Raw genomic sequence first — 57,429 nt, forward strand, 5'->3', positions numbered from 1 at the left:
TAATCGATTGGCAATTTAACAGGTTTCATTTTCTTTGCCTATTATTATACTTAATCAATATCTACTATGTTCGGGCTAAGGATAACTGTCCTTAGCCTGTAACAGAAAATAAGATTAGTACCAATAACTACGTCTCCATAACCTTCCAAGTGCGAAACCTGCAAATAACGGAAAGAAAAACATTATTAAACCTCCCTCTTGCCTTATATTTCCATATGCCTATTATATGTGTTATTAAGATAATCCGTTAAAAAAGAGCATGATATCTCACTTTTCATTTAGCATTCATTTGCTCTTTTGGGTTTACTCTTGTGCGTCTTATTCCAGTAAAAAATTTGGCCCCCTATGCCGGGAGACCTTTTTTGATATATTTTGATTTTTACATGACAGAGCTTTTACTAGACTCTGATTCTTTCTCCGGGATATCATTTTTACATAAATATTTATTTATATGTAAAAAATATATTTGTTCAATTATAATTTTGGAGGTCAAATAGTAATGGATGAAAAAAACAAGAATCTCTTAGAATTAGCAAAAAAGGATATGGAGGTAAGCGAAGAAATCGGCGGTTTAAGAAGTCAAATAACTGAAATAGAAAATACTATGAATCAACTAAAGCAGTTTCCTTTTGGTAACATCAGTGGGCAAAGTGCTCCTAATAATCAAATTATTCAGCAAAGCCAGCAGGCTACCAGTCAATTGCAACAACAAATTCAGAACTTCAGAAATCAAACCCAGCAACAGAAACAACAGGCTGATCAACAATTACGTCAAGCTATTCAGAATGCAATGAATGCTTTATCACAGGCTAACCAACAGATTCAAGCTCATCAGGTCCTTGAACAGATGAGCAGCCTTATTGATCAAACACAGACACAGCTGCACCAAATGACTCAACAGAGCCAAAATATGATTTCCGGTCAGCAACAGGGTCAACCGTCTGGACAATCTCAACAAAATATGCTTGGTCAGAGCCATTAATTAACTTATAAAAATATACTTGGTCACAGAAAGGGGTTCGGTATTTACTTTTGCCGGACTCCTTTTTATAGTTCAAATTATATAAGTGTTTTTTTACCTGTTACATTAGCTTCTGATCATTCTGAAAAAAATCTTTCCAAGGGTCATTGCCGTCAATTCTCAAAAGCGCATCCACGATATTGATGCCATCGGGGGCAATTGTGTCAAGTTCGTCCCACGCAATAGGCATAGACACCTTGGCCCCTTTTCTCGCTCTCAAGGAATAGGGGGAAATACTAGTAGCGCCTCTTCCGTTTCGAATCCAGTCGATAAATATTTTATTAGTTCGCTTAGCCTTTCTGACATTGCTGGTATAGCGGTCAGGCCATTTTTGCTCCATCACTTCGGCAACGCGCTTTGCAAAATCACGAAATGCCTCCCAGGAAGCAGAAGGTTTTAACGGGACGACCACATGATAGCCTTTACCTCCGCTGGTTTTGAGATATGCGTTCAACGAAAGCTCGGCAAGAATACTTCTGATGTTCCGTACCCCCTGACGCACCCTGCTTAGATCCATTCCTTCATCCGGATCCAGATCAAATACCATCATATCTGGCTTTTCAAGTTCGTCGACTCGGCTTCCCCAGGTATGAAATTCCAGTGTGCCCATCTGGGCTTGGGATAAAAGCCCGGATACGTTCTCAATATAAAAATAGGCTTCGGTTTTTCCATTACCGGTGGGGACGGGCATTGTAACAACTCCCTTGCTGTCCGAGCCGGGATGTTTCTTGTAGAAGCATGTCTGCGATATTCCCTTGGGACAGCGCACAATACTGAGGATCCTGTGCGCAACATACGGCAGCATGCGCTCTGACACCTTTTCGTAATACCGGATTATATCCGCTTTGGTGATTTCAGGGTCGTCAAACATCAATTTATCCGGGTTTGTAATCTTTATTCCTCCGATGATAATACCGCCACCGTTTGCTTCCATTGACCTCTCCAATTCCTTGATGGGTGATTCCCTCTTTATATCTCTGGGATTCTTATCCGTCCGCAAGCCTTTAAAGCTTGCCTGCCTTAACAGATTATCCTCGGTCCATTCGGCAAATTTGATTTCTGCAACCAGTTCGGGCTCAATCCAGGTTATTTTTTCATTTGCCCTTGGCTTCGGCGCAAGTTTAAAAGGCGATTCCGCCTTATTTAAGCTTAGGAATCTTTCCTCGAGCTCTTTCATATTGCGTTCGCTTAAACCCGTTCCGGCGCGTCCGGCATAGACTAGATCCTCACCTTCATAGACCCCAAGGAGAAGAGAACTTACTCCGCCTGTTTTTTTGTCCGAAAGCGTATATCCTCCAATGACGAATTCTTGCCTTTTATCGCACTTCAGTTTGATCCAGTCACCATTCCTCGTCCCGCTGTAGACAGAATCATATTTTTTGCCGACTATTCCCTCCATACCTGCCTCACAGGCTGCAATAAAACTTTCCTTTCCGTTTCCTTTGACATGCCGGCTATAGTAGAGGCCTTTTGGTGCATCCTTCATCAAAGCTTCAAGCGCTTCTTTTCTATCAATCAAGCGGTTTCCCCGAAGATCAGCACCATCCAGCGCAAGCAGATCAAAGACAATATATGTCAGGTTTTGAGCCTTGGGATTTTTCATATAATTCTGCAGAGCCTGAAAATCGGTCTTGCCCGATGCGTCCGTAATTGTCATTTCGCCATCCAGAATCATCGCCCTTCCGGCAGCCAAATTGATGAGAGAAGTCGCGACATTCTGAAACCGCTTTGTATAATCATGGCCTTTCCTGGTAATCAGACGGACGCTGTTATCTTCCACAAACGCCAGAATCCGATAGCCGTCATATTTCAACTCATAGAGCCAATCCTCGCCACTGGGAACCGTATTTACCAATTTAGCGAGCTGCTCGTCCGCTCTATTGAAGGGGTTCCTGGTGATTTTACCCTCTTCACCAGCCTCAATTTCCGCCATCGTGCGTCCAGTCGTGATGCTGGTGGTAAATCCAGAAATCCCGGTGTCGGTTTTGGCGTATTCATCTTTTTCTTTGAGTAAAAGCCAGTTAACCTTGGCCTCACCGGCCTTCTCTTTCAAACGAACCAAAGCCCATTTTCCCTTCAGCCGTCTTCCGTTTAGTACAAATTTCAACCCGCCTTGTCGAAGCCCTTCATCCACATTTACATGCGGTTCCCATAAACCTTCATCCCAGAGCATGACCACTCCGCCGCCATATTCCCCTTTGGGAATCGTCCCCTCAAAGTTCCTGTATTCAAGAGGGTGATCCTCCACCTGTACAGCAAGCCTCTTATCATGCGTATCGTAGGATGGACCCTTGGGCACCGCCCAGCTCAAAAGAGCACCGTTCCATTCCAGACGCAAATCATAGTGGTCCCTACGGGCCATATGGTGTTGGACGACAAATCTTAGATGCTCTTCTGAATTTTCTGTTTTGCCTTCCGGTTCCAGCGTTCTTGCAAAGTTTCTTTTTTGGTTGTATTCACTGAGTTGACCAGACATACAATTACGCTAATTCCTTTTTTTTTTGGCCTTCTCAACGCTGACCTTAAGGGCCTCCATAAGGTCAATGGCTTTGCCGGTATTGCCGGCCTCCGCAGCGATGACCTCCTTGCCGGAAATTCTTGTTTCGATGAGCATGCGGAGTTCCTTCGGTATTCGTCTTTGTATTTTGCGACGTCAAAGAGTGTGTCCATGGAATTGATCAGCGTTTTGGCCATATTCAGTTCTTGCTCGGATATATCCCTTAGATGAACTTAACAACTCAAAATAATTTTGGAAAGTATAATACAAAACTACCCGCTAATGTCGCCCCGATAATATCAAATATTAAATCAACATCGGTGTCAATTAACCCTCTTTGTTTTTTCGTTTTAAATATCATATCCGCTGTAAATTCACAAAGCTCGAAAATAACACCGATAAGAGCTCCTAAAGCTACTACGAAAACAAAAATAACGCTGTTTGGAGACATGACCGGTTTTAATGTCCTGATAATAATCAAATAGAGACATAATGTAAATGCCATTGTTCCAAAAAGATGCAGGTATCGGTCAAAATACTTTGTCTTATAGTAGAGCCGAAGATTCTCCCCAAAATAAAAATGAGCAAAGATGGTTATGGTCACAAGTATTAGGACAAAATCATATATTTCAAACCCAAACTTATTTTCCAGCCAAATAAAAAATAAGAAGCCAATATAGGTAATAATAAGTCCCAGCAAAATTTTAAGATGTTTTCGGGCCAAAAAACTTCTTACAGTAATTAAGATTAAGGTTGAGAATAATATCAAAGATATTATAGGTATTCTCATTATCTGCACCCTTAAAGATTTAGCTTTATTACAATTATTAGCATCTCCTGCAAACGATCCAATTACTCATAAATTACTCTCATTGATCTTGCCAGATAGGTTGATTTGAATAGTATAATTATTCAAGAGTGAAAACGGACGGAAAAAGCTCGGACAATAAAGAAATTATTTTAGATCCTTACCTTTTTCTTAAGAAGCTGAAAGGGCGGATGGTTATTTTCAATATAGAAAATGTTCATCTCACCGTTGTTTTTCTTTTTTTGTTTGTGCATTTTCAAGATTGTACGAAAGTGACGAGGACTTTCTCTCAACCGTACCTCTATCAAAATATTTTTCTGTCTTTTCTCCACAAATTGGCTCTGTCAGCAGATCTGCCAGTCCCTTAGCAGACTTCTCAACAGAACCTACTCTTCAGCAAAAATCTTCTTTACCACGAATGTCAGAAACTAGTAGAAAATGTCGTCCTATCATAACGATGAGGTAATTGCAAGCAGATGAACCGTCCCCCTGCTTTCTTTTTCTACCTCGAAATCCACACCCTTTAGAACATAAAGTTTCTTGTAGGACTTTTGCAGCCCTTTCACTTCAATTGCTTTTTCTATCCCGATATCCCCCTTTTTTATCCGTAACCTTTTTCATAGCCTTGTTAACTTCTTGGTTAACAGATTCTTGATAGATGTCAGCGTAAGTTTTTGAATCTTTGATTAGATCATCACAGAAAGCCGCTACGTCACTGCCCGTCACTTCGAGCACGCCTTTTCCCAAGGCTGCGCCCTCTTCAAAAAGATCAACAATCCCCGAGAGCAGACTCGTTCCTTCGGTTAGCTCAACAGGGCCGACCTTAAAGAAATATTTTTGGATCTCTTTATAAACAATCTGATAATCTTGCGGGAGTTCTTTGACACGCGCCACGTGCGCTCGCCACTCTTTTTTGCCTTCGATGATATTTTGTATTCTCATATTATCCTCCTATTTAACTAATTTTTTAGCGATATTGTTGTTGAGTTGCTTGCGCCACTTGTCACGATAAGACTTTGCCCCTTCTTCGCCGGCCAGCGCTGAACAGAATCCTTTGATATCGTCACCCAAAACCTCTTGGACACTCTGACCGTCCGCCGCTGTTTCTTCAAGCAGGCCAAGCACACCGTCAAGAATTGGCATGAGGTTGCGACCGGTGAAATCTGAGTGCGGCCAAAGATTGGGCTTGATTTTTTTCCATGCCGCTTGATAATCATCAGGCAGCTTTTCGGCTCGCAATTCAAAAATTTTCATTTCTTTAGTCATGTCGCTGCCTGTGATCTTTTCCCAAAAATTCATTATTTCCTCTCCTTTAACTCGTTAATTTTTGATGATACGAACTCCCACTTTTCCCAGAACTTTTGCAGTTCCTCACGTCCCGCATCGTTGAGCGCAAAAAACTTTCGCGGAGGCCCCATGTCGGATGGTTTTTTGGTAATTCCCACCAACCTTTTTTTCTCAAGCCGCACCAAGATGGTATATACTGTTCCATCCACGACGTCCGAAAATCCGAGAGCGTTCAGCCGCCGCGTAATTTCGTATCCGTAGGTTTCCCCTCTGCTGATGATTTCAAGGACGCAGCCTTCAAGCACCCCTTTGAGCATTTCCGTTAGGTTTTCCAGAAAAATCACCTCTTACTATTCTGTATAATCGGAATAAAGTACTACTTACTACTGGTATATAGTATCACATGATAGCATGGTTATCAATAAGTTTTTAAGAACCAAAATATCTTCCAAAGTAATGTGTGTATTCATTTCTTTTTGATTACGAAAACAGTACTCGGTATTGTTTTGTATAGGAATGACATCAGTCTAATTAGGACAAACACCGTGGAATTTAAGTCCGGCATGGCGGCGGATGTGGAGTGAATTAGGGCAAAAACTACCAAGGCACTCTACGAAATTAAACGTAGGTGCCTTGTTTTATTATGAGCAAACTGGAATTTAACCTATTTTACTAATTTCATCTGTTATCAATGATTTTGAAATATACATTGCTTTTATCATTTTCATGAAGCGGGTATGGTGAGAGGTGCGCTCCTCAAATTTAAGCTGTGCTTTTTTGCATTTGCTAATAATTGAAGATACGGGGTGTAATGCTTTGATCAATTCTTCTTTTGTATATTTGTCAATAACATTTTCATGTGTTATCAATAATTTTGAAATGCATAATGCTTTTATCCTGTTCTTAAGGAGAGTGTGCTGAGAGGTACCCACCGCAAATTTTGGCTGTGTTTTTTCACACCTGCTGATAGTTGAAGATACAATTTGTAGAGCTTCTTCCAATTCCTCCTTTGTGTAACTCACTATAACGTCACCCCCGATCATTTTAACATGAATGCCCCGGCCTGCGATGGGTCTTAATCGCATTTCCAATCGATCTTTGCCGGGTTTGGCTCGTTCTCCACGGCAACGGCACGCAGGGCAGCTTCCATACGTTCGCACTCTTCAGCAGCACATTGCTCGATTTGTCCCCACGGCACAATTGTCCCAAGCTGATCATAAGCGACCGCTATCGCTCCATAAAAAGCAAGCCCGATACAATGCCGTGCTGAATGAATGGTCGATGCGCATTGGCCTATTGTCCTCGCCGCTGCCTGTGCAACAGGATTTCCGTCTGCTTCACGAGCAGCTGCATGACACTCAAGGATTGCCGATTTCGCCTGGGGCAGTTTGATGCTACCTGACAGCCACTTGCGGGCAGCATTTAAAGCATTTTGCGGACGAAAGTCATCCGGATAGTTCTTGCTCCACAGCGGCACTATAACACGCTCGGAATAATCAAGCGCCCAAGTCGCAAGGGTTGCCTTGCTCTGGGTTTCAATTAATTTCATAAGCGACTGAATATATGGTGCCTCCCAGTTGCTTAGCATTTTTCGTAATTTTGGCATACTCATCCTCCTTGTTTTCTGTCCTTTTCTGAAATCTGTTTTGCAGTGATTTTTACTCCTGAATTAGCATCCGCAAAATTGCCAACATATTATCTTTTTTGGCACAACGTGAAATCCCTTCTCTAATTTGATGTTTTCATAGATATGCTTTTTAAAAATGATACTTTTTAAAGAGCAGTGAAGCATTATGTCCACCAAATCCAAAACCGTTTGAAATAGCATAATTTACTTCATGTCTGATTGCCTTATCGGGCACGTAATCCAGATCGCATTCCTCATCCGGGGTGGTCAGATTGATCGTAGGGGCGACAACATGAATAAGCTTAAAAACGAACGGGGCACTCTACGAGAATTTAAATGTAGGGTGCCTTGCTTTGTTTTTATTGTTATTTTCTTTTTCCTGTTATCGAGACAAAGTGCATCAATCCTTAACGCCTAGTACTTCGTATTTTTTAATGGTGTAAGTTACAGATATTCCATAAACAAAAAATGCTAGCAGACTTGCTATTATTGTAGATGTTCCTTGTGTCCAGGGGGCATTAATAGTGCCCTGTGCAGAATTGATTGAAACTAATATTACCCAAACAATAGCCCCGTAAATACAACCAAGCAACCAAAAATTCATTTTAGCTATACTCTTTATGACTTGCATTATAACCATTAGTAAAAATCCAACAGCCTGCCCAGCAAGAATATGGATAATTAGTTGTCCAAAAGTTATTTTTGCACCAAGAGTAGAAATACCAAGGAATTCTGATGCCGCAATTATTGCAGCTTGAACAAGGGAAGCAATCAAAAATCCAAGGGAATATTTCCAGTACATATTAGACACTCCTTTTAGGAGTTATCTTACCCTTACATAAGATTCTTATTCAATTTTACAAATATACATTGCAGAACGCTTGCCAGTATTTATGACTTTAAGATTGCCAAACTGATTCATCAATTCATCTTTTATGTTCTTGATGAAGCTGAAATAGTCTCCCCCTTCCAGCCATTCCGCAATGTCGGTAATCAATGAACGGTGTTCGTTATAGTCAAACAAAATAGCGGTATACTTGGCAATTCTTTTCATCTCATTATAGAGGGTTATCCTCTCCTTTAGCATAAGCCCGTGAGCCACGTAAGATGTGATGGCCAGATCAAAACTTTGATCTCTAAAAGGCAACCCCTTAAGCACGTCGCCATGAATAAACCGAATACTCGGTCCAAACGGTTTTGTTATCCCGGTCTTTTTAGCAGCAATGGCGAGCATGGCTTCGGCGGGATCGAGCCCAGTCACCTCCACACCATATTCCAGGAGCACCTTGCATAGTGCTCCTGTTCCGCATCCTATGTCAATGATGCTTTGGTAGGTGGAAAAATCCAACTCTTCTTTGATATTATTCAAAACATGACGGTAGTTCCTCACTTGCCAATTAAAAAAAAGGCCATAAATAGCAGCAATTTTATTAAATAAGAATACTTTTTTTTCCATATGCAAATCCTTTCTAGTTCAAGCAGTGCTGCACTTTTGAAGCAAGTCATACTGCTCACGAATGTTTTGAAGTTTATCTATTCTTCCAATGCTCGCAATAACAGTACCAGCAGGCCGAAATCTAGATAAATTGCGCAGCTTGTCCAGCGGCTGATTGAGAAAGTCACCGTTTATGAGGACAAATTCACCGTGGAATTTAAGTCCGGAATGACGGTGGATGTGTAAGATTGAGTCTGAAAACGAACAAGGCACTACCATAGCCCTGATCAAAAGAATTCATTGGGAAAACCCTCTGATTTCTCCTGAGAAAATTCATGAGCGGCTGGTTAACCTTGGTATTTCTGATGCTCCCGTGCCCAACACCATTGCGAAATATATTGGCAAATCACCAAAGACCTCAAGCGGAAAACAGATTCAGTCGTGGAAAACCTCTCTTAACAACCATAAAAAGGGCATCTGGGCTATAGATTTCTTTGTTGTCCCGACTTTGTATTTCAAGGTACTGTATGTACTCATTATCATAAGTCATGACCGCAGGAAGATCAAACATTCTGCCGTCACTTCCAATCCATCCTCTGCATGGGTAGCACAGCAGATCAGGGAGGCAACGCCCTATGGCGCAACACCGGAATATTTGATTCATGACAACGATACCATTTTTACCTTTGCTTACTTCCAGCAATTCCTCAATAACACAAATATTAAATCCAAAAAGACTGGCTATCACTGCCCCTGGCAAAATGGTATTTGCGAAAGAGTCGGTGGTATCCTCCGTCGGGAATTGCTTGATCATATTATTCCGTTTAATGAAAGGCATCTTGAATATTTGCTTAGTGAATATATTAATAGATATTACAATCCTTCAAGGACGCATCAGGGTATTGAATGCCAGACACCTATTCCGTCAATTGAATGGCCTGTTTCCACTGTAGCTGATACGATTTTGGTTTCTGATCCTGTTCTTGGAGGATTATATCACAATTACAAGAAACGGGCAGCTTGATTTTTATTATCAATCAACTGATTGAGTTGGTTCACCTGGATCAATGTTTTTTTTGCTATGCGCAAAAATAGCAGGTCCTGGATCCAGACGCCAAAACGTCTTTTTATTGCTGTCATTTTTTGTGCTACTTTTGCAGGCTACACCTTTGTCTGCTGGCGGATTTATTAAGTGATTTTTCGATTTATAATGATTTAAGTAATCTTATATGCTGCTTTCGAATACACCTGCTCTAAAACTTTTTCGCAAAGCACTTATATCTTTAAGTGGTGGCTTTCCAAAAAGTCGCTTATATTCTCTAGTAAATTGGGATGAGCTTACATAACCAACTTCCATGGCAGCAGCAGTAATATCCAAAGAATCTCTCAGCATTAGGCGTCTTGCCTCTCGAAGACGAAGCTCTTTCTGATATTGTAATGGTCCCATGGTAGTTACAGCCTTGAACTTATGGTGAAGGCTTGAGACACTCATATTATTTAATTTTGCCAGCTCTTCCACAGTAAAAGTGCAGTTATAATTTTTCTTGATCCAATCTATAGCCTTACCTATTCCATCCACCTGCTGTTCAACAAGCACCTGCTGAAAAAATAAGTATCCATACTCTCCAGTCAATAGACGATATATCATTTCTCGCTTAATAAGCTCCGCCAAAAAGTAATTATCTTTAGGTCTGTCACAGAGCTTCAAAAGTCTTATAAATAAATCCAGCAGTTCTTCATCTGTTTTTCCTGCGAATGCTCCTAAATAAAGTTCTTTACTATTTATATTAAGTTTAATATGTGCATCCATCACTACAGAAGCAATTTCACTTGTAGTAAATTCAATGTGTAAGCCAATAGACGGCGATTCTTTTGAGGCTCCTATGACTTGGATTCATAACTCCTGGAGTTATAGGAATTTCATGACTGTGCCTAACAATAGAAAGAAACGGAATTATTGTTCTAGTGATTCCATCCTCTTTAGTAATCTTCTCTGCCGTTTCAATCATAGTATACAATGCCTTCTGCTTGGTAAATTCACTCTCTTCAAATAATATTTCTTTTTTTATACTCTCCTTTTGTTCTAGCACTTCTTTCTCACCCAGCTTCTATTCGAATAATAATGACTTTAGCTCACATCATTTCTCTAACTCAATGATTATAGTTCTTAAGATTATTATAAATATTATATCAAAATTTTTTTATAGCAGGTATTTGTATTTGTACTTTGCAGGATTAGGCAAATTTTAAGCATGTTCTTTATATTTTATTTCAATTTTTATTGCAATAATATAGCTATTCAGATATGATTTCTGAATGATTAAATCTTGAGTAAGAATGAGGTATAGAGAGATGAAACAAAGAACTTGGTTTATAACAGGTATTAACAGCGGTTTCGGACGGCATATGACTGAACAACTCCTTGAGAGGGGCGATAAAGTTGCTGGTACTGTCCGCGATATGAATTCGGTGGATGATCTTAAGGCTAAATACGGAGAGCTTTTATGGGTGTCGCATTTAGATGTAACTGACATACCGGAAATTTATGAGGTTATCAACAAAGCTTTTCAGCAGCTTGGAACAATTGATATCATTGTCAGCAATGCTGGTTATGGTCTTTTTGGTGCAGCTGAAGAGTTTACCAATGATCAAATTATCCATCAGATCAATACAAACCTCGTCGGTCCTATTCAGTTAATACGAGCCGCTTTACCCCACTTGCGCTCTCAGAACAGCGGACGAATTATTCAACTATCTAGCGTAGCCGGACAAGTCGCCTCACCCGGAGGTTCCTTATATCATGCAACCAAATGGGGTATTGAAGGATTTATTGAAGCATTAATGCAAGAATTAGCTCCCTTCAACATCAGTCTTACACTTGTGGAGCCAGGTGGGGCTCGAACTAATTTTTTGAAGGGCAGCTTAAAATTAGCTGACAAGCTAGATGCTTATGAGACTTCCCCGGCATCATTTATAAGGCGCGTTGTTGAAAATAATGCGGCTGCACCTTTAGGAGATCCTTTGAAAATGGTAAAAATAATGATTGACAGCGTTGACCGGAATCCAGCACCGAAGAGAATTGTTCTCGGCAGCGAGTCATATTATGCAATTCATCAGGCACTCTCCAGTCGTATCGAGGAACTAGAGTCACAGAAAGAGCAGGCTCTTTCCACTGATTTTCCTTCTACTAAATAAAACGCAGGAGGGACACTATCCATTGATTGTATCATATTGGTTTAATACAAAATTAAGTACAGTTCTTGCTGTCAATAGCCCTACTTCTTTAGAAACCATGAGCTATATTATTTAAAATGCCCTATGTCATCTATGAAATGCCCAAAAAAATCGAGCCAAAAAACGTAATTTTTCGGCTCGATTTTTGCTTAATTTTTGCTTCAAAATGACTACATATAGTGGTCAACCTGTCTTATTTGCCCTTAAAACTACTATTCGTCATCAGAATTACCATCTCAACGTGGATGGAGGTGAAACAGCAACATATCAAATTACCCTTTTCTGACAAGTTGCGTGACCACTTCTGTATGCCTTGAGTAGACAAAAAAGATGTCGCACCCCTCTGGTACCCCCTTAGAGTTAAGTAAATTTTCCCGTTTCTAAAGTAACTATCTATGAATATGATCATTTATAAAAGAGCCTTAGATCTTAATTATTCTCAAACTCAATATCTTCGTTTACTTTTTCGTTAATATCAATTCTTGTTTGAATATCAAGCTTATTAACCAGCCAACCATTTAAAGTACAATTTTTAATGAATTCATCAATCCTATTAATACCGTTGATTTCTTTTAAGGTAACTATAACACCAAAACGAATACCTCTCCCATCCTTAGGATCTAATCTATTGTTTGTTTTAATTTCCATTCCCCAGTTCTTATTGGTGTATGATTTCTTTGGGCTCATTCTATCTTTCGGTTTTTCCACAACATATTTCACGTTGTCCCATTTTCTAAATCGGTCCCTCGCTTCACCTTCAAGAAGATAATTTTTTTCAGTACTTAATGCTTCATCTTGATTCTGCTTATCGTTGTTGATTTCATTTATTTTTCCATCATTTTTAATTCTACCAAAATGAAGGTTAAGTTCAGTATTAGTATAATCAACACCTTGTGTTCTATCACATATCGGGAAATAACACATAGTCGCTCTGGCGATATAAGGATATTTATCATCTTTTAGGGGAATCGGAAAATGATAATTATAAGTATTCCACTTTTCACTTACATCTGACACCAAAAACTTAATCTCATTATCTTTCGTTTGAACGATATCTCCTATCTTAATAGGTACAACGCCGTGTCCATAAAGTGCAACCTCTTCCGGAGTTGGATTTTCATTCCAATCCCTTGCTGCATCAATAAGCATTGCTTTAGCAATCTCTCTGTTTAAACCTAAAATATCAATTAAATAGGATAGTTTTCGAGCAATCCAAGGAGCCGCAAATGAAGTTCCTGCAACATTTGCAGCCCCTAATGGTTCACAAACCTTAATATATTGCTCCTCACTTCCACCATAATAACTGACATCTGGTTTTGCAAAAAACGATAATGCCAATCCTTTTCTAGCATACTTTGTTGATAAACCTTTTTTAGTCACTGCATTAACCACCATACTGTTTATTGAATCAGCAGGCGATCCTATTTTCACAATATTAATATTAGGTTTATTTGTTCCTGCCACAACAAAAATAACATCATTTTCATACTGAATCTGATCTAATATCGCAGCTTCTGCAGAAATAAAATTATCATTAACTTCTTGATTGCTCCCAAGTGAGATATTCCATACCTTTATATCTTTATTATTAGCAATAATTTCTTTTATTTGTTTTATAATTGTAAAAGAGGAGAATTTCGAGCCAACTGCAACACCAAAGTGTCGCACTCTAAATCTGCCACAACCATCATCCAACCATGGGTTTAGCCTTGCACCATCTACTATAAGGGAAGACACAGCCGTACCATGGCGATAGTCACCTGTACTTTTTGGAATACTATCATCAACCATATCACGATATTCAACCCATTCACTAAAATAAACGTGTTTATCAAATAAGGTATCGATAACACCAATAGTAGGTTCAATAGTCGGAGAGGGTATGTACAACATGCCTTGCTTATATTCCTCAATAAAATCTTCCGGAGATAATTCTGCTAAGTCCTCGGTTGCCATTGAAACAAGATAAGGAACTTTTTCAAATAAAAGTTTTAACTGATTTTCGTCTAAAAATACTGTCTGGTTATCTAATATTTTACTCGCTAAAATATCAATTCCTATAGCTTCAAATAATTTTTTTGTATCTGTGCCAGTATCATATAGAGTAATGATGCTTTGATTTAGTTGAGGTGTTGCCATCTCTACTTCAAAATCATCTATATATGAGACATCTGCTATTACTTGTTTAAATACAGATTTATTTATGGGGAGATGTTCAAACTGAATAGTTCCTGCAATTTTCTTTTTCTCATTGCCAAAAATCTTCTCATTATCAAAAGTGCGTTTATCAATACTTCCTTGAAATTTAGTATTCAACACATGCCTTGTTTTCGAAAGCAAGTCAATGCTTTGCTCTAAATCTATAACATTTAAAAAATAAGTAATAATATGCTTGCTCTTTTCTTCATTGAATTTGGCACCAACAATAGCGTAATTAGAATCATTCCCTCTAAACAGCCCAGAAATCCGATTGCTTTTTGCAACTATTTTATTATAATGGACGCTAATTAATATGCCTTCAAAAGGCTTTTTTTCTTGCTTCCAAAACTCTTCAATCCGACTTATTTTAGATTGCAATTTATTTAATTGCTCGCTTGTTACTGCTTTTTTACTATTCATGGCAGCACCACCGCCACCACCACCTTTTGACGCTTGAACAAACCGCTTACCTTTCAATTCTAATACATTATTCATCAGCGTTTTCCACCTTATTTAACTTCCTAGAAACGGTGCTTTTGGATTCACCCTTAAGTTTTTCTATTTCTCTTACTGTAAAACCTTGTATATGAAGTTGTTCAAGGTCAGTTTGGTCAAGATTACCAACTAAATTATTATAAAGCCTTCTTAAATAATCATGCTCGAGATTGGTATCACCGAATGCCAAAGATGTTTTTATGATATTTATTAATTCTCCAGGATAAGGCAGTTTGTCGGATATTTCCAATATCTTTTTAAATAACCTTGTATCCTTTGAAATACCTTTAAAATTCTTAATAAAAGACGAGAAGTAATACTCAGCAACTTCAATCAAGTCTTCTTTGCTATATCGGTTAAAATTAATCACTGCATCAAAACGCCTTGTTAGCGCTTTATCAAAATTTGTATATAAATTTGTTGTTGCAATAATTACAATTTCTTTATTTAAATCAGTTAACCTATCGAGTTCTCTTAAAATCGTCGAAGTAACTCGGCCCATTTCTCGTACATCATTACGATTAATCCTATCCAATGCAATCACGTCTATTTCATCAAATAAAACAACAACTTTATTTGAATGTGGAATCATATTTATTTCTGAAAACACGCTTATAATATTCTTATTGGTTTGACCTAACTTACTATCAATTAGGTTATCAAAGTCAACATAATATAGTGTTCTATCAAGTAACCGAGCTACATGTTTGGCTGCCTCGGTTTTCCCACTACCTGGCAAGCCTTCGAATAAAAATTTATTTATCCCTATATTGTGGTTGACCGCATTAATAATACCTTTTATATCATCAGATATATCTATAGGTAAATTTAGCGGAGCCATTCCCCTGATATCCAGTTGCTTTAAAAATTCACTTTCAAAATCACTAGCTTGCGGAGTATACAAATTTGACTCTGCAATCAGGCTCATAATGTATTCAGCTAACTGATAGTCACCAATACTGTCAAAATATCTTGCTATGCTTATGGATTCGTTTCTAAACGCATTTTCATTTCTTTCAACATGGTATTTTATCAAGTTTAAAACATTTTGCTTTTTCATAATGTTGACCTCCATTCTCTTTTCCATCATACCATATATCGGGACATAAGTATATATGTATGGGACATAATATCAAAATATATTTTTCTTTGTAATCATTTCAGAAGACTTTTCTCCTGTGACAATCCATCTGTGCGGTTAATCAGGATGTAGGCATCATAAACCTGGATCCTATCAACTTCATTCCTGATTATGCTTTCATCATAAGCTCTGTCCTGGCAGACAGCCTCACTCAGGGTATCAACTACCCAACCTTCATCCAGAGTAGGTGAGTGAGGGCAGGTGTCTTTGCCTTTCTCAATCCTTGTCGCACAGCGCCAAACAACCTTGCCACGTTCTATTCTTCTTCGATAAGATGCACCGCAATTGTCGCATACCAGCAAATTCCCCAGAAGATATTTGCCGTTATACTTGGTAATGCTGGATTTTACTGTGCCATCCACTTCATGAATTAATCTTGCGCGTCTGGCCATTTCCTCCTGAACCTTATCGAAAACTTCAGAAGAAATAATGCCAGGATGGCTGTTCTCTATATAAAACTGATCTCTTTGCCCCACATTTTTACTTTTTCTGCCTGTTATAAAATCTTCTGTGTATGTTTTTTGCAGCAAAGAATCACCCTTGTATTTCTCGTTCTTCAGAATCTTTTGAACAACTGCTGTTGCCCATGCTTCTTTCCCTGTAGCGGTTTTAATCTGATGTCCTTCCAGGTACTCTTTTATTTGCTGTAAGGTAGCTCCCTCTAAATACAATTGATAGATTTTCCTTATGATATCGGCCTCTTCCGGCAGAACTACCCACTCATCATTGTCACGCCTATAACCCATGGGGATTTTGCCGGCAAAATCATCTCCTTTTTCAAATTTACGTCGATACCCCCACTGAACATTTTCACTCAAATTATGACTTTCTTCCTGTGCCATAACCCCATTAAAAACAATATCAATTTCTTTTTCGTCTTCAATAGAATTCAAGTTTTCTTTCTCAAAATAAACATTAATGCCTTTTGCTTTCAAGCTCCGGATAATCGTCAGCATATCTAATACATTTCTGGACAATCTGCTAATGGACTTGGTAATGATATAATCAATTTCACCACGATATGCCTTCTGAAGCATTTCGTCCAAGCCATTACGCTTCTCTTTTCTAAGTCCACTTTCGTAATCATAAAACACACCTGCAAAGTCCCATTCGGGATTCTTTTGAATCAAATCAGTGTAATACCTAATTTGAAGATCAATACTGCTCTGCTGGCTTTCCATTTCGGTGCTGACTCTGCAATATGCTGCTACTTTTAAGTTTCCTGTATTCTTATTTAAACCTTTTGCCGGAATAAACCTAATCTTTTTCACAAAAATATCCTCCTTCGTTTCAGTTATCTTAAGAAAAGGAGCGTAAAAAACGAAATCGCTTTTACGCTCCAAGGTTTACTTATTGTCAATCCATTGTAACATTAACGATTTAACGTTGCAACAGGACTACAACCTCTGAATGATGACTCCACGGGAACATATCCACTGGTTGTACGCGCTCGATTCGATAAGTATTCCGGCAAAGCACCTTTAAATCCCTGGCCAGGGTGGCAGGATTGCAGGACACATAGATGATTCTTTCCGGACTGATCTCAAGCAGTCCTTCAAGGGCTTCCGGCTCCATGCCAGCCCGGGGCGGGTCGCACACTACGACGCTCGGGGTTCCGGAAAGTGCCGCCATCTTCTTCTCGACTTTCCCTTCTACAAAGCGGACATTGGTGATGTTATTGTCCTCGGCATTGTCTTTAGCATCAGCGATCGCATACGGATTTTCCTCGATGCCCAATACCTTTTTGGCTTTCCGGGCCAGCATCAGGGTCATCGTACCGATACCGCAGTAGAGGTCCCAAACCTCATCTTCTCCCGTGAGTCCGGCCCAATCCAGTACCAGTCCATACAGCACCGCCGTTTGCGCCGGATTGACCTGAACGAAAGAACGCGGGGAGACTTTGAAGCGTAGATCGTTTAAATGTTCATTCAGATACTGGGCCCCGCTCCCCTCAAACACGTTATTCCTCCGGGGAATCGTAATCGAACAGCTTTGAGGAGAAAATCCAGCTTGTTCTTTCAGTTTACTGATCAATCGATCCAGTTCTTTCGTGTTTTCCGTATTGCCGTCAAAGACAAGCAGTCCCTTGCCGCGGTTGCTTTCCCGGAACGTGGCCGTCTTGATTCCCTCGCAGCATTCTCCGATCACCTGCTGCATTCTTTTTATTCTATTGTTGGTCTCCTGACTCAGCAGCAGACAATCGTCAAAAACTGTTACATCTTTAGACTTTTCACAATAATAGCCAAACCGGCCTTTCAGATCACGGTGCAAAACTGCTTTGTTACGGTAGCGCCAGGGATCGTCCATGCCCAGAACCGGTTCGACCTGAATATCGGTGAATCCGCCAATTCTCCGCAGGGCATCTTCAACCCACCTTTGCTTCCAAATGAGCGTAGTCTGGTACTCAACATGCTGAAGATTGCAGCCGCCGCAGACGGGATAAACTGTACAGGGCGGCTCTACTCTTTCTTCAGACATTTGTTCAATTTTAACAATCTGTGCTCTCCGGTAAGATTTCTTCTGTTCCGTCAGCTGTATTCTGCCTTTTTCTCCCGGAAGCATCCCCGGGACAAAGGTGGTGATTCCGTCTGTATAGCCGACACCGGATCCATCGGAAGCCAAACGGACGATTTCTATATCCAGGTTTTTCGCGCCGATGCGCTCTTCTCTGGCGACGGTATAATAAGTACCCTTATGTCGGTCATTTTTATTAACCATGGATCCTTCTTCTCTCTGTTCGCAGTCTCGTCCGAACATGCTCTTATTTCAAACTCCGAATGATCTTAGCCTCATTCAGATTCTCTTGCCACTATCTTGTCTTTATCCCGCTTGCAGAAATATGTTCTATCCGTGTCCTGTAGCACCGGGTCTTTGCTCTGAAATAGGAATACGCTCTATCCCCGCTGCCACCACATCAAGATGACCATCAAAATATTCCAGACCCCGTGCGCAATGACTGAAGTCCAAAGGCTCTTGCTTCTTTCGTATAGGAAAGTCAGCACCAGGCCTCCGATCACCAGCGGTACAAATCTTATCAGATCGAAATGCATCAGTCCGAAAAACAGTCCTGCAAAAAGAATGCCCTTCGCTTTGCCATACCCCTGGCGCAGCGGAGGATAGATCAGTCCCCTGAAAATCATTTCCTCTTTAAGCGGTACGATAAAACCGCCTAGCAGAACCAGCGGCATCAGCTGCCAGATGGAATCAACGCCCTCAACGGCCAGTGCAAAGCTCTGGGGTTCGGGCTTCCCGAAATATTCCACGAGGACATTTCCCAAAAGACCGACTACAAAAAATAACACTATACCGCCGCCCAGTCCGGCCAGAAAGCATTTCCAGTTTAAATTGGTCAGTCCCAAATCAGCAAATGATCCGCGCAGGATCTTGAAGAATAAAAACAGTGCAACAAAAAAGAGTAGACCCTCGCCAAAACCGATGACAAGATAGCTGATATACCCCTTCAGATAGCCAAGGTTCTCTAGCGGCTTTAGCCAGCCTAAAACAAATTCCAGAACATAGACAATAAGAATCAGGTAAAGAGCCTGCCAGAAGTTCCATCTGGGGTTTTCCAAAGCGTTCATTTATACCTATCTCCAGTTATTGTTATTTTTAACCATGGGTGTTCAGTCTCGGCATATTTCCATCTGAAAGTAATTCTACCTCTTATTCATTTCCATAAAGGTCTTTGTAAATATAAATCAGTTCCTTATCGAAAAGTGAACGTTTCATATCGACTGCAAGGGATCTTACATGCTTCAGGACCTTATCAGCTTGCTCAGAGGTAAGCTCTCTGCCATATTCCCTGAATTTCGCTTTAATCGAGGCTGTACCTGAATGCTTACCGATCACAATCTGCCTTTCCAGCCCGACTTCTTCAGGACGGAATACCTCATAGGTTTTCGGATTCTTCAATGCGCCGTCGGCATGAATACCGGATTCATGCGCAAACATATTGCTGCCGACAATGGCTTTCCAGGGCGGAAGGATTCGTCCTGAAGCCCTGGAGACGTATTCGGATAATTCCACAAATCGCTCCGTGACAAAGCCAAGGTTTATTTCTTCCAGGTATTTCAGAGCCATGACGACTTCTTCCAGCGCTGCATTGCCAGCTCTTTCTCCAAGGCCGTTCACCGTCACACCGATAAATCTGGCTCCAGCCTTCACTCCGGCTAAAGCGTTGGCCGTCGCCATCCCGAAATCATTATGCGTATGCATCTCCACATCAATATCGGCGCGTTCTCTTAAGGTTTTGATTCTGTCCAAGGTTAGAAAAGGATCGAGAATCCCGATCGTATCACAATAACGGATACGGTTTGCACCGGCCTTTTTGGCCTCCATTGCAAATTCTACCAGATAGTTCATATCTGATCGCGAAGCGTCCTCAGCATTGACGGAGATATAATCGACATGCTTTTTCGCAAATTCCGTTGCTTTGATCATCATGTCCAGAACTGCACCGGGCGTGGTTTTTAATTTATGTTTGATGTGAATGTCTGAGGTCGATACGGAAATGGCCACGGCATCACAGCCGCAAGACAGTGATGCTTCAATGTCCTTGATCACGGCGCGGTTCCAGCCCATGATACTGGCCTTCAGTCCGAGGTTGCAGATGCCTTTGATGGCATCAAGTTCTTTGCCGCCCATAATCGGTATTCCCGCTTCGATCTGGTTAACCCCGATCTCGTCGAGCATCCGGGCAATCCTTAATTTCTCCTGATTGGAAAAGACAACCCCGGCGGTCTGTTCCCCGTCGCGCAGGGTGGTGTCCACAATCACCAATCCGGTATCCGCTACTTTTCCCATTTTATCCACCTCTAAATGTGTTCATTCTTGTATTTATTAAGTATGTCTTATTATTCTGGCACTATATCTTGCTCTACTATGCTTTTTTGTGCTTTAATTGCACTTTTGGTATGCTTTATTATGAGCTTTATATTGTGTTTTATTGCGCCAGTTTATCTCTCAGCAGCTTATTGACCAGGCCGGGGTTAGCCTGTCCTTTCGTCGCTTTCATGACCTGGCCGACTAAAAATCCAAGCGCGCTCTCTTTGCCGGCCTGGTAATCAGCGACGGATTTTTCATTGGCGGCAAGAATGCTGTCCACGATTTTCCCGAGTTCGCCTTCATCGCTGATCTGGACAAGTCCTTTCTCTTTAATGATCATCTCCGGATCCTTGCCGGTGTTATAGATCTCTTCCAGCACAGTCTTGCCGATCTTGCCGCTGATGTCGCCTTTCTTAATCAGCGCCAACATCCCTGCCAGCTGTTCAGGAGAAACAGGCGAATCTTCAAAAGAGCGTCCGTTGGTTTTCAGCAGGCCGCTCAAATCTCCCATGACCCAGTTTGCTAGAAGTTTGGCATCGTCGATCCTGGCAAGCGCCTGGTCAAAAAATGCAGCCATCGCTTTGGAAGCAATAATGACTCCGGCGTCGTATTCTGAAAGTCCAAGAGCCTGCAGTCTTGCTTTCTTGGCGGCAGGCAGCTCCGGCATGGACGCTCTGATTCTCTCGACCCAGTCGCGGTCAATCACGAGCGGCATCAGATCCGGCTCCGGAAAATAACGGTAGTCGTGGGCTTCTTCCTTGGATCGAAGCGACAGCGTCATCCCTCTTCCTTCGTCCCAGGTTCTCGTTTCCTGGATGATTTCTTCACCGTCGTCGAGGGCTTCGGCCTGACGCTCAGTTTCGTATTCCAGACAGCGGCGGACGGAGCTGAAAGAGTTCAGATTCTTGGTCTCGGTCCGCGTGCCAAATTGCTCGGCCCCTTTCAGGCGAAGCGAGACATTGATATCAAAACGGACGGAACCCTGTTCGAGTTTGCAGTCGGAAATTCCGGCATAATCCATGATCTGAACCAGTTGTTCCAAATAAACCAGAACTTCATCTATTGAGCGCATATCCGGTTCCGAGACAATTTCCAGAAGCGGTACACCCGTCCGGTTATAATCGACCCCGGAACTGTTGGACGTGGTAATGGTCTCTCCGCTATGCACCAGTTTTCCGGCATCCTCTTCCATATGAGCTCTCGTAATGCCAATTCGTTTATTCGTTCCATTCACTGTTATGTCCAGCCAGCCGCTTTTACAGATTGGCAGGTCATATTGGGATGTCTGATAGTTTTTCGTTAAATCCGGATAAAAATAGTTTTTCCGATCAAATTTGGAGAATTGGGCAATCTCGCAGTTCAATGCCAAACCCGCCTTGATGGCGAGGTTGACGACTTCTTTGTTTAGCACCGGCAGGACGCCCGGCAGTCCCAGACAGACCGGACAAACATGCGTATTCTGCGCTCCGCCGAATTCCGTCGAACAGCCGCAAAAGATCTTGGTTTTCGTAGCCATCTCAACGTGGGTCTCCACGCCGCAAACCATTTCATATTTATCAGCGAAAGACATCTAGCGCACCTCCTTGAGCAGCGCAGGCATCTGCAGATGATACTCAGTATTTTGTTCAAACGCATAAGCAGCTTTGTACAGCGTACCTTCATCAAAATGCTTGCTGATCAGCTGCATCCCGACCGGCATTCCGTCGACAAATCCTGCCGGCACGGAAATAGCCGGCAAACCGGCCAGGTTAACCGGGATCGTATAGACATCTCCCATATACATGGCCAAAGGATCTGATTTTTCACCGATCTTATACGCGGTGGTCGGCGCTGTTGGTGACAGCAGCACGTCATATTTGGCAAAAGCGCGGTCAAAGTCCTGCTTGATTAACGTCCGCACTTTCTGGGCCTTCAGGTAATAGGCATCATAATAACCCGAGCTTAAGGCGTACGTTCCGAGCATGATCCTGCGCTTAACCTCCTGGCCAAAGCCTTTTTCCCTGGTCTTTTTGAACATCTCGCTCATATCATCGGCCTCGGCACGGTAACCATAGCGGACCCCGTCATAACGGGCCAGGTTCGAACTGCATTCGGCCGGAGCTATAATGTAGTACGCCGGCATGGCATATTCCGTATGCGGCAGTGAACAGCGCTCGACTTCGGCGCCCAGGCTTTCAAAGGTTCGGATCGCCTTTTGAATTACTTCAGCAACATCCGGGTTCAGGCCGGAAGCAAAATATTCATCGGGAATCCCGATTTTAAGGCCTTTTACATTTTTTTCTAAAAATTGGGTATAATCTGGCTTAACAAACGGTACTGAAGTGGAATCCTTCGGATCATGGCCTGCGATCGTATTCAGGACTAGGGCATTATCCTTGACGTTCGTCGTGAGTGGTCCAATCTGATCAAGTGATGAAGCAAAAGCGACGAGGCCGTAGCGTGACACAGCACCGTAGGTAGGCTTCAGGCCAACGACTCCACAGAAGGCTGCAGGCTGGCGAATGGAACCTCCGGTATCCGAACCGAGCGCAAACGGCACTTCCCTTGCTGCGACACAGGCAGCCGAACCTCCGGAAGATCCGCCCGGTACTCTATCTAAATGCCACGGATTCGCAGTCGGATAGTAACCGGAGTTTTCGGTGGAGGACCCCATCGCAAATTCATCCATATTCAGTTTGCCGACCAGCACGGCCCCTGCCGCGTTCAGCCGTTCAGTCACCGTGGCGTTATAGGGCGGATTGAAATTTTCAAGAATCCGTGAACCGCAGGTGGTCGGGATTCCTTCCGTACACATATTATCTTTCAGAGCCATGGGCAGCCCTTCGAGCGGTCCAAGACTTTCCCCTGCAGTAATCTTCTTATCAATTTCCGTTGCTTTGGTCAGCGCCGAATCCGCGGTTACCGTCAAAAACGCTTTAACCCAGCAATCCGCACTGTCAACATAGTCGAGATACGCTCTGGTTAATTCCACGCAGCTGATCTCTTTCTGTACGAGCATATGATGTAGTTCTTCAAGTGACTTAAAAATTGTCATGAACCTGGTACTCCTTTCCGAATCCGGGACATCAGAGAAACATTCAATTATCGTTTGTCAGAAGCAACCGGCTTGTTGATCAATTACTGATCAAGTTTGTAGATCCCGTTATCAACAAAGCTACTTTAAATCCGGTTAGTCTCTGTTCTATACTAGACGATTTTCGGAACCCGAAAGAACCCGTCGTCTTCGTCAGGTGCATTCTTTAAGATTTTATCCCGGCTCATTGAAGGTTTGACTTCATCTTCCCGCAAAACATTAAAAAGCTGCACAGCATGGGCGGTCGGAAAAACCTGATCCGTTTCAAGCTTTTGGAGCATTTCGGCATACCCGAGGATTGAATTCAGCTGCTCCGTATATAATTCCACTTCCTCTTCTGAAAGCTGCAGCCTGGCCAGAAGAGCAACGTGTTCCACTTCTTCTCTGGATAGCTTCATAACTCAATAACGCCGCCTTTCTCAATATGGACATATAAATAAATATAACAAAAATAAACTTATGGGGCAAGGAAAAGCCGGAAAAGCAAGCAAATCCAAGTTAGATATAAGAAACTCTGGCTAATCGGTATAAACTACGATGAGTAGAAATAATAAAAAAAAATAACAAACTGAAACATAAGATAACGAGTAGGTAGAGTATAAAATAGATGATTAGAAATATGACAGAGAAAAAGTTTTGGCCGCCTGAAAAAATTAAAAGGTGATTGACACTTGACGTAGAACTATGTAATTCAATACGTTGCAAAACGCCGAAACGCTCTCATTTTTCTTTAAGAAAAAGTAGCGATAATGATGCTTAAGGAGAAGATAATCACTATTTCAAAATATACAACTGAATCAGAAAGGAAGTAATGCCAATGGAGCAGAATGTCAGACCTTTTCAAAAGTTCCTTCCGGGAAGCCACCTTATTCTCGGAGAAGCGGGTTCCGGAAAGACCCGCCTCATTTGGTCCATACTCCAGGGAAAAGACTTTGTTGAGGATCATTCCATCAACATCGTCCTGACAGATTCAGAAAAACGTATTTGGTACAATCCTCCCAATAATCCTGTCCACACGATCGATCCTTATGAAACCGATATTTCCTGGGTCACCGAACCTACAAAACCAGGTATATACTACTGTGCCTGCGACTACGCACCCCGAATCATCACTTTTCTGGAATGCCTTGCTACCTGGTCAATCCACGAAAAAAACATAACAAACCGAGTCCGGATTTTCATCGATCTTCCGTCCAAGTACTGGAATATTCCTGAGTTTGCTGAGCAGCTCGGCCGACTCGATTATATTACAGCCAACCGCAAGGAAGAAGATGGCTCACTTATCGAAATATGGGCTGCCATCGGATCCCTGAACAAAATATCCTCAGAAATCAAATCCCTGTTCCAGCACATCAATCTGATTATGCTTAATCCCCTGCCTGAGGGCTGGTCCAATAAGCTCCTGAACCTTCTGGACATCAAGTGCGATAATCTGCCGGAAATTATAGCTGGAATCAGTAGTAACATCAAAGACGGCTTTTACTACATCCCAATTACGGAAGAGTACCTCGCTTTGGATCCTAAACCTATTGTGAAGCCGTAATAATTGCCAGCTTAAACAGCTGCTGACTATGTGTTGGCAGCTGTTTTTTTCTATACCGTTTTTGGCATTTATTCTTCGGTATTAATCAGCGCCTTGAATTCATCTTCAGTATAGACTGGGATTCCAAGTTCCCTGGCTTTATGATACTTTGAACCGGGGTTCTCACCGACGAGAACCAGGGATGTTTTTTTGCTTACACTTGATGAAGCCTTACCACCGAGATGTTCAATCAGGTCCTCGATCTCGCGCCGTTCCCACGATCGAAGTGCGCCAGTCACCACAATACTCTTCCCGGCAAGGATTTGCGAAACAGACATATTTGCTGCGGTCATGGTGACACCAGCCGCCTTCAGCCGATTCAGAAATTCGTGATTTGCAGGGGCGCTGAAGAAACTCACAATACTTTTGGCCATGATGCCGCCGATATCGCCGATTTCCCGGAGTTCTTCCTCGGTCGCATTTTCCAGAGCTTCCATGCTGCGGTACCTTGCGGCCAGGATCTTGCCGACTTTGACCCCGACATGCCGGATGCCCATCGCAAAAATCAATGAAGCCAGGCCGCGTTCTGTGCTTTTTTCGATCGAAGCAAGCAGGTTGCGGGCCGATTTATCAGCCATCCGATCTAATTGAACAAGGTCTTCGTACTGAAGATAATATAAATCGGAGGCGTCTTTGACAAGCCCGGCATCCAGCAGCTGGCTGACCACAGCGGGGCCGAGACCTTCAATATTCATCGCATCCCTGGACACAAAATGGATCAGGGCTTCTCTCTGGCGCGACGGGCAGGAGATATTCTGGCAGCGATGGGCAGCCTCTCCTTCCAGCCGGTAAACTGGACTGCCACAGGACGGGCAGTTAGCAGGCATTGCAAACACCATTTCCTGACCGGTACGTTTCTCTGGCAGCGATTTGATGATTTCAGGAATCACATCTCCAGCCTTATGAATTAATACGTAATCGCCGACCCGGATGTCCTTATCCCGGATATTGTCCAGATTATGCAGCGTGGCCCTCCCCACGGTAGAACCGGCCACAAATACGTCCTTAAGAACCGCAGTCGGGGTGAGCACTCCTGTCCGGCCCACATTGATCTCAATATCCTTCACCTGGGTCTCGACCTGTTCGGCCGGGAACTTATAAGCAATCGCCCAGCGCGGACTTTTGGCCGTATAGCCGAGCTCTCGCTGCTGAGAAAAGCTGTTCACCTTGATGACCAGTCCATCAATCTCATAATGGAAACCGTGCCGTTCGTCCGTCATCCGGCTGCAGTACGCAATCACTTGCTCGATGGTTGAAAACAGCTGATAGTTTGGATTAACATTAAATCCGAGTCTGCTTAAGGCTTCCAACACTCCAGTCTGGGTACTGATTCCCATCTGTTCGGCCTGAATCAGCTGATACGCAAAATACCCCAGTTTCCGCTGCGCCGTGATCCTGGAATCCTGCTGACGCAGGGAACCGGCTGCCGCATTTCTCGGGTTCGCAAACAGGGAAAGTCCCTCTTCTTCCCGCTCCGTATTCAGCTGGAGGAAGGAGTCCTTCGGCATATATCCTTCGCCGCGGATATCCACAGAACCTTCGAATTTCCCGCCATCTGTGTTGTATAGCCGAAGCGGCACCGCTCTAATGGTCCGGACATTTGCTGTGATCTCTTCCCCGACTTCACCGTCCCCGCGGGTTGCCCCCCGCTGCAAAATACCTTCGTGGTAAGTTAAGGCTACCGTCAGCCCGTCGATCTTCAATTCTACGACATATTCCGCATCGGGTGCCACACCGCGCACCCGACGGTCAAAGTCCATTAATTCCTCGGCATTGAAAGCGTTATCGAGACTCAGCATCGTTTCTGGGTGCCGGACCTTCGGAAACTGGGATGCGACAACCCCTCCGACCCGCTGGGAAGGAGAATCAAGCGTGACCCAGTCCGGGTGTTGATGTTCGATCTCGATGAGTTCCTTTAAGTAAAGGTCATACTCAGCATCCGTAAGAATCGGATCATCCAGGCCGTAATAATGATAATTGGCCTTTTCGATCATATTTTTGAGTTCAAGCAAACGGTTATTTTGATTCATACCGAAACCCCTTACCTTAATCTCGTATTTTCCCTGTGTAGGCTTATTCGCCTTTCACCGAAAGGTTAACCCAAGGCTTATCGAATCTTTTAATTTTGCATCGAAAAATCTACTATATCTTAGACAGCCGGGCATACTCAGCAATCAGTTTTTTAACTACACCGCTGAAAACAACCGTGATTTCAGCACTGTTCCCTTCACCTTTTACGGACATTACAATACCGTGGCCGAATTTGGGATGCTCGACTTTGTCACCGACCAGAAAGCTTCCGGGATCAGAGCTTACAACAGACGATCCACTGTCCTTCCAGCTTTTACATCCGGTAAAGGAATTGCCTGAAGCGTAAGCAGTATCACCACCAGCATAGTTCCTGGTTTGGGAAGAAGACCCGAATCCTCTCCCAAGAATCTCCCGACGGGATATTTCCTCTTTCAAAAGTTCTTCGGGGATCTCTTTCAGGAAACGGGAAGGTACACTGCTCTGGATATGACCATAGATCATCCTTTGTTCGGTCGTACTCAGGAATAGCTTTTCTCTGGCCCGAGTAATCGTGACATAACACAGCCGACGTTCCTCTTCGAGCAGATACGTCTCCAAAAGGCTTCTGCTACTTGGGAAAATCCCGTCTTCCATTCCGACCGCAAACACGACCGGGAATTCCAATCCTTTGGCACTGTGCATGGTCATCAGCTTCACGGCATCTTCCTCTTCATCAAAACTGTCGATTTCCGCGACCAGCGAAACCTGTTCTAGGAATCCTCCCAGAATAAGCATATTCTGGTCAGCCTCCAGATCAGGATCTTCGAGGTAATCTTGAAGGTTATTATCGTACTCGGCTGTTACGGATAAAAATTCATTGAGGTTCTCTATCCGAGCTTCAGCCTCCACGGTATTCTCCGCTCTAAGTGAGGCCATGTATCCTGTATCTCTTATGATCTTCTCCGTCAGCTGAGTCAGTGGCACACCCTTTTGAGCTTCCTGCCTTAAAGACATCATCAGTTCATAGAAGTTCGTAAGTGTGCCGACGCCTTTGGTCTGGAGACCGGGAATATACGCTGCCTCAGTCAGCGCATCCAAAATCGGCAGGCCCTGTTCCTCAGCGTACTCCAGTATTTTATCCAGACTGCTTTTTCCAATACCTCTTTTGGGCACATTAATGACCCTGGCAAAACTGACGCGGTCGGCCGGATTGTTCAGCAGCCGCAAATAAGCCAGGATATCCTTGATTTCGAGCCGTTCATAGAACTTAACCCCGGAATATATCCTGTAGGGTATGCTTTCCTTCATGAGGTGTTCTTCCAGCACCCTGGACTGGGCATTCGTACGGTACAGTATCGCAAAATCGTTATACGGTCTGCCTTCTGTATCAGCCAGATCACGAATTTTTCCGGTCACAAAGCGGGCTTCGTCATGCTCATCTGTTGCTTTAAAGAGAACAATTTCCTCTCCTTCTGTATTTTCTGTCCAGAGGGATTTCCCTTTGCGGTTATCATTATTACTGACGACTTCGTTAGCAGCCCGCAGTATCTTCTGAGTCGAACGGTAATTCTGCTCCAGCTTCAATACTTTGGCTTCCGGGTAGTCTCTTTCAAAATCCAGGATATTTTGGATATCGGCACCTCTCCAGCCGTAGACGGACTGATCGTCGTCCCCGACGACGCAAAGGTTACGGTAGCACGCGGCCAGCTGCTTGATCAGAATATACTGGGCATGATTGGTATCCTGGTACTCATCGACGAGGATGTAGCGGAATTTCTCCTGATAGTAGCTTAGGACATTCGGGTTTTCCCTGAATATTTTCACTGTCAGCATGATGATGTCATCAAAATCCAGGGCATTATTGCCGGAAAGCTTTCTCTGGTATAGGCGGTAGGCCTCAGCCGCTTTTTCGGTAAAGAAATCTCTGGCCTCCGCAGCAAAAGCATCAGGCCCTAAAAGCTTGTTTTTAGCATCACTGATCGTCGCCAAAACAGCCCGCGGCGCAAACTTCTTATCATCAAGATTTAGTTCTTTGAGACACTCCTTGAGTACTGTCAGCTGATCCCCGGAATCATAGATCACAAAGCTCCGGGAATATTCCGGCAGGATATTGATTTCCCGCCTTAAGATCCGCACGCAGGTAGAATGAAAGGTCGCTACCCAGAGTCCCTCGCCCTCACTGCCTACCAGCGCAAGAACACGGTCTCTCATCTCTTTAGCAGCCTTATTCGTAAACGTGATCGCAAGAATGTTCCAGGGATTAACGCCTTTGGCTACCAGATGAGCGATCCTGTAAGTCAATACTCTTGTCTTGCCTGAACCGGCCCCGGCTAAAATAAGAAGAGGACCCTCTCCGCTTTCAACTGCTTCCCGTTGGACAGGGTTCAGGTCCTTAAGATAATACATTGATAAGATCACCTTTCTGTCATTTCCAAATTAAAATCTTCAAATATAAACGTTTATGGCCAACACAAAAACATTATCCTTATTTTACCACATAAGAAGTAAAAGGAGAACGGGTGTTCGAGAAAAATAATTAGATTAATTATAAGAGATTAATCGCAATATCCTTTATTTTTCAATTTGCTGAGATGCGATGTCAGAACCTCATTGAGATCAATCCCGTAATGCTCTTCCAGAACGAACATCATGGTGACCGCAGTCTGAGCAACATCCATCAGCTCCTTGGCGACCATCTGCATCGCTTCTGCCTCTTCCACCCGCAGCGCCTCTCCGTTTAAGCCACGGAATTTTCCGATCGCCTGAGCAAGTTCTCCAGATTCTTCCATGATCTTTAACGCAGTACTTTCGAGGGAAGGGCTCAGCCTGTTCAAACGCGGCAATGTGATGGTCTTCATTACTTTTTCGTTCATGCTTTTTCTCCCTTAGCAGGCATTACGACATCTTCACTTTGAACAAATGTATTGCAGGCTGTGCAAGAATAGCTGATGGTTTTGATCTTCACTGTACGGTCCCCGTTTTTTTCTTCTCTTACTGTTTCAGTCAATGCCATTGGCTGCAAGAGTTGACATCTTGGACAATATTGATGATCCATTTAACTCATCCCCCATCAACAGGATAATACCCAGTATTCTAAGCATCCTTGTGAAATATAAATTTATTTTCTTCTTGAATTGAGCTCTTCGGCAATCTCAGATAAAGGTACGTTTCTGTCTTCCAGCATGACAAGCAGGTGGTACAGCAGATCGGAAGCTTCATAGCGGATCTCACTGAGTGAATTGTTTTTAGCGGCAATGATGACTTCCGCACATTCCTCACCGATTTTTTTCAAGATTTTGTCGATCCCTTTGGCAAAGAGATAGGTCGTATAGGCACCTTCCGGCCTCTCGATATTTCTCTGCTTGATGACTTCGGCGAGCATTTCCAAAGTTCTACCCAGAGAGACAGTAGGTTTGGTATTCGGTTGGCCGCAGCACGTTTCAGATCCTGGCAGGTAGTGAAAACAGGAGTAATAGTTTTCATGGCAGGCCATTCCAGTTTGTTTGACTTTCAGAAGAATCGTATCGCGGTCACAGTCAAACCGGATATCGACGATTTCCTGGTAATGACCTGAAGTTTCTCCCTTGACCCAGAGCTGGTTTCTGCTGCGGCTGAAATAACACGCTTTGCCTTCAGTCAGCGTTTTTTTCAGTGCTTCCTGATTCATGTAGGCGAGCATTAGCACTTCTCCACTTTCGGCATCCTGGGCAATGGCCGGAGCAAGACCTTTTTCATCCCACTTCACAGCCTGTACGGTTTTGGAAATATCGATACACCCTGACTCAAATCTACTGTTCATCTTGGTTGACTCCTTTTTTAATATCCCAATTTGCTTTTTTTCCTGCGATTATCAATTTCTTAAGATTATCTTCGAACGGGTATGCCTTTTCCGGCCAGATAATCTTTTGTCTCTTTGATGCTGTACTCCCTGTAATGAAAAATCGACGCGGCTAAGACAGCATCCGCTTCCCCCTCCGTCAGACCTTCCGCCATATGTTTCAGGTTTCCGACTCCTCCGCTCGCAATTAATGGAATGGTCACAGCCCTGCTTACCAACCGGTTCAGTTCGTTATCATAGCCCTCTTTGGTTCCGTCACGATCCATCGAAGTCAGCAGGATTTCACCTGCCCCAAGTTCTTCAACTTTCCGGGCCCATTCCAGTACATCTGTCCCGGTCGGTTTACGGCCTCCGTGCGTATACACTTCCCAACGGCCCTCTCCGACTTTGCGGGCATCGATTGCGACAACAATGCACTGGCTGCCGAATGTGAGAGCCCCTTGTTCGATCAATTCCGGATTTTGAACAGCAGCCGTATTTAAGGAGACTTTATCTGCTCCGGCACGCAGCATTCTCCGGATATCCTCAATCGTTCTTAAGCCCCCGCCGATGGTAAAGGGAATAAACACTTTCTCAGCAGTCCTTCGGACGACATCGACCATGGTTTCACGGCCTTCGGCAGAAGCTGAAATATCCAAAAATACAAGTTCATCGGCACCCTCGCGATCGTACAGCGAAGCAAGTTCCACAGGGTCTCCCGCATCCCGCAGGTGAATAAAATTCGTTCCTTTAACTACCCGGCCATCATGCACATCGAGGCAAGGTATAATTCGTTTGGCAAGCATTTATTTTGCTCCTTTTGCTTGGGTAGGTCACCGTAATGGAGGGCCGCTTTCGGTCGTTGTGTCTTGACACAAAATTCCGTGCTTCTTGTCGAATACCATGTTATCCGTGACGTATTCGACCCTATGTACTTCCTGTACCGTCGCCTTGCTCCACTTGGCGCTGGCTGTCCATTACGCGACTTAATCTATGAGATATAAGTAAAAGTTAAATAGAAATTATATTCTAGGCGATCACCCGCAGTGCCTCTTCCAGCGTGAAAGCGCCTGAATAGATAGCCTTTCCGACAATAGCACCTTCAATCGCTATTCCACGGTCAGCCTCCGCCTTCAGTTTATCCAGATCGTCCAACGCGGAAATACCGCCGGATGCAATCACCTTAAGTCCGGTCGTCTCGGCCATCCTGACCGTGCTGGCAATGTTCGGACCGCCAAGCATTCCGTCCCTGGAAATGTCGGTGAAGACAATCCGGGAAACGCCGACTTGCTTCATCGCTTTACCGAGATCCTCAGCTTTGAGGCCGGTGCTTTCCGCCCATCCCTGAACCGCGACCATGCCGTCTTTGGCATCGATCCCGACAATAATCTGATCGCCATACCTGCGAACAGCCTCTGTCACAAGCTCCGGATCCCTTACCGCGACCGTCCCGAGTATGACCCTTGATACACCTAAATCCAGCAGTTCCTCGATCCTGGCCAGTGTCCGGATACCACCGCCCACCTGAATCTTCAACGAAACATTCTTTACAATATCCCGAATGGCTTCATCGTTTACGGGCTTTCCGGAAAATGCCCCGTTCAGGTCGACGATATGCAGAACCTTTGACCCTCTGTCCATGAAATCGGCCGCCACCCCTGCAGGGTCATCGGAGTATACGGTTGCATCCTCCATTCTACCCTGCAGGAGACGGACAACTTTGCCGTCTTTTAAATCAATCGCCGGATATATGATCATTGATTTTTCACCCATTTCCCAAAATTATCGAGCATGACCAGACCCCAGGGGCTGGACTTCTCCGGGTGGAACTGTGCACCCCAGACATTGTCTTTGCCGACCAGGGCAGGAAACTCCAGTCCATAATCGCTGGTCCCGGCAATGTAGTCCTGATCGGCCGGCTGAGCAAAATAAGAGTGGACAAAATAGAAATAAGAATGGTTCGGAATATCATTACAAAGCATGTTCTGTCTGATAACATTTAGCTTATTCCATCCCATATGCGGAATCTTCAAGCCCGGCGGGAATTTGACCACCCGGCCTTTCAGAAAACCAAGACCGCTATGTTCTCCATGCTCCTCACCAACCTCAAAAAGCAGCTGCATGCCGAGGCAAATGCCCAGAAAAGGTTTGCCGCTTTGTACATATTGTTTTAAAGGGTCAAGCCAGCCGCCTTTGGCGAGCTCATCCATGGCATCAGCGAAAGCGCCGACTCCAGGAAGAATAACTCCGTCCGTACCGGTCAGCTTCTCCGGAGATTCTATGATCTCCGCTAAAAATCCAAGTTTTTCAAACGCCTTTTCCACACTTCGTAGATTTCCGCGTCCATAGTCTACTATGCCTATCATTCTAATGATGTCCTCCAGTAATTACACGGACTATTTTATCAGTTAGTACCTTGTCAACCATACAATTAGAATAGAATAATAGGTCTATTCTATAAGCTCCCTTTGGTAGAGGGCACACCGTCAACAAGACTGCTTTTCCTTACAGCAAGTCCAAGGGCCCTGCCCGCGGCTTTGAATACAGCCTCGAGAATGTGGTGCCTGTTTTTTCCGTCCAGCATGCCTATATGCAGCGTGATGCCGGCATTCGTCGCCAGGGCCCGAAAAAATTCTTCCGCCATCTCTACAGGGAAATCACCGACCATCCCTTCCGGGCAATCTACTTTCCAGACCAAGAACCCGCGGTTGGAAATATCTGCAGCAACCTGAACCAGGGCTTCATCCATCGGAAACAGGCAGTCCCCGACCCTCTCAATTCCGGACTTGTCCCCAAGCGCTTCTTTCATCGCCTGTCCAAGAACGATCCCGCAGTCTTCCACCAAATGGTGCTGGTCAACTTTCAGGTCCCCCCCGGCTTCAATCTCCAGATCAAAATGGGCAAACCGGCAAAAGGCATCAAGCATGTGGTCAAAAAAACCGATCCCGGTATCTACGCTTACTCTACCGCTGCCGTCAATGGCCAGCGCCAGTGTTATTTCCGTCTCCAGGGTTGTTCTGCTTAGATTGGCACTCCTCACTCTATAGGCCCCCTTATTAACCTTATTTTTATATTATACATGAATTTACTGTTCTTCCGCTATCACGATTTCAAAGCTTCTTCTGTCTGACCTCTACAGCCCTGGCATGTGCTTCCAGCCCTTCTTTGCGGGCAAGGTATGCAATCTGGGCGGTATCCCTTTGCAAAGCTTCTTCGGAATAGTTGATTACACTTATTCTTTTAACAAAGGTGTCGACGCCAAGGACAGAGTAAAAGCGGGCGGTTCCCCCGGTCGGCAGGATATGGTTTGGTCCCGCAAAATAATCACCGACCGGTTCCGGTGTATATCTCCCCAGGAACACCGCCCCGGCATTTTTCACCTTGCCCAGCCAGGCGAACGGTTCCTGCACAGCGAGTTCAAAGTGTTCGGGGGCAATGCGGTTGACAAGGTTTATCCCTTCCTGAATATCCCTGACCAGAATTGCAGCCCCGTAAGTATCCCAGGAATCCCTGGCAATTTCAGCCCGCGGCAGTGCTTCAAGCTGGCGCTCCACCTCAAGCACCGTCTTTTCCAGCAAATCGGAACACGGTGAAACGAGAATTGCTGAGGCAAGCCTGTCATGTTCAGCCTGCGAAAGCAGGTCTGCCGCCAGCTCCTCCGGGACAGCGCTTTCATCCGCAAGGATAAGGATCTCGCTCGGTCCGGCCAGCATATCGATATCTACGGTTCCATAGACCATTTTCTTAGCAAGGGTTACAAAAATATTGCCGGGCCCTGTAATCTTATCCACAGGGGCAATCGATGCTGTGCCGAAAGCAAGAGCAGCGACCGCCTGGGCGCCTCCGACCTTATAGATCTCTTTGACACCGCACTCCGCGGCAGCGACCAGTACCTCCGGCAAAAGGCTTCCATCTTTCAGCGGCGGAGAAACCATGACGATCTCCTCGACTCCAGCCACGGCTGCCGGAAGCGCATTCATCAGAACGGAAGATGGATAAGCTGCTGTTCCCCCCGGAACATAGACCCCGACCCGCTGCAAAGGGCGAATGACTTGGCCAAGGATACTGCCGTCTTCGGCAGTATCAAACCAGGAAACCCTTTTTTGCTTTTCGTGGTAGGTTCTAATGTTGTTGATCGCCTGACTGATTGCTTCCAGGTACTCATCATCTACTTTTTTATAAGCTTCCCATATCTCCTGGTCGGTGACCCGAAGTCCCGAGGCCTTCAGGTCAACCCCGTCAAACGCGGCAGTCAAGTCATAAATGGCTTCATCACCCTGTTCACGCACCTTTTGCAGGATTCCTGCCACTTTTTCTTCCAAGTCACGGTCATTGCCGTAGGATTTATTAATAAGCGTTTTCAGGTCAATATCCTCAATTTTTTGTACAGTCTTCATCGTCTAAACCTCCTTTGGCAATATCAGTCGTACTGCTGGACAAGGACTCTCATTTTTTCTGCAAGCCCCTGAATACGTTCGTATTTTACCCGATAGGACACGCGATTGGCAATCATTCTGCTCGTAGCTTCAAGGATCTGGGCGACCTCGGCCAGATTATTCTCTCTTAAGGTCTTACCGGTTGAGACAATATCCACAATCATCTCAGCCAGACCCACCCGGGGAGCAAGTTCAATATTGCCATGCAGTTTGATCGGTGTAACCTGCATACCGTGCTCATTGAAGAACAGTTGGGCAACTCTCGGGAACTTGGTTGCAGCTCTCTTTTGGTTTAGCACGCTCAGGTCATATTGTCCGTCAGGCAGCTTCTGCGGCAGGTTTTCCTCCGGCATCGCCACAACAAAGCGGCAATACCCGAATTTTAAGTCAACCAGTTCAGCAACATCTTTGTTTTGTTCGATTACGGTATCCTTGCCGACGAAACCGATATCTGCCGCTCCCTGTTCTACATAAGTGGGAATATCCGTCGGGCGGCAAATGATAATCCTCGCCTCTGATCCAGGAAGATCAAACAGCAGTTTACGGGAATCATTTTCTACCGATCTGCAGTCCAGCCCCGCTTCAGTCAGAAGCGCCACTGAATCCGTCAGTAATTTTCCTTTTGGCAGCGCTATGGTTAAATAATTTTTCGGCACAATACAAAGCCCCTTCCAAAGATTGATGATTAGACCAATGGCCTTTTAAATTAATTGCTAACGATGTTAAATGACACTTATTTATTGCTCTCAATCTTCTCCAGCAGCGCAATTCCGCGGCTGGAAGCCAGGTTTCTGGCATCGGCGTCCGTCAGGAATCCGAGGGCCATCTCAACTTTTTTGCCGCTTTTTCTGAGCTCCCGGCAGCGTTTGATCACAGCTCCGGGGGATTGCCCGTAAACCAAAACATCGGCCTTATCCAATTCAAAATCTGCAGCCTTCTCGAGCATAAGGCCGAGATTAACCGCAAAACCTGTTGCGCCGTAATCCATTCCAAAATCTGCATAGAGACCATCATAACGTCCTCCTTCAATCAGCGGAACGCCGATTCCCGGAAGATAACCTTCAAAGATTGCGCCTGTATAATAGGAGAATCCTCTTAAGATTCCAAGGTCCAGGGATACGTAGTCCTGAACGCCGAATTCCTTTAAATACAAATAGATGGTCCGTAAAGATTCCACAGCTTTTCCGATCGGCTTAATATGCGTCCAGTTTTGAAGCTTATCCAGGACTTCTTCTTTCCCGGTCAGATGAGGCAGGGATAGAAGAAGTTCTTTCGCCGGCTCGGGCAAGTCGTTGGAAGAAACGATTTTTTCAAGTTTTACCATGTCCTTACGTGCTATACCGTCTTCCAGTTCCTCCCTCACTTTGGTTTCAAACCTCATCTCTTCGGCTAGTCCCGAGAAAATCCCGTTGTGCCCAAGGTTCAGTTGAAAATTTCTGATTTTGAGTGTCTTCATGATTTCTACAGCCAGCGCAATAACTTCAGCGTCTGCAATGTCATTGTCCGAGCCGATCAGTTCAACGCCCACCTGCCTGAATTCCCGGTAACGGGCGGAATCATTCCTGTAAACATCACCACTGTAACAGAACCGCAGCGGAAATTGTCCGCCTTTCTGTCTTGTGGCAACCATCCTGGCAATCGGGGTTGTGAATTCCGGTCTTAATACGAGCGTATGACCGTTTTTGTCAAAGAACTTATATAAATGGTCATCCTTGTCTGCGTCAGGCTCGACACAGGCCCGATATTCGAGTCCGGGTGTCGCAACTTTCTGATAAGACCAATTTTTGCATACACTGATTGCTTTTCCTTCCAACTCCTCCAGCTGTGCTAATTCAGCCGGCAGAAGATCGATCATCCCCTCCGGAATTTTAAGCCCTAATGATGAACGTTCCATAATTATTGCACCTCATTTTTCTGAAAGCTCTTATTTTTTTTATTTTTCTCCATTCGTTCGAGAACCATCTTGTAACCGTCAGCGCCATAGTTCAAACAACGTTTGACCCTGCTGATGGTGGCAGAGCTTGCTCCGGTAACTTCAGCAATCCTGGAATAGGTCACGTCTTCCTCCAGCATACGGGCGACTTCCAGCCGCTGCGCGAGGGCCTTGATCTCCGCTACCGTAGCCAAATCTTCAAAGAAGCTGTAACATTCCTCTTTCGTTTTGAGCAGAAGGATCGCTTCAATAAGAGAATCGGTCAGGGTATCCCTGATCCTTTCGTCACTCAGCATGATGACTTACCTCCGGGTTATCTCTTTCACACTTTAATTTATTAAAGTATTGAACCGATGTCAAGTATAATTGTAAAAAATCTTTAATCCTGTGCCTCCGTTTAAAAAGAATAATCCAGAATTGGCTTGCAGGCCCGATATACTCGGGATATAATCTACTCAACGTCTTATTTTTTTACTTAGAAATGAAGGAAAATCTACGGTTTATTTTTTTATGGAAAAGAGTGAGTGAGCGAATGAGCAAATACTGGAGCAAAATTGCGGCTGGTCAAAAACCGTATGTACCGGGAGAACAGCCGAAAGACAAAAAATATATCAAGCTGAACACGAACGAATGTCCCTATACGCCTTCTCCCTTGGTCCTCGAAGCGATCAAAGAAGCCGCAAATGAGAAACTGAAGTTATACCCCGATCCGGGCGGTGAGGACTTGCGCCAGGCCGTAGCCGAATATTATGGCCTGAAAAAGGAGTGGGTATTTGTTGGAAACGGTTCGGATGAAATCCTGGCTTTTGCGTTTATGGCTTTTTTTGATCCGGGCCGCACGATCCTGTTCCCGGATGTTACCTATAGTTTCTATCCGGTCTATGCTAATTTATTTCAGCTGGACTACCGGCTGGTCCCGCTGAGAGAAGAGTTTTCTTTATACCCGCCTGATTTCTACGGTTCGGAAGGCGGAGTCATCTTTCCGAACCCCAATGCCCCTACCGGCAACTATGTGACGCCCGAAATGATAGAAAAAATCCTTATCCATAATATGGATAAGGTAGTCATCGTTGATGAGGCCTATATTGATTTCGGCGGTGAAACTGCCATTCCGCTTATTGAGAAGTACCCCAATTTGCTGGTAATCCAGACATTGTCCAAGTCCCGGTCTCTGGCAGGCTTAAGAGTTGGCTTTGCTCTGGGTCAGGATGAGCTGATGGAAGGCTTGAGCCGGATCAAAAATTCCTTTAATTCCTATACATTGGACCGCTTATCCATGGCCGGAGCAATCGCAGCCATGAAGGATGAGTCCTACTTCCAAGTCACGAGACAAAAAGTGATGCAAACGAGGGAAAGGATCGTTCCGGTACTCAGGCAAATGGGCTGGCAAGTGATTCCATCACAAGCAAATTTCATTTTCATATCCCACCCCGTGCTCAAGGCTGAAGAGGTCTTCACCGCACTCCGACAGCAGGGCATTTTGGTCAGGTACTTCCGCCAGCCCAAAATCGACAATTACCTACGCGTCAGCATCGGCAGTGACGAGGAGATGGACAGCCTGCTCCAAGCACTTACCAAGATTAACCCATAAGGTTTGTTATGGTTCGTTACTAACCCATAATTCCCAAACTTCAGGGACATACCCTACTGTAGCCTGTTTGCCGTTACGGACGATTGGTGTCCGGTAAAGACCGGGATTGTTCAGCAATAATTCTTCTCTGACAATTGAACTACTGATTTTGTCCAGATTTAAGCGCAAATAGTCCTTGCCTCCGGTATTAAACAGGCTGTTTAGACCCACCGCTGCTTTAACACTCTGCAGTTCTCCTTTGCTTAATCCCTTTTGGTCCAGATCTATGAGCTGATATCGAATGCGGCGCTCTTTAAACCAGCGTTCCGCTTTTTTTGTATCAAAACACTTTTTGATTCCAAATATCTGTATGTTCATAAACTCTCTTAATTTCTCTTGATTTGATTTTCTTCATTCTATTTTTTGTTGTATATCAATAATTATTGTCTTATTTATCTACGCGGAAATGCTCTCCTAGCCCTTGGTTCCTTTAGGACCTCAGCCCAGATAACGCCACGCATTACTTCCGAAGATGATAAATTAAGACCAAAGGCCGCTCTTTTTTGAGAAATTTGATCTCCCGGTGTGATCTTTCTGTTGGTATAATCACTACCTTCGGATCCCCAAGTCCCTTCCTGGTCTGCGGCTCCTTCAACACCGCCAATACCTTCAGTACCCTGGGTTCCCTCATTTGAAACATACCGGTCATAGTCCGATCGACCTTCTTCTCCCCATTTATTTCCTGTTTTTTGGACGGTTTTAGCTTTTCGCGGAACTGAAGAAGCAGAAGCTGGAGAGGCAGCAGCCTTTTTCTTGACGGTTGATCCATACGGTCCAACCTGCAGCTCTTTCTCAGCCTTTTCTACAGATTCCCTGAGCTGTCTTTCCAGATCTTCGAAGAGATTTCTTTTTTTCTTTCTTTCCGTCCGAAAAGTTTCCCTGTCCATCTCGGCTGTTAGAGGTTCGGACAACGGCCTGTTGTCCTCCGGCCTAACAGGTCTGCGTTGCGGAGGCTTGTCTTTATTGGCAAAGAAGCTGTAAATTACAACCGCAATAATGATAAATGTTATGATATCCACTGACCATCACCTACTTCTTGGGTATCGTCGTTTCCGGTTCATCTCCTTTGGCTGTGACAGCAATATTATCCCGCATACGGGTATCCGCAATCACGTTTTGCAGATTGTAATAATCCATAACGCCAAGGCGTCCTTCCTTTAAAGCTGAGGCCAATGCCAGCGGAACTTCGGCTTCAGAGTCTACGACTTTGGCTCTCATTTCCTGAACGGACGCTTTCATTTCCTGTTCCCTCGCTACCGCCATCGCTCTGCGCTCCTCCGCTTTGGCCTGGGCAATACGCTTATCTGCTTCGGCTTGATCTGTCTGCAGCTGCGCCCCAATATTTTTGCCGACATCGACATCCGCAATATCAATCGACAAGATCTCAAAAGCAGTTCCGGAATCCAATCCTTTATTCAATACAGCCTGAGATATCACGTCCGGATTTTCGAGGACATTGGCATGGGAAGCAGAACTACCGATACTTGTGACAATCCCTTCACCGACGCGCGCGATGATCGTTTCTTCGCCTGCGCCGCCGACCAGACGGTCAATATTGGCTCTTACGGTAACCCTTGCTATGACTCTTAATTCAATCCCATTCTGAGCAACCGCAGACACCACGGGTGTTTGGATCACTTTCGGATTGACAGACATTTGTACAGCCTGCAATACATCACGTCCTGCCAGGTCGATCGCCGCGGCTCTCTCGAATTTTAAGGGAATTGCGGCTCTTTCCGCAGCAATTAATGCGTTAACGACCTTGTCGACATTACCTCCGGCAAGGTAATGGGCCTCAAGCTGTGACGGGGTAAGCCCCAGACCGGCTTTATGGGCTTTAATCAATGGGTTCACAATCCTGATCGGGGCAACCCGCCTGAGTCTCATCCCGATCAGTGTAAATATACCGATATTAACACCGGCTGCCAAAGCCGAAATCCAAAGACCGACCGGAATAAACGTAAAGAGCACCATCAGAATAATCAAAAGCAGCATAATCAGCATTACCGTTGTAACTAGTGCCGTTGTCATATGTTTATGACCTCCTATTCATTTTCTTCCCTACTCACAATGATTCTTGTACCCTCAACCGCGATGACCTTGATCACAGAATCTTTTGGAATGAAACTTCCATCTGTGACGACGTCGACCCGTTCTCCTTCAATCTGCGCTGTGCCTGCCGGACGGAGCAGGGTCAGGGCTTTTCCGGTTTTCCCCTGATAGTGTATATAATCTGTTTTGGGTGCTACGAAGCCTTCTTCGGTTCTCTGCTTTTCCCCCAAAGCTACCTTGCGCCAGAGTTTTTTCAGCCGACCCGTTTTATATCCGATATAGATCAGCAGCCCTGAGACAATAAGTACAATCAGAAGATACACGACACCCTCGGCGAACGAATCAGCCACTAAAAATACTCCGCCGATCATCATCAAAAGCCCGATGATTCCAGAGACGCCAAAGCCTGGAATAATGAATATTTCCAGAATAACCAGAATGATTCCTACAATAATCAGGGAAAGAGAAATCCCGACAAAAACATCCAAATCCACACCCCCCTTTCTTTGCTCATTTTAGCATAATTTTACTTTCTAGGATATTCTTTCTTCACGCTGTCAAGTCAGATTCATGACTCCATTCGCCAAAACATTTGTTTCCTAAACCTTACAATATCCGGAATTGATTAAATTCACCTTAGAGATTTGTTAATAAGCGTATGGTTTATTCTGTTCATCAATCGTTTAATCTGCATTAATCATATCTTAAGCTTACTGCTTATAATAATAGTCAGAGGTGATAAATAATGCCTGATTTATTAAAATATCTTCTATATTCCATTTTTGCTTTTGGGATGATTTGTCTGGCAGTAATAGCTTCCTGGTTTTTTTTTCTTATCTTGGCCATTGGGATTGCCGCCAGCGTCATCAATCAGAAATTTTTTGGTAAGAAGAAGACCACCACACCCGAAGCAAATACCTTCAGCCAAGGAACATGGAATAAAACAACGAACAGTAACCAGCACGAATATATGACTGTGATTGATGCGGATAATACAGAGAACGAATACCGGATACCGAAGATATAAAACATCTTTAAGAAAAACAGTGTAAAGGAAGAAGCCTGATAAACAGTTTAGATAAAAAGCTCTATGTCCGCTTCCAGGGCATCCTGCAAATAGTCTTTCGCTGTCATAATTTTGACATCCGGAATCATTTCCTCAAGTGTAAAACCCATGATCTCAAGGGAAAGCTTGCATATGTAAAAGCTTACCCCCTTTTTTTGTGCTCCTTTCAGAAAAGCGGAAAGATCGGGTGCGTCCTGGTCTTCCATCATTTGTTTCAGCATGGCTTTTCCAATACCAGCCATATTCATCCGGGAAAGCGGCAGGTCCTCCGGACCCCTTGGCGCAGTAAGTTCCATCATTTTTTCATAAACCGTTTTGTCTTCCAAAGACATTTTTTCTGGGTCGCGTATCAGACAAAGACCCCAGAAAGCGAAAAAAATACTGACTTTCATGTTAAGCTCCCTGGCTGAATTAGCCAGGATCAAGGCAGCCATCGCTTTGTCATAATCCCCGCTGAACAAAATCAGGCTGAGCTTCTTCTCTTTTTCCATGATAAGCACCACCCTTCTTGATGTATGTTTTTATTCTCGGTAATGGTGCTTATCTTTATGCAGGCTTGACTACCTCAACTGTACATTTTCAAATAGCGTCTCCTGTCTTTGGCAATTTCCTGCAATACTTCCAGCAGCCTGCCAACTTCGTGAGGTTCATTGTATAAACCAAAACTGACTCTGACCATCCCGGGTCTGTTTTCCGGTAGATGATCTGCAACTGCGCTTAAGATGGCTGGTTCGACTTTCATGAGCTTTTGGACGTAAGGATGCGCGCAAAAACACCCACTTCTGACAGAAATGCCGGCTTCTCCGGCTAATATATCCGCCAGTTTCTCATGATAAACGCCCTTCATATTAAACGGAACAATCCCGACGCGCTCCTGACTTTGATCTTCTGCACAATAGATGTCGATACAGTCTATTTTTTTTAGTCCCTGAATCAGTTGGGATGTCAGGTTTTTTTCATGCTTGTACACATTTCGCATCCCGACTGCAGTTAAGGTTTTTATACTTGCGGCCAAGGCCAGCACACCCATTAAGTTGGGCGTTCCAGCCTCATCTTTGGAAGGAGGATCATTCCAGATTACCAAATCACGGGTCACAGCTTTGACTGTTCCTCCGCCCTGATAGTCAGGGCTTCCCTTCAGGAAAAAGTCTTTGGGACCAATCAGAACGCCAGTCCCAAAAGGCGCATACATCTTATGTGCGGAGAACACAAGAAAATCAATATGCTTGCTGGAAGCGGAAGGCTTCGTATCAAACGGCTGATGTGGAAGCAGCTGTGATCCGTCAACCATGACCTTGGCACCATATTTATGAGCCCATTCAGCAATTCGATGTACAGGATTGACATAACCTGTTACATTTGAAGCTCCGGCTACAGTTACCAGCTTGACCCGGCCTTTATATTTTTCCAGCTTTTCAATAAAATCGTTAAAAATTAGCCTGCCGCATTCATCGACCTCAATATAGTCGACCTCATACTTTTCCCGCCAAGGAAGGTCATTGGAATGATGTTCCATGGAAGTGGAAAGGATAACACTTTTTATGTATGGATCCACATCCTGTGACAATCTGAATGCCACTTTATTGATAGCTTCTGTGGCATTCTTAACAAAGATCACCACATCCCTTTTGTGGTCTGCGCCCACAAAATCCATCACTGTTTTCCTGGCATTTTCATATTTTTCCGAAGACAATTTGGACTTGTAGCCGGCCCCCCTGTGAATTGACGAATAATACGGTGCAAAGTTGCTGATTTCCTGGAGCACTGAAACAAAAGGCGGCGTCGTTGCTGCGTTGTCAAAATTGATTCCCCTGCGGTTTTTACCGTTTTTGAGCTCAACCTCCGCATCAATTCCGACAACAAGTTTACCGTAATTCATTTTGGTAATAGCAATACTCATTTTCCTCTCCCCTATAACATAATGATCCCCTCATAGTTTATTGACCAAGCGAGAATTTGTTACTTCATTACGCGCAAACTCATTTTATATTCATGAATTAGCGTCGAGAACTGCTCATTACTCGCTTCCTGAGCCACTAAGACACCGCTTTTTTTTAGCAATCTTTGATGAACTTCTTCCCTGTCGACTAAGAACTTGAGCATTTTCTTTAGTGAAGTGTCCTCAGTCAGCGTGAGATGCCGCAGGTACAGTCTCTTGGCCCTGATCTCCGCTTCTTCATTGATTTTGAGCATCTCGTTAATATCCGTACTTTTCTCAACATATTCTATATTCCAGGACTCCTTCCTGGAATTAGTAAGTGGCAAATCAGTAAGACCAAGCTTTCTGACTGCAACTGCAATCATCTCCATATGCGCAAGCTCTTCCGAAGCAATCATGCCCAAAAGATCACGAATATATGGATTGGTCACATGCAGGCGTTGATACATGTGACGTGTAAAGGCAGTAAACTCCCCGTCTTTTCCGCCGATATGTTCCAATAGGGTCCATGCCAGCTTCTCATTTTTCTGCTCAACATAAACCGGATATAGTAAACGTTTCTGGTAACTAAACATCCCAATTCCTCCTGACAGCCATGGCAAATCATTCTTTAGCTTATTATATTGACGATCCTTTCAACCCGTTCCCGCCCATGCGTTTCAAAAAGTCCTCACTTTTGTTCCCGTCGAGCATGTATCGGATGTATGCATGTCTGGCCTCGTTGTATTCCCGGAATATTCTCCTGGCTTTCTCAGGAGAATGGTAGACCTTCCAATAACCGATTAGCAGAGGTTTTTTATCGGGAAAATAGATGAAATCTGCCACATCATCCAGTGGGAAGCCCAAAAATAGTCCGATTTCGTGCGGAAAAGTCCCAATAAGCCATTTTTGTTTTAAAGCCTGGATTGCCGTATCCTGATCCATCTCCCCGAAATAGCCCAGTGATCTTAAGAAATGCTGGTTTTCAGGGATTTGAAGTATTGAAGACAGTCTGTCTGCAATATAAAATAATATGCTGACAGAAGCTTTATTCCTGACAATTTCCTGAACCGTCACATAGGGATGAAGCCTATCTTTGATTTGATCCCAGGTCTCCAGCACATCTTTTTTGATGGCAGTAGTAAATGTAAGTAACTCAGCCGGTTTGGATGCGATAAGTAGCGGTGCAAGATGATAGGTGATATTATCGAGCAGATATTTTCGGGTCTCCAGTTTTTTTCTTTGGCTGGTGTAAGTCGCGATGAAGTCCTGCATATCATCCTCCAAAAACAAATTTTCAAAGGTACTAAATTTATTTTCCTAAATACCAGAACGGATTATACAAAAAACCTGTTTCCTTATTTTTTATAAGGAAACAGGTTTTTTTCATCCTATTATTATATTTTAATGCTATTTTAATGCTGTGTTTGATCGCTTACTTTCTTCTTTCTTCATTTGAGCGCAAGTTTGTCCATCGCAGCCTGCATGATTTCAGCATCTCTGACTCTTAGAACGACCTGGGCCTGCTCGTTTTCCTTTTCCACAAAACCATACATATATTCAACGTTCACTCCCTCGGCAACAAGCTTGTTCAGTTGTCCAGCCAGACCTCCCGGACTATCGGGAACTTTTAGCACCCAAACCTGGGTAATCTTGACGACACAATTGCGCTCCCGGAGTTTCTCCGCAACTTCTTCCGGATTCTCCACGATAATCCTGAGTACACCGTAATCTTTGGTGTCAGCAAGGGACAGCGCGCGGATATTGACCTGAAGGTCAGCTAAAGTATTCAGTGCGTCTGCCAGACGGCCCTGGGCATTTTCCAAAAAAATTGACAGTTGTAACATATATTTTTCCCCCTTTATTTTTTTCATTTAGGAGAATTTAGCTTAATTGTTTTTCCTTGCGTTTATCAATTACACGTTTCGCTTTTCCTTCGCTGCGCGGGATACTCTTAGGCTCGACAAGACGCACCCTGGCTGCAATATTAAGGATCTCATGTATTTTAGTTTGAAGCCTTTGCTGGAGCTCTTCGAGTTCTCGGATCTCATCGTTGAAGCTTGCCGCATTCACCTCAATCTGCACTTCAAGAGTATCGAGATTACCCTCACGATCCACAACAATCAGATAATGCGGTTCGATTCCACCTACCGACAGGATTGCCTCTTCAATCTGGCTTGGGAAGACGTTGACACCGCGAATGATCAGCATATCATCGACTCTGGCCGACACTCTCTTCATCGTCCAGCCGGTGTGGCCGCAGGTACAGCTTCCATAGGTGATGCTGGTAATATCTTTTGTTCTATAGCGAAGTCCGGGGAAACCCATTTTGTTAAAGCTGGTAAGAACGAGCTCTCCTGTTTCTCCTTCCGGCAGAACATTTCCGTCTTTATCGAGAATCTCAGGGTAGAAGTTCTCATCGATATGCAGCCCTTCGCCCTTCAGGCACTCTAGAGAAACGCCGGGTCCCATCGTTTCACTCAATCCATAGATATCAAGCGCCCGAATACCAAGTCTGGTCTCAATCTCAGCTCTCATCTGTTCTGTCCAAGGCTCAGCGCCAAATATCCCGACCCTTAGTTTCAAGTCTTCTTTGGTCATACCCTCTTCTTCCAGACTGTCTGCCAGATAAAGTGCGTACGACGGAGTACAGCAAAGAACCGTACTTCCAAAGTCACGCATCAGCATCAGCTGACGCTGGGTATTGCCGCCGGAGATCGGAATGACTAATGCCCCGAGTTCTTCACATCCGTAATGCAGTCCCATACCGCCGGTAAACAAGCCATAGCCGTAAGCAACCTGAACAACGTCATTGGACGTAATACCGGCCCTTCTGAGACCGTTGGCCACAATTTTGGCCCATAACTGAATATCTTCACGGGTATACCCTACAACGGTCGGTTTTCCCGTTGTCCCTGAGGAAGCATGGATTCTGACCATCTTTTCCAATGGCTCGGCAAATAATCCAAAAGGATAATTCTGGCGTAACGCTTCTTTATCCGTCAATGGTATCTTCCGAAAATCCTCCAGGGATTTGACATCACCGGGATAATAGATACCCACCTCAGCCAGTCTTTTCTTATAGTAGGGAGCTTTTAAGACCTGTGCAATGGTCTTTCTTAAATGAAGTAGCAATTCATCCTGAGTCATCCTACCATCCTCCTGCCTTAAACTTATTTTGACACGCTAACTGCTAACAATAGGTATATTATATATCAAGATAATCCATATTTGAATCTGTATTTTTAAATGGCACTTTTAATTTAAAATTGTAAGTTTTTTTTCCTGTTTATCAACAAAAAGGATGCCCTGGATTCCCACGACACCCTCTGCAGTCTGTTATTCTTCTACTGATACTAATGATTTTTCTCTGCTATAGCTTATTTTTATTGGAAGCTTAACAACGTTTCAGCGTCCGGCCAGTTTCCTTAATTGTTCAACTTTATCAAGCTTCTCCCATGGGAGGTCAAGGTCATTGCGGCCAAAATGCCCGTAGGCCGCAGTCTGTCTGTAGATTGGTCTGCGGAGATCCAGGGTGTTGATGATTGCAGCCGGACGAAGATCAAACGTTTCATTAATCAGTGCAATAATCTTATCATCACTGACCTTGCCCGTCCCAAATGTTTCAACAGAAATAGAGACAGGATGCGCAACACCGATCGCATAGGCGATCTGAATCTCACAGCGATCAGCCAGGCCCGCTCCGACAACATTTTTGGCCACATAGCGCGCGGCATAAGCCCCAGACCGGTCAACCTTCGTAGGATCTTTTCCAGAGAACGCCCCGCCACCGTGTCTAGCCATACCACCATAGGTGTCGACAATAATTTTTCTGCCGGTAAGTCCTGCGTCACCCTGAGGCCCGCCAATCACAAATCTACCCGTCGGGTTGATATAATAACGGGTATTCTCATCCAGCATTTCAGATGGAACCACTGGTCTTACGACATACTCCAAAAGATCGTTTTTGATCTGCTCCTGGGAAACCTCAGGATGATGCTGGGTCGAAATTACAATCGTATCGATTCTTTTGGGTTTTCCGTCCTCGTATTCAACGGTAACCTGCGTTTTCCCGTCAGGTCTTAAATAGTTCAGCACTTCCGCCTTACGGATTTCAGCTAGCCTGCGGGCCAGTTTATGCGCAAGATCAATCGGCACCGGCATGAATGTTTCGGTTTCGTTTGTCGCATAGCCAAACATCATCCCTTGGTCTCCTGCACCGATTTCACTGATGTCTTCTTCGGATATTTTTGCTTCTAATGCTTTGTTAACGCCTAAGGCAATATCACTGGACTGCTCTCCAATCGAGGTCAGCACCGCACAGGTATCCGCGTCAAAGCCATACTTGGCTCTCGTATATCCGATCTGTCTGATGGTTTCCCTTACGACTCTTGGAATATCCACATAACAATGCGTGGTAATCTCGCCGCTTACCAGAACCAGCCCGGTTGTCACAGATGTTTCACAGGCGACTCGTGCTTCTCTGTCCTGACGTAGAACGGCATCAAGAATCGCATCCGAAATTTGGTCGCATATTTTGTCGGGATGTCCTTCGGTAACAGATTCTGAGGTGAATAATTTGTAACCCATTCAAAATCACTCCTTTGATCCAATGCCTTTGTCCAAGGCAATCTCTTGCACCAACTTTCTGGCAACATCCAGCTTGCTCATTTTGGGCAGATCTATTTTTCTGCCATCGGGATAAAGAAAACTAACAATATTGGTATCCGTGCCAAAACCAGCCCCTGATGCTGTGACATCATTGACCACAAGCATATCGGCCTTTTTACGGTTCAGCTTTTCCAGACCGTTTTCAATCACATTTTGGGTCTCAGCAGCAAAGCCAACCAGGTACTGGTGCTTCTTCCGAGCTCCCAAAGCTGACAAGATGTCTGTATTCGGTACTAATTCCAGGATAACAGACTTTCCGTCTTTCTTGATCTTTTGCTGATTGCGGATTGCAGGCCGAAAATCAGCAACAGCAGCTGCTTTGACGACGATATCCTGTTCCGCATATCGTGTCATAACTTCCGCATACATCTCTTCCGCTGAAATAATCCGGACCGTTTCCACGCCGAATGGGGGCAGAAGATCCGAGGGTCCGCTGACCAGGGTCACCTGTGCGCCTGCCTCAGCAAACGCCTCAGCAATTGCATAGCCCATGCGGCCCGAGCTGTAATTTCCAAGATATCTGACCGGATCAAGTTCCTCGCGGGTACCACCTGCCGTTACCAGCACTTTCTGGCCCTTCATCATTTGTCGGCTTGACATAAAATCCTGAAGAAACGCGATGATCTCCCCGGGCTCACTCATCCTGCCGTCCCCTTCTGTCCCGCAGGCCTGGAAGCCTCTGGCCGGTCCAATCAAATGAATCCCCCGCTGCTGAAGAATCCCCAGATTCTGCTGCGTTGCAGGGTGATGGTACATGGCATGATTCATCGCCGGTGCCATAAAGATAGGGTTCTGAACCGCCAGTAATACCGTCGATAAAAAATCATCGGCAAGACCGACAGCCATCTTCGCAATGATATTCGCGGTCGCCGGTGCGACCAACGCAAGATCTGCCTTTTGTGCCAGGGAAATATGTTCAATGTTCCACAGTTTGGGTTCACTGAACATATCCGTATAAACCGGCTGACCGGTGATGCTCCTGAAAGTCAAAGGCGTAACAAGCTCTGTCGCTGATTTCGTCATCACGACAAAGACCTCTGCACCGCTTTTCACCAGTCTGCTGGCAATGTCGACCGCTTTATAAGCAGCAATACTTCCTGTCACACCCAGAAGTACACGTTTACCGCGTAGCATCTGTCGTCACCTTCTCAAAAAAGTCGGAATTAATTTTGCCGTATGCAATCTCAACCAGCGCCCTGCTGACAGGTTTCGTATCCTTAAATTCATTCGCATCCAAATTGTTCATGAGTACCCTGGCCCTTTTAGCAGCGGCCACAACAAGGGTATATTTACTGTCTGCCTGGGACATTAGAACATCCAAAGAAGGCTGCTTCATCGTTATTCCTCCTTTAAACTAAAACGACTTTGGATTTATCCGGCATTTTTCTGCAATGATGATACTCTTAAGCCTTTCAGCTGCAGTGCCGATTTCGTCGTTCTCAACAGCATAATCATAATCTTTTATACTTTTCATTTCCTGAACGGCTTGTGCCAGTCTGCGCTGCACGACCTCAGGTGTTTCCGTTCCTCTTCCGTAAAGCCTTTCAGCCAGCTCTTCCAGGGAAGGCGGAACAATGAAAATAAACACACCATCCGGAAAAGCCTTTTTGACAATTTTTGCTCCCTGCATATCGATTTCCAGTAAGATGGTCTTGTTTCTCTTCAGGGTACTTTCCACATGAAATCTTGGGGTTCCATACAGGTTCCCGCAAAACTCTGCCCATTCCAAGAACTCATTGTTCTCGACCATTTTAAGAAACTCATCCCTGGAACGAAAATAATATTCTTTACCCTCTGTTTCTCCCGGTCTTGATTCCCTGGTCGTTACGGAAACAGAATATTCTAGATCGCCGCACTCAGCAAAAAGCCGCTTACACAGCGTTCCTTTCCCAACTCCTGCAGGACCTGAAACCACAATCAGCAACCCTTTGTCTTCCATTTTTAATCAGCCGGATCTTCATTACTGGATTCTTTGGCGGTCAGACGATGGGCAACCGTTTCAGGCTGAACAGCCGACAAAATCACGTGGTGGCTGTCACACATAATGACGGCACGCGTTCTTCGCCCATAGGTGGCATCGATGAGCATTCCTGTATCGCGCGCTTCCTGAATAATCCGTTTAATAGGTGCTGATTCCGGACTTACAATCGAGATAATTCTGTTGGCCGATACAATATTGCCAAATCCTATATTAATCAGTTTGATATCCAATTCCTTATACCTCCCATATTCAATACGCTGCATATCGGCGTTATTACTGCTCTTTTCATCGTGTTACTCGATATTCTGAACCTGTTCCCGGATTTTCTCCAATTCACTTTTTCCCTGAACAATGATATGTGAAATCTCCAGATCATTTGCCTTAGACCCAATGGTATTGATCTCCCTGTTCATTTCCTGAATCAGAAAATCCAGTTTCCGTCCAATCGGTTCGTTGGCCGAAAATGCTTTGGAAAATTGCTCAAAATGACTTCCAAGCCTGACCAGCTCTTCTTCAATCGAAGCTCTGTCGGCAAAAATAGCAACTTCGGTAATCAGTCTGGCTTCATCCAGCGAAGTGTCCGCCAGAAGAGCCGCAAGCCTTTCCCTCAATTTCCCCTGATATTCCGCGACAACCTGCGGCGCTCTTACAGTTACTTGATCAACCATTCCGGAAAGGTCGTCTAATTTTTTCAGCAAATCCTTGGCCAGTCTCTCCCCTTCAGTCCTACGCATTTGAATTAACTGGTTCAGTGCCTCCTGTAAAGCCATATTGAGATATGGCCACAAGGCTTCGGCATCCGTCTCTTCGTTTTCAACACTGAGTACTTCAGGGAGCGAAACCAGACTAAAAAGATCGCTTTTATAAGCGGTATTGAGCAAATTTGCCAATTCCTTCAGAGAATTATCATACGACAGCACCAAATCTTTGTCAACCTTAACTAATCTCTTTTTTTCTTCCGTTTCCTTGATATTCACGTAAATATCAATGCGGCCCCGTTGGACTTTTTCCTGCACGGCTTTACGAAAACGTTCCTCAATGATATTCAGGTTCCTTGGTAGTTTTACCAGGACTTCCAGGAAGCGATTGTTCACTGACTTCATTTCTACTGAAATCTGAACTCCAAGTCCCTGAGCTTCCCCTCTGCCAAAACCAGTCATACTGTTTGCCAATTACCTCAACTCCTTAACGACAATATACCACTCTTTTGTTCTTAAGGGCAAGAATACTATGATTTGCTCTTTTTACATGCGTTTCAGAGTTATACAAGGTACTAGAAAGAAAAAATTGAGAGGACAAATAGCCCCTCAATTAAAATCACGTTCTCAAGCAGTAGATCGCCTCATCCTGCCTAATAGATAGCTTTAAACTATCCTGGTCCTTATCCTTTCAATGGCCCTCTCCGTATTCTCCCTAGTATTGAAAGCCGTCAGCCGGAAGAATCCTTCTCCGCTCGCACCGAAGCCGGCTCCAGGTGTTCCGATAACATTTGCCTCTTTCATCAGCTTGTCAAAGAATTCCCAGGATCCTAAATGTCCCGGTGTTTTTAGCCAGATATACGGTGCATTTACACCGCCAAAGACGGTATATCCCGCTTTTTCGAGACCAGCTCGAATAATGGCGGCATTATCCATATAATAATCAATGGTTTCTTTGACCTGTTGTTTCCCTGCCTCAGAAAATACGGCGGCAGCAGCAGCTTGAATCGGATATGACACCCCGTTGAATTTTGTGGTCTGCCTCCTAAGCCATAATTTATTCAGACTGTGCGCTTCCCCTTTGGAATCATAAACCATGACTTCTTTGGGTACGATGGTATATGCGCAGCGGGTACCGGTAAAACCGGCTGTCTTGGAGAAACTTCTGAATTCTACAGCCACTTCGCGTGCGCCTTCGATTTCAAAAATACTATGGGGAACACCGTCTTCCCGAATGAAAGCTTCATACGCAGCATCAAATAAGATGATGGCCTTATGCTCGCGTGCATAATCGACCCACTTCTTTAGTTCTTCAACCGAAAGTGTCGTTCCGGTCGGATTGTTCGGATAGCACAGGTAGATCATATCTGCTCTGCTACTTGGAAATTCCGGTTTCAGTCCATTTTGCTGATTGCAGGGAAGATAAACGATTCCTTCAAACTGCCCTTTGTCGCTGTTGTAAATACCGGTACGTCCAGCCATGACATTGCTGTCCACATAAACCGGATAAACTGGGTCTGTAACAGCCAGGATATTGTCGGTCCCAAATATTTCCTGAAAATTGGCGGTATCCGTCTTGGCCCCATCACTGATAAACACTTCGTTAACTGCCAGGTCGACGCCGCGGGGCCTAAAATCATGCTCAATAATTTTTTCAATCAGAAACTCATATCCTTGTTCCGGGCCGTATCCTCTAAAGGTTTTCTGCTGACCCATTTCATCGACTGCCTGATGCATTGCCTCGATAACGGCTGGTGGAAGCGAGCGGGTCACATCACCAATACCCATTTTTATTAAGTCGCAGTCCGGGTTTTCCTGTCTGAACTGCTTTTCCCGGCGGGCTATTTCCGAAAAGAGATAGCTTCCAGGCAGTTTAAGATAATTTTCATTGACAAAAGCCATTCTATTCACTCTCCTGTAAATATGTAGTTATAATTCCTTGATGTAGTCTTTTCTATCGTCATGTGTGATGATGTCTTATGATTCAAGCGTACTTCCGCGGAAAACATAGACTACGGGACCCGTCATGTGGACCTGCTGACCTTCCTGCCATTCAATCTTCAGGTCCCCCCCAGGCAAATGAACGATCACGTTTCTGTTGGTTCTTCCAGTCAGCACTGCTGCAACCACAGATGCGCAAGCTCCCGTTCCGCAGGCTAGCGTTGGGCCGGCTCCGCGTTCCCACACCTTGACAGTTATTTCACCTGAATTATCTATTTTGACAAACTCCACATTTGTTTTTCTTGGAAACAGCGGGTGTTTCTCGATCGCAGGACCCAGCGTTTCAAATGGAAGCAATTCCAGATCCTCGGTAAAAATAATACAATGCGGATTTCCCATTGATACTGCCGAGAAAATAACTTCCTGCCCGGCAGCCTCAAGTTTTTGGTTGAGTGCAGTATCCGTTCCGGCCATAACAGGTATCTTAACGGGATCAAGGCACGGCTCACCCATGCTAACCGTAACATGGTGCACAACTCCCTGGCAGATCTCCAGCTTGACATTCAGAACTCCAGCCAGCGTTTCTACCTTAAGTGAATCTCTCTGAACGTAACCGGCTTCATAAACATATTTGGCAAAACAGCGTATGCCATTGCCGCACATCTCCGGTTCAGAACCGTCCGGATTAAATATCCTCATCCTTGCATCGGCTACATCGGAAGGCAGAATCACAATAAGACCATCACCGCCAACGCCAAATTGTCTGTGGCAAAGTTGGACAGCAGTTTCAGCATAATCCATACCCGTCGGAAAAAGAAAATGATCCAGGCAGATAAAATCGTTTCCCAGACCATGCATTTTCACAAAATCCATAAAGGGTTCTCCTCTCGCTGCCTTTTACAGAGTCTGTTCAAAAATGACCTCATCGGCCAAGGCCCATGGGCCTACACCAGCTAAGTTTCTTTAAGAATACTATGAGAATAGCAAAGGGTCAATATTTTTGTCTGAAGTATACATAATGTATGTTTACATTATGGTAGCGCTGGCACCCATTACGGAGACATATTTTAGAGTTAGTGAACGCTTTTTTTGAAGCTAAAATTTGGGCTGGATTTAGCTGGCTGATATCTGTTCCGAATAAGTCGTGTCAGGCCAATGATTAAGCTGGGTCCGCAGGCAGCCACCAGAATCACAAACCATTGCCAGCCGACCAGCGCTGTGGTTTTGAAAATTGCCTGCAAAGCCGGAAGATAGATGACCGAGAGCTGCATCGTTACTGAAATCGCGACTGCCACGACCAGCAATGGATTGGAGAATATACCAACCTCAAAGATTCCGCGGCGTTCCGATTTGCAGTCAAAAACATGGAAAAGCTGAGAAAAAACAAGCGTGGTAAACGCCATAGTTCGTGCCGCTAAAAGGCCGACGCCATACCATAAACCGATGACAAATACAAAAAGTGTCGCTAAACCAATAATCGTTCCCCTGATCAGAATCTTTTGCCCTAATCCCCGCGCAAATACACTTTCCTGCGGTTGACGCGGAACCCTCTTCATGATATCCGGCTCTGTTCCATCCACCCCCAAAGCCATCGCCGGCAGACCGTCCGTAACCAGATTGACCCAGAGAATCTGTATTGGCAGTAAAGGCAGGGGTAACCCTGTAAGCGTTCCCAGAAACATGGTCAGCACTTCTCCGAGATTGCAGGAAAGAAGGTACCGGATAAACTTTCGGATATTGTCATAAATTCCTCTTCCTTCTTCGACCGCTGCGACGATCGCCGCAAAATTATCGTCAGAGATTACCATAGCCGAGGCCTCTTTGGTGACATCGGTTCCGGTCTGCCCCATGGCGACCCCGATATCAGCTTCTTTCACAGCGGGGGCATCATTGACACCGTCTCCGGTCATTGCCACAATTTGGCCGTTCTTTTTTAAAGCCCTGACGATTCTAAGCTTATCCCTTGGTGCGACCCGGGCAAACACCGAAATATTCATGACCATGTCACTTAGATCTTCATCTGTCATTTGATCTAGTTCTATTCCGGTAACCACCCGTTCATAAAATCCGCGAATGATCCCAAGTTCTTTCGCGACAGCCTGCGCTGTCAGCTTATGGTCTCCGGTAATCATGACTGGCTTGATCCCGGCAGCCTGACATACTTTTATTGCTTTGACAGCACTGGTACGTGGCGGGTCGATCATCCCGGCCAAGCCTAAGAATATCAGATTATTTTCCACATCACCGTTTGGTTCGCCGCGCCGGACATCTTTCCACCCAAGCGCCAGAACCCTGAGTGCATGGGATGCCATCTCGTCATTGTAAAATAGGATTTGCTTTCTTCTTTCAGAAGTCAGTTCCACCACGCCATCTTTCGTCATCTCCCGCGAGCATAGTTCCAGAATAACATCCGGAGCTCCTTTGACGTAGGCTTTATATTCCTCTTTACTCTTATAAATAACCGTCATCCGTTTCCGTTCCGATTCAAAAGGGATTTCCGCAACCCTTTGTTCCTTCCGTTCCAAAGCCTCCCGCCATACTCCAGCTTTTGCGGCCGCAACCAGAAGGGCCCCCTCCGTGGGATCACCTTCAATCCCCCAGATACTGTCCTGACTTTTGCCTCTGAAAAGCCCTGCCACTTGGATCCCTTTCTTGGTTAATACAGCATTATTGCACAGAGCCGCGCACCTGAGGAGTTCTTTCAGGGGGCCTTTATCCTTATACGGGTCGGCGCCATGATAATCCCCTTTGGGATCATAGCCTTGACCTGTCAGCGTAATGACCTGGTTATCGCAGAAGATCCGCCGGACTGTCATTTCATTTTGGGTCAGCGTTCCGGTCTTGTCTGAACAGATTACAGTCGCACAACCCAGGGTTTCCACGGCTGGAAGCTTACGGATCACTGCGTTGCGTTTGACCATCCGCTGCACACCGATTGCCAGTGCAACCGTAACAATTGCCGGAAGACCTTCAGGGATCGCAGCGACTGCCAACGATACGCCGGCAAAAAACATCTTTTCAAAGCTTTCTCCTTGTAAAATTCCTGTCACCATAACAACAACACAGACGGCAAGACTGATTGAAACCAGCCATTTGCCAAGCTGAGAAAGCCTTTTTTGGAGAGGTGTCTCTTCTTCCTTCACCTCCTGAATCATTCCGGCGATCATACCCATCTCAGTATTCATGCCTGTGGCAATAACGATTCCAAGTCCCCTTCCGTTTACAACTACGGTCCCCATATAACCCATATTCTTCCGGTCAGCTACTGGACTGTATTCATTCGTCAAAGGCTGGTTCATTTTGGTGACCGGTTGGGATTCGCCGGTCAGTGCTGATTCTTCCACGCGGATGTTTAAGGTATTCAGCCATCGTATATCGGCAGGTATACGATCCCCTGCTTCCAGGATAACGATGTCCCCTGGAACCAAATCGGGAGCAGGCACCTTTGCCGCTTTGCTATTCCGCAGAACCATCGCCTCAGGTGCCGTTAGAGAACGTAGTAATTCCATAGACCTTTCGGCTTTATATTCCTGAATAAAGCCGAGCACTGCATTCAGAAAAACAATAGCCAGAATCGTTACTGCATCGGCAATTTCCCCGAGCAGACCTGAAATTAGTGTGGCAACCATCAACACCACAACCATGAAATCCTTAAACTGACCCAAAAATAAGAAAACCGGGTTAACCCCTTTTTTTACAACCAGAGAATTCGGACCAAATTCCGCCAGCCGCCGGCTGACTTCCCTATCACTAAGACCCTTTTCAGAATCTACTTTAAATCCTTTGCATATTTCTCCGCCGGTTAATATGTGCCAAACTTGCCGCTGCATTTCTTGCTCCTCCTTTTCATTTCCATTAGTACATGCTATTCGGCCTGTCCAGAAAAAATTCCCGGATTTGTGTTATACTGATATTGAATTTTGTTGATTAGCTTGCCGAGAAAACATTTAAGTTTTAAGGAGTTAACGATATGGCCCTTGACAGTATTACACTCTATCATCTTCTGAAAGAACTTAAGCCAACTCTGGTTGGAACGCGTATAGATAAAGTCCA

At 44.6% G+C, this 57,429-nt stretch carries 60 protein-coding genes and 3 pseudogenes (1 of these 63 cut by a window edge); 8 read left to right on the forward strand and 55 right to left on the reverse strand.

From position 1 onward, the window contains the following. The first annotated feature begins 499 nt into the window (after positions 1–499). A complete protein-coding gene (locus A7K50_RS01655; protein ID WP_020492655.1) occupies positions 500–982 on the forward strand; it encodes a hypothetical protein in 483 nt (160 codons plus the stop codon). Between the two features lie 100 nt (positions 983–1,082). On the opposite strand, the gene ligD is transcribed toward A7K50_RS01655, so the two are convergent. The 12 genes and pseudogenes from ligD to A7K50_RS01715 all read right to left on the reverse strand — a co-directional run bounded on the left by ligD (position 1,083) and on the right by A7K50_RS01715 (position 8,696). After that, entirely contained in the window at positions 1,083–3,497 is a 2,415-nt protein-coding gene (gene ligD / locus A7K50_RS01660; protein WP_026156554.1) for a DNA ligase D, read from the reverse strand. Between the two features lie 9 nt (positions 3,498–3,506). Beyond that, entirely contained in the window at positions 3,507–3,635 is a 129-nt protein-coding gene (locus A7K50_RS14425; RefSeq protein ID WP_020492653.1) for a hypothetical protein, read from the reverse strand. Between the two features lie 124 nt (positions 3,636–3,759). Further along, on the reverse strand, positions 3,760–4,218 hold the full coding sequence (locus A7K50_RS01670) for a hypothetical protein (RefSeq protein WP_158582030.1): 459 nt from the start codon (positions 4,216–4,218) through the stop codon (positions 3,760–3,762). A 605-nt stretch (positions 4,219–4,823) separates the two neighbouring features. Then, positions 4,824–4,910 (reverse strand): annotated as a pseudogene (locus tag A7K50_RS14270) (ABC transporter ATP-binding protein); the annotation flags it as partial. Continuing rightward, positions 4,894–5,268, reverse strand: coding sequence for a DUF1048 domain-containing protein (locus A7K50_RS01680; protein ID WP_020492650.1), 375 nt, complete (start codon positions 5,266–5,268; stop codon positions 4,894–4,896). The pseudogene A7K50_RS14270 and the gene A7K50_RS01680, both read right to left, overlap by 17 nt. 9 nt (positions 5,269–5,277) lie before the next feature. Next, positions 5,278–5,625, reverse strand: a complete 348-nt coding sequence (locus A7K50_RS01685; protein ID WP_020492649.1) for a DUF1048 domain-containing protein — start codon at positions 5,623–5,625, stop codon at positions 5,278–5,280. Continuing rightward, positions 5,625–5,957, reverse strand: a complete 333-nt coding sequence (locus A7K50_RS01690) for a PadR family transcriptional regulator (RefSeq protein WP_020492648.1) — start codon at positions 5,955–5,957, stop codon at positions 5,625–5,627. Before A7K50_RS01690 ends, A7K50_RS01685 begins: the two co-directional genes overlap by 1 nt. A 315-nt stretch (positions 5,958–6,272) precedes the next feature. After that, positions 6,273–6,638 carry a hypothetical protein gene (locus A7K50_RS01695; RefSeq protein ID WP_085958643.1) on the reverse strand — a complete coding sequence of 122 codons (366 nt, stop codon included), beginning with the start codon at positions 6,636–6,638 and terminating at the stop codon, positions 6,273–6,275. A 50-nt stretch (positions 6,639–6,688) separates the two neighbouring features. Continuing rightward, the gene (locus tag A7K50_RS01700; RefSeq protein ID WP_348980869.1) at positions 6,689–7,225 is read right to left on the reverse strand and encodes a putative immunity protein; all 537 of its coding nucleotides are present in this window, start codon (positions 7,223–7,225) and stop codon (positions 6,689–6,691) included. 145 nt (positions 7,226–7,370) lie between these two features. Beyond that, positions 7,371–7,532, reverse strand: a pseudogene (locus A7K50_RS14275) (beta-ketoacyl-[acyl-carrier-protein] synthase II); the annotation flags it as partial. Positions 7,533–7,640: 108 nt separating this feature from the next. Beyond that, positions 7,641–8,042: a hypothetical protein gene (locus tag A7K50_RS01710; protein WP_034382451.1), complete on the reverse strand. Its 402-nt coding sequence runs from the start codon at positions 8,040–8,042 to the stop codon at positions 7,641–7,643. Positions 8,043–8,087: 45 nt separating this feature from the next. After that, positions 8,088–8,696 carry a class I SAM-dependent methyltransferase gene (locus tag A7K50_RS01715; protein WP_020492646.1) on the reverse strand — a complete coding sequence of 203 codons (609 nt, stop codon included), beginning with the start codon at positions 8,694–8,696 and terminating at the stop codon, positions 8,088–8,090. A 135-nt stretch (positions 8,697–8,831) separates the two neighbouring features. Between A7K50_RS01715 and A7K50_RS14520 the strand changes: the two are divergent. Next, a pseudogene (locus A7K50_RS14520) lies at positions 8,832–8,921 on the forward strand (DNA recombinase); the annotation flags it as partial. After that, a complete protein-coding gene (locus A7K50_RS01725) occupies positions 8,914–9,699 on the forward strand; it encodes an integrase core domain-containing protein (protein ID WP_083916800.1) in 786 nt (261 codons plus the stop codon). The pseudogene A7K50_RS14520 and the gene A7K50_RS01725, both read left to right, overlap by 8 nt. Before the next feature lie 201 nt (positions 9,700–9,900). Here the strand turns inward: A7K50_RS01725 and A7K50_RS01730 are convergent, their stop codons facing one another. Both A7K50_RS01730 and A7K50_RS14280 read right to left on the reverse strand, forming a co-directional pair. Then, a complete protein-coding gene (locus A7K50_RS01730; protein WP_348980857.1) occupies positions 9,901–10,569 on the reverse strand; it encodes an AraC family transcriptional regulator in 669 nt (222 codons plus the stop codon). Next, positions 10,517–10,765 (reverse strand): hypothetical protein, encoded by a 249-nt coding sequence (locus A7K50_RS14280; protein WP_243103603.1) that lies wholly within the window; start codon positions 10,763–10,765, stop codon positions 10,517–10,519. Before A7K50_RS14280 ends, A7K50_RS01730 begins: the two co-directional genes overlap by 53 nt. A gap of 262 nt (positions 10,766–11,027) precedes the next feature. On the opposite strand from A7K50_RS14280, the gene A7K50_RS01735 reads away from it, so the two are divergent. Further along, the gene (locus A7K50_RS01735) at positions 11,028–11,870 is read left to right on the forward strand and encodes an SDR family oxidoreductase (protein ID WP_026156553.1); all 843 of its coding nucleotides are present in this window, start codon (positions 11,028–11,030) and stop codon (positions 11,868–11,870) included. Positions 11,871–12,338: 468 nt separating this feature from the next. Here the strand turns inward: A7K50_RS01735 and A7K50_RS01740 are convergent, their stop codons facing one another. From A7K50_RS01740 to gatC, 9 genes are all read right to left on the reverse strand, one after another. Continuing rightward, complete coding sequence (locus A7K50_RS01740) at positions 12,339–14,603, reverse strand: S8 family peptidase (RefSeq protein WP_020492642.1); 2,265 nt, start codon at positions 14,601–14,603, stop codon at positions 12,339–12,341. Then, the gene (locus A7K50_RS01745) at positions 14,596–15,663 is read right to left on the reverse strand and encodes an ATP-binding protein (RefSeq protein ID WP_026156552.1); all 1,068 of its coding nucleotides are present in this window, start codon (positions 15,661–15,663) and stop codon (positions 14,596–14,598) included. The genes A7K50_RS01740 and A7K50_RS01745 overlap by 8 nt, the downstream gene beginning before the upstream one ends. A gap of 95 nt (positions 15,664–15,758) precedes the next feature. Continuing rightward, positions 15,759–17,015, reverse strand: coding sequence for a recombinase family protein (locus A7K50_RS01750; RefSeq protein ID WP_020492640.1), 1,257 nt, complete (start codon positions 17,013–17,015; stop codon positions 15,759–15,761). A 109-nt stretch (positions 17,016–17,124) separates the two neighbouring features. Then, positions 17,125–18,462 carry a 23S rRNA (uracil(1939)-C(5))-methyltransferase RlmD gene (rlmD, locus tag A7K50_RS01755; RefSeq protein WP_020492639.1) on the reverse strand — a complete coding sequence of 446 codons (1,338 nt, stop codon included), beginning with the start codon at positions 18,460–18,462 and terminating at the stop codon, positions 17,125–17,127. Positions 18,463–18,638: 176 nt separating this feature from the next. Further along, entirely contained in the window at positions 18,639–19,325 is a 687-nt protein-coding gene (locus A7K50_RS01760) for a type II CAAX endopeptidase family protein (RefSeq protein WP_020492638.1), read from the reverse strand. Positions 19,326–19,407: 82 nt separating this feature from the next. Further along, the gene (gene nifV, locus A7K50_RS01765) at positions 19,408–20,547 is read right to left on the reverse strand and encodes a homocitrate synthase (RefSeq protein WP_020492637.1); all 1,140 of its coding nucleotides are present in this window, start codon (positions 20,545–20,547) and stop codon (positions 19,408–19,410) included. A gap of 139 nt (positions 20,548–20,686) precedes the next feature. After that, positions 20,687–22,138: an Asp-tRNA(Asn)/Glu-tRNA(Gln) amidotransferase subunit GatB gene (gene gatB / locus A7K50_RS01770; protein ID WP_020492636.1), complete on the reverse strand. Its 1,452-nt coding sequence runs from the start codon at positions 22,136–22,138 to the stop codon at positions 20,687–20,689. After that, the gene (gene gatA / locus A7K50_RS01775) at positions 22,139–23,602 is read right to left on the reverse strand and encodes an Asp-tRNA(Asn)/Glu-tRNA(Gln) amidotransferase subunit GatA (RefSeq protein WP_020492635.1); all 1,464 of its coding nucleotides are present in this window, start codon (positions 23,600–23,602) and stop codon (positions 22,139–22,141) included. Positions 23,603–23,754: 152 nt separating this feature from the next. Then, positions 23,755–24,039, reverse strand: a complete 285-nt coding sequence (gatC, locus tag A7K50_RS01780; protein WP_020492634.1) for an Asp-tRNA(Asn)/Glu-tRNA(Gln) amidotransferase subunit GatC — start codon at positions 24,037–24,039, stop codon at positions 23,755–23,757. A gap of 419 nt (positions 24,040–24,458) precedes the next feature. Here gatC and A7K50_RS01785 point away from each other — a divergent pair, with 419 nt between their 5' ends. Next, positions 24,459–25,184 (forward strand): hypothetical protein, encoded by a 726-nt coding sequence (locus A7K50_RS01785; RefSeq protein WP_020492633.1) that lies wholly within the window; start codon positions 24,459–24,461, stop codon positions 25,182–25,184. Between the two features lie 68 nt (positions 25,185–25,252). Here A7K50_RS01785 and ligA read toward each other — a convergent pair whose 3' ends face one another. The 13 genes from ligA to A7K50_RS01850 form a co-directional block, all read right to left on the reverse strand. Next, positions 25,253–27,253 (reverse strand): NAD-dependent DNA ligase LigA, encoded by a 2,001-nt coding sequence (gene ligA / locus A7K50_RS01790; RefSeq protein WP_020492632.1) that lies wholly within the window; start codon positions 27,251–27,253, stop codon positions 25,253–25,255. Between the two features lie 112 nt (positions 27,254–27,365). Beyond that, entirely contained in the window at positions 27,366–29,639 is a 2,274-nt protein-coding gene (pcrA, locus tag A7K50_RS01795; RefSeq protein ID WP_020492631.1) for a DNA helicase PcrA, read from the reverse strand. A 149-nt stretch (positions 29,640–29,788) separates the two neighbouring features. Then, positions 29,789–30,106, reverse strand: a complete 318-nt coding sequence (locus A7K50_RS01800) for a MazG-like family protein (RefSeq protein WP_020492630.1) — start codon at positions 30,104–30,106, stop codon at positions 29,789–29,791. Further along, a complete protein-coding gene (locus A7K50_RS01805) occupies positions 30,103–30,288 on the reverse strand; it encodes a hypothetical protein (protein ID WP_083916799.1) in 186 nt (61 codons plus the stop codon). The genes A7K50_RS01800 and A7K50_RS01805 overlap by 4 nt, the downstream gene beginning before the upstream one ends. 63 nt (positions 30,289–30,351) lie before the next feature. Continuing rightward, positions 30,352–31,032 (reverse strand): bifunctional phosphoribosyl-AMP cyclohydrolase/phosphoribosyl-ATP diphosphatase HisIE, encoded by a 681-nt coding sequence (gene hisIE / locus A7K50_RS01810; protein ID WP_020492629.1) that lies wholly within the window; start codon positions 31,030–31,032, stop codon positions 30,352–30,354. A gap of 65 nt (positions 31,033–31,097) precedes the next feature. Next, entirely contained in the window at positions 31,098–31,856 is a 759-nt protein-coding gene (hisF, locus tag A7K50_RS01815; protein ID WP_020492628.1) for an imidazole glycerol phosphate synthase subunit HisF, read from the reverse strand. Positions 31,857–32,079: 223 nt separating this feature from the next. Next, the gene (hisA, locus tag A7K50_RS01820; RefSeq protein WP_020492627.1) at positions 32,080–32,808 is read right to left on the reverse strand and encodes a 1-(5-phosphoribosyl)-5-[(5-phosphoribosylamino)methylideneamino]imidazole-4-carboxamide isomerase; all 729 of its coding nucleotides are present in this window, start codon (positions 32,806–32,808) and stop codon (positions 32,080–32,082) included. Further along, positions 32,805–33,416, reverse strand: a complete 612-nt coding sequence (gene hisH, locus A7K50_RS01825) for an imidazole glycerol phosphate synthase subunit HisH (RefSeq protein WP_026156550.1) — start codon at positions 33,414–33,416, stop codon at positions 32,805–32,807. The genes hisA and hisH overlap by 4 nt, the downstream gene beginning before the upstream one ends. 89 nt (positions 33,417–33,505) lie before the next feature. After that, entirely contained in the window at positions 33,506–34,090 is a 585-nt protein-coding gene (gene hisB, locus A7K50_RS01830) for an imidazoleglycerol-phosphate dehydratase HisB (protein ID WP_020492625.1), read from the reverse strand. A gap of 70 nt (positions 34,091–34,160) precedes the next feature. Beyond that, a complete protein-coding gene (gene hisD, locus A7K50_RS01835; protein ID WP_020492624.1) occupies positions 34,161–35,447 on the reverse strand; it encodes a histidinol dehydrogenase in 1,287 nt (428 codons plus the stop codon). A gap of 23 nt (positions 35,448–35,470) precedes the next feature. Then, the gene (gene hisG, locus A7K50_RS01840) at positions 35,471–36,142 is read right to left on the reverse strand and encodes an ATP phosphoribosyltransferase (RefSeq protein ID WP_026156549.1); all 672 of its coding nucleotides are present in this window, start codon (positions 36,140–36,142) and stop codon (positions 35,471–35,473) included. 77 nt (positions 36,143–36,219) lie between these two features. Beyond that, on the reverse strand, positions 36,220–37,380 hold the full coding sequence (hisZ, locus tag A7K50_RS01845; protein ID WP_026156548.1) for an ATP phosphoribosyltransferase regulatory subunit: 1,161 nt from the start codon (positions 37,378–37,380) through the stop codon (positions 36,220–36,222). 2 nt (positions 37,381–37,382) lie between these two features. Further along, positions 37,383–37,715 carry a YerC/YecD family TrpR-related protein gene (locus tag A7K50_RS01850; protein WP_020492621.1) on the reverse strand — a complete coding sequence of 111 codons (333 nt, stop codon included), beginning with the start codon at positions 37,713–37,715 and terminating at the stop codon, positions 37,383–37,385. A gap of 236 nt (positions 37,716–37,951) precedes the next feature. Between A7K50_RS01850 and hisC the strand changes: the two genes are divergently transcribed. Then, positions 37,952–39,010 (forward strand): histidinol-phosphate transaminase, encoded by a 1,059-nt coding sequence (gene hisC, locus A7K50_RS01855; protein WP_026156547.1) that lies wholly within the window; start codon positions 37,952–37,954, stop codon positions 39,008–39,010. Between the two features lie 6 nt (positions 39,011–39,016). Here hisC and A7K50_RS01860 read toward each other — a convergent pair whose 3' ends face one another. The 4 genes from A7K50_RS01860 to A7K50_RS01875 all read right to left on the reverse strand — a co-directional run bounded on the left by A7K50_RS01860 (position 39,017) and on the right by A7K50_RS01875 (position 41,589). Further along, positions 39,017–39,367, reverse strand: coding sequence for an arsenate reductase family protein (locus A7K50_RS01860; RefSeq protein WP_020492619.1), 351 nt, complete (start codon positions 39,365–39,367; stop codon positions 39,017–39,019). Between the two features lie 74 nt (positions 39,368–39,441). After that, entirely contained in the window at positions 39,442–40,068 is a 627-nt protein-coding gene (locus A7K50_RS01865) for a hypothetical protein (protein ID WP_083916798.1), read from the reverse strand. A 10-nt stretch (positions 40,069–40,078) separates the two neighbouring features. Further along, the gene (gene floA / locus A7K50_RS01870; protein ID WP_020492617.1) at positions 40,079–41,080 is read right to left on the reverse strand and encodes a flotillin-like protein FloA; all 1,002 of its coding nucleotides are present in this window, start codon (positions 41,078–41,080) and stop codon (positions 40,079–40,081) included. A 14-nt stretch (positions 41,081–41,094) separates the two neighbouring features. Further along, positions 41,095–41,589, reverse strand: a complete 495-nt coding sequence (locus tag A7K50_RS01875) for an NfeD family protein (protein ID WP_026156546.1) — start codon at positions 41,587–41,589, stop codon at positions 41,095–41,097. A 257-nt stretch (positions 41,590–41,846) separates the two neighbouring features. On the opposite strand from A7K50_RS01875, the gene A7K50_RS01880 reads away from it, so the two are divergent. Then, the gene (locus A7K50_RS01880) at positions 41,847–42,128 is read left to right on the forward strand and encodes a hypothetical protein (RefSeq protein WP_020492615.1); all 282 of its coding nucleotides are present in this window, start codon (positions 41,847–41,849) and stop codon (positions 42,126–42,128) included. A 47-nt stretch (positions 42,129–42,175) separates the two neighbouring features. Here A7K50_RS01880 and A7K50_RS01885 read toward each other — a convergent pair whose 3' ends face one another. The 15 genes from A7K50_RS01885 to A7K50_RS01955 form a co-directional block, all read right to left on the reverse strand. Further along, positions 42,176–42,658: a DsrE/DsrF/DrsH-like family protein gene (locus A7K50_RS01885; RefSeq protein WP_026156545.1), complete on the reverse strand. Its 483-nt coding sequence runs from the start codon at positions 42,656–42,658 to the stop codon at positions 42,176–42,178. 74 nt (positions 42,659–42,732) lie between these two features. Beyond that, entirely contained in the window at positions 42,733–44,067 is a 1,335-nt protein-coding gene (locus tag A7K50_RS01890; RefSeq protein ID WP_020492613.1) for an aminotransferase class V-fold PLP-dependent enzyme, read from the reverse strand. Positions 44,068–44,126: 59 nt separating this feature from the next. Then, a complete protein-coding gene (locus A7K50_RS01895; RefSeq protein ID WP_020492612.1) occupies positions 44,127–44,681 on the reverse strand; it encodes a manganese catalase family protein in 555 nt (184 codons plus the stop codon). A gap of 43 nt (positions 44,682–44,724) precedes the next feature. Beyond that, a complete protein-coding gene (locus tag A7K50_RS01900; protein ID WP_020492611.1) occupies positions 44,725–45,360 on the reverse strand; it encodes a DUF3793 family protein in 636 nt (211 codons plus the stop codon). A 176-nt stretch (positions 45,361–45,536) separates the two neighbouring features. Next, on the reverse strand, positions 45,537–45,932 hold the full coding sequence (locus A7K50_RS01905; protein WP_015043495.1) for an ACT domain-containing protein: 396 nt from the start codon (positions 45,930–45,932) through the stop codon (positions 45,537–45,539). A 37-nt stretch (positions 45,933–45,969) separates the two neighbouring features. After that, positions 45,970–47,235, reverse strand: a complete 1,266-nt coding sequence (locus A7K50_RS01910; protein WP_020492609.1) for a phenylacetate--CoA ligase — start codon at positions 47,233–47,235, stop codon at positions 45,970–45,972. Between the two features lie 258 nt (positions 47,236–47,493). Further along, positions 47,494–48,675: a methionine adenosyltransferase gene (gene metK / locus A7K50_RS01915; protein WP_020492608.1), complete on the reverse strand. Its 1,182-nt coding sequence runs from the start codon at positions 48,673–48,675 to the stop codon at positions 47,494–47,496. 6 nt (positions 48,676–48,681) lie between these two features. Further along, on the reverse strand, positions 48,682–49,890 hold the full coding sequence (gene coaBC, locus A7K50_RS01920; RefSeq protein ID WP_020492607.1) for a bifunctional phosphopantothenoylcysteine decarboxylase/phosphopantothenate--cysteine ligase CoaBC: 1,209 nt from the start codon (positions 49,888–49,890) through the stop codon (positions 48,682–48,684). Continuing rightward, a complete protein-coding gene (gene rpoZ, locus A7K50_RS01925) occupies positions 49,877–50,092 on the reverse strand; it encodes a DNA-directed RNA polymerase subunit omega (RefSeq protein WP_020492606.1) in 216 nt (71 codons plus the stop codon). Before rpoZ ends, coaBC begins: the two co-directional genes overlap by 14 nt. Positions 50,093–50,110: 18 nt before the next feature. Then, entirely contained in the window at positions 50,111–50,695 is a 585-nt protein-coding gene (gene gmk / locus A7K50_RS01930) for a guanylate kinase (RefSeq protein ID WP_026156544.1), read from the reverse strand. 2 nt (positions 50,696–50,697) lie between these two features. Next, the gene (locus A7K50_RS01935; protein ID WP_015043501.1) at positions 50,698–50,967 is read right to left on the reverse strand and encodes a DUF370 domain-containing protein; all 270 of its coding nucleotides are present in this window, start codon (positions 50,965–50,967) and stop codon (positions 50,698–50,700) included. Between the two features lie 63 nt (positions 50,968–51,030). Next, a complete protein-coding gene (locus A7K50_RS01940) occupies positions 51,031–51,909 on the reverse strand; it encodes a YicC/YloC family endoribonuclease (protein WP_026156543.1) in 879 nt (292 codons plus the stop codon). Positions 51,910–52,101: 192 nt separating this feature from the next. Then, on the reverse strand, positions 52,102–53,337 hold the full coding sequence (locus A7K50_RS01945) for an LL-diaminopimelate aminotransferase (protein ID WP_020492603.1): 1,236 nt from the start codon (positions 53,335–53,337) through the stop codon (positions 52,102–52,104). A gap of 75 nt (positions 53,338–53,412) precedes the next feature. Further along, positions 53,413–54,249 carry a diaminopimelate epimerase gene (gene dapF, locus A7K50_RS01950; RefSeq protein WP_020492602.1) on the reverse strand — a complete coding sequence of 279 codons (837 nt, stop codon included), beginning with the start codon at positions 54,247–54,249 and terminating at the stop codon, positions 53,413–53,415. 200 nt (positions 54,250–54,449) lie between these two features. Next, entirely contained in the window at positions 54,450–57,206 is a 2,757-nt protein-coding gene (locus A7K50_RS01955) for a calcium-transporting P-type ATPase, PMR1-type (protein ID WP_020492601.1), read from the reverse strand. Positions 57,207–57,346: 140 nt separating this feature from the next. On the opposite strand from A7K50_RS01955, the gene A7K50_RS01960 reads away from it, so the two are divergent. Continuing rightward, positions 57,347–57,429: the 5' end (the start) of an NFACT RNA binding domain-containing protein gene (locus tag A7K50_RS01960; protein WP_026156542.1), read on the forward strand. Its footprint extends 1,723 nt past the window's final position; only the first 83 of its 1,806 coding nucleotides appear in the window; it begins with the start codon at positions 57,347–57,349; the stop codon falls past the right edge of the window.

The sequence above is a fragment of the Dehalobacter sp. MCB1 genome, assembly GCF_003590275.1.
Taxonomy (GTDB): Bacteria; Bacillota; Desulfitobacteriia; order Desulfitobacteriales; family Syntrophobotulaceae; genus Dehalobacter.

Bases quoted from the DNA above. Each gene is read 5' to 3' on its own strand.
- A7K50_RS01800 (WP_020492630.1), bottom strand. From the start codon at position 30,106: ATGAACGAAAAAGTAATGAAGACCATCACATTGCCGCGTTTGAACAGG.
- A7K50_RS01760 (WP_020492638.1), bottom strand. From the start codon at position 19,325: ATGAACGCTTTGGAAAACCCCAGATGGAACTTCTGGCAGGCTCTTTAC.
- A7K50_RS01850 (WP_020492621.1), bottom strand. From the start codon at position 37,715: ATGCTGAGTGACGAAAGGATCAGGGATACCCTGACCGATTCTCTTATT.
- gmk (WP_026156544.1), bottom strand. From the start codon at position 50,695: ATGGAAGACAAAGGGTTGCTGATTGTGGTTTCAGGTCCTGCAGGAGTT.
- A7K50_RS01905 (WP_015043495.1), bottom strand. From the start codon at position 45,932: ATGTTACAACTGTCAATTTTTTTGGAAAATGCCCAGGGCCGTCTGGCA.
- A7K50_RS01725 (WP_083916800.1), top strand. From the start codon at position 8,914: ATGTGTAAGATTGAGTCTGAAAACGAACAAGGCACTACCATAGCCCTG.
- coaBC (WP_020492607.1), bottom strand. From the start codon at position 49,890: ATGCTACGCGGTAAACGTGTACTTCTGGGTGTGACAGGAAGTATTGCT.
- A7K50_RS01895 (WP_020492612.1), bottom strand. From the start codon at position 44,681: ATGTTTAGTTACCAGAAACGTTTACTATATCCGGTTTATGTTGAGCAG.
- A7K50_RS01945 (WP_020492603.1), bottom strand. From the start codon at position 53,337: ATGGCTTTTGTCAATGAAAATTATCTTAAACTGCCTGGAAGCTATCTC.
- A7K50_RS01910 (WP_020492609.1), bottom strand. From the start codon at position 47,235: ATGACTCAGGATGAATTGCTACTTCATTTAAGAAAGACCATTGCACAG.
- A7K50_RS01700 (WP_348980869.1), bottom strand. From the start codon at position 7,225: ATGAGTATGCCAAAATTACGAAAAATGCTAAGCAACTGGGAGGCACCA.
- A7K50_RS01900 (WP_020492611.1), bottom strand. From the start codon at position 45,360: ATGCAGGACTTCATCGCGACTTACACCAGCCAAAGAAAAAAACTGGAG.
- nifV (WP_020492637.1), bottom strand. From the start codon at position 20,547: ATGGGAAAAGTAGCGGATACCGGATTGGTGATTGTGGACACCACCCTG.
- hisIE (WP_020492629.1), bottom strand. From the start codon at position 31,032: ATGAACAGTAGATTTGAGTCAGGGTGTATCGATATTTCCAAAACCGTA.
- gatB (WP_020492636.1), bottom strand. From the start codon at position 22,138: ATGTCTTTCGCTGATAAATATGAAATGGTTTGCGGCGTGGAGACCCAC.
- A7K50_RS01680 (WP_020492650.1), bottom strand. From the start codon at position 5,268: ATGAGAATACAAAATATCATCGAAGGCAAAAAAGAGTGGCGAGCGCAC.
- rlmD (WP_020492639.1), bottom strand. From the start codon at position 18,462: ATGGTTAATAAAAATGACCGACATAAGGGTACTTATTATACCGTCGCC.
- A7K50_RS01715 (WP_020492646.1), bottom strand. From the start codon at position 8,696: ATGGAAAAAAAAGTATTCTTATTTAATAAAATTGCTGCTATTTATGGC.
- metK (WP_020492608.1), bottom strand. From the start codon at position 48,675: ATGGGTTACAAATTATTCACCTCAGAATCTGTTACCGAAGGACATCCC.
- hisA (WP_020492627.1), bottom strand. From the start codon at position 32,808: ATGATCATATATCCGGCGATTGATTTAAAAGACGGCAAAGTTGTCCGT.
- gatA (WP_020492635.1), bottom strand. From the start codon at position 23,602: ATGACAATTTTTAAGTCACTTGAAGAACTACATCATATGCTCGTACAG.
- A7K50_RS01885 (WP_026156545.1), bottom strand. From the start codon at position 42,658: ATGGAAAAAGAGAAGAAGCTCAGCCTGATTTTGTTCAGCGGGGATTAT.
- A7K50_RS14425 (WP_020492653.1), bottom strand. From the start codon at position 3,635: ATGCTCATCGAAACAAGAATTTCCGGCAAGGAGGTCATCGCTGCGGAG.
- A7K50_RS01880 (WP_020492615.1), top strand. From the start codon at position 41,847: ATGCCTGATTTATTAAAATATCTTCTATATTCCATTTTTGCTTTTGGG.
- pcrA (WP_020492631.1), bottom strand. From the start codon at position 29,639: ATGTATTATCTTAAGGACCTGAACCCTGTCCAACGGGAAGCAGTTGAA.
- ligA (WP_020492632.1), bottom strand. From the start codon at position 27,253: ATGAATCAAAATAACCGTTTGCTTGAACTCAAAAATATGATCGAAAAG.
- hisD (WP_020492624.1), bottom strand. From the start codon at position 35,447: ATGAAGACTGTACAAAAAATTGAGGATATTGACCTGAAAACGCTTATT.
- A7K50_RS01860 (WP_020492619.1), bottom strand. From the start codon at position 39,367: ATGAACATACAGATATTTGGAATCAAAAAGTGTTTTGATACAAAAAAA.
- hisH (WP_026156550.1), bottom strand. From the start codon at position 33,416: ATGATAGGCATAGTAGACTATGGACGCGGAAATCTACGAAGTGTGGAA.
- A7K50_RS01890 (WP_020492613.1), bottom strand. From the start codon at position 44,067: ATGAGTATTGCTATTACCAAAATGAATTACGGTAAACTTGTTGTCGGA.
- hisC (WP_026156547.1), top strand. From the start codon at position 37,952: ATGAGCAAATACTGGAGCAAAATTGCGGCTGGTCAAAAACCGTATGTA.
- A7K50_RS01955 (WP_020492601.1), bottom strand. From the start codon at position 57,206: ATGCAGCGGCAAGTTTGGCACATATTAACCGGCGGAGAAATATGCAAA.
- floA (WP_020492617.1), bottom strand. From the start codon at position 41,080: ATGACAACGGCACTAGTTACAACGGTAATGCTGATTATGCTGCTTTTG.
- A7K50_RS01745 (WP_026156552.1), bottom strand. From the start codon at position 15,663: ATGAAAAAGCAAAATGTTTTAAACTTGATAAAATACCATGTTGAAAGA.
- A7K50_RS01655 (WP_020492655.1), top strand. From the start codon at position 500: ATGGATGAAAAAAACAAGAATCTCTTAGAATTAGCAAAAAAGGATATG.
- A7K50_RS01740 (WP_020492642.1), bottom strand. From the start codon at position 14,603: ATGAATAATGTATTAGAATTGAAAGGTAAGCGGTTTGTTCAAGCGTCA.
- A7K50_RS01685 (WP_020492649.1), bottom strand. From the start codon at position 5,625: ATGAATTTTTGGGAAAAGATCACAGGCAGCGACATGACTAAAGAAATG.
- gatC (WP_020492634.1), bottom strand. From the start codon at position 24,039: ATGAAGCTATCCAGAGAAGAAGTGGAACACGTTGCTCTTCTGGCCAGG.
- ligD (WP_026156554.1), bottom strand. From the start codon at position 3,497: ATGTCTGGTCAACTCAGTGAATACAACCAAAAAAGAAACTTTGCAAGA.
- A7K50_RS01735 (WP_026156553.1), top strand. From the start codon at position 11,028: ATGAAACAAAGAACTTGGTTTATAACAGGTATTAACAGCGGTTTCGGA.
- A7K50_RS01805 (WP_083916799.1), bottom strand. From the start codon at position 30,288: ATGGATCATCAATATTGTCCAAGATGTCAACTCTTGCAGCCAATGGCA.
- A7K50_RS01710 (WP_034382451.1), bottom strand. From the start codon at position 8,042: ATGTACTGGAAATATTCCCTTGGATTTTTGATTGCTTCCCTTGTTCAA.
- rpoZ (WP_020492606.1), bottom strand. From the start codon at position 50,092: ATGAAGCAGCCTTCTTTGGATGTTCTAATGTCCCAGGCAGACAGTAAA.
- hisZ (WP_026156548.1), bottom strand. From the start codon at position 37,380: ATGGAACGTTCATCATTAGGGCTTAAAATTCCGGAGGGGATGATCGAT.
- hisF (WP_020492628.1), bottom strand. From the start codon at position 31,856: ATGCTTGCCAAACGAATTATACCTTGCCTCGATGTGCATGATGGCCGG.
- A7K50_RS01785 (WP_020492633.1), top strand. From the start codon at position 24,459: ATGGAGCAGAATGTCAGACCTTTTCAAAAGTTCCTTCCGGGAAGCCAC.
- dapF (WP_020492602.1), bottom strand. From the start codon at position 54,249: ATGGATTTTGTGAAAATGCATGGTCTGGGAAACGATTTTATCTGCCTG.